We start from the raw sequence: 50,698 nt of genomic DNA, 5'->3' as shown, positions 1-50,698 counted from the left end.
GATGACATCGTGGTCGAGCGGCCCACCTATCGCGACTTCAGCCTGCACCTGCCTGAAGGCCCGGGGCTGGGTCTTGCGCTCGATGAAGACAAGCTCGCGCACTATCGGCGCGATCGCGCCTGAACAACCTGATTCAATGAGAGGAACGCCATGCTTTACCTGGTCCGGATGGATGTGAACCTGCCGAACGACATGCCCGCCGCGCAGGCCGATGACATCAAGGCACGCGAGAAGGCGTATGCCCAGCAACTGCAGCATGAAGGCAAGTGGCAGCAACTGTACCGCGTGGTGGGCGAGTACGCTAACTACAGCATCTTCGACGTGGCCTCGCACGACGAGCTGCACACGTTGCTATCCGGCCTGCCGCTGTTCCCGTACATGAAGATCCACGTGACGCCGCTGGCCAAGCACCCTTCGTCGATCCGCTGAAACACGCACGAGACAAAAACACACGAGACAAAAACAACCCGCATCGCGCGGGCACGCAGAGAGGAGACCATGAAGACGTTGTTCCAGCGGCTGGCCTGCACCGGCCGTGCAGGCGCGCTTGCCCTGGCGGCAAGCCTTTCGTTCGCCGCACCGGCCGCGCACGCGGCCTATCCCGACCACCCGATCCGCTGGATCGTGCCGTTCCCTTCGGGCGGCGCGATGGACAACATCGCACGCACGCTGGGCGAAGACATGTCGCGCACGCTCGGCCAGTCGATCGTGGTCGAGAACCGGCCGGGCGCCGGCGGCAATATCGGCGCCGAGCTGGTCGCGCGGTCGCCGGCCGACGGCTATACGCTGATCATCGTGGCCAATGGCATGGCCGTGAACCAGGCGCTGTACGGCAAGCTGTCGTACGACCCGGTCAAGGACTTCGCGCCGGTCTCGCTGCTGGCCGTCGTGCCCAATGTGCTGGTCGCCAACAAGGCGCGCCGGCAGGAAACCACGGTCAAGGAGGTGATCGCGCACGCAAAGGCATCGCCGGGCAAGTACACCTATGCCTCCGCGGGTAACGGGACGTCGATTCACCTGGCGGCGGAACTGTTCACGTCGATGGCTGGCGTGGACATGTTGCACATCCCGTACAAGGGCAGTGGTCCGGCCATGACCGACCTGCTGGGCGGGCAGGTGGACTATATGTTCGACAGCATCACCTCGGCCAAGCCGCAGATCGATTCGGGCAAGCTGACGGCGATTGCCGTCACCACCGCCAAGCGCTCCAGCGCGTTGCCTAACGTGCCGACCGTCGCCGAGGCGGGACTGCCCGGCTACGAACTGTCGCCGTGGTTCGCTGCCTTCGTGCCGGCAAAGACGCCGCAGCCGGTGATCGATACGCTGAACCGCGCCATGCTCGAAGCCCTGCGCAAGCCCGCCGTGCAGAAGCGCCTGGCGCTGATCGGCGCCGAGCCGATCGGCAGCTCGCCAGCCGTCCTGCGTGACCACCTGGCGAAGGAAACCGAGAAGTGGGGTGCGCTGATCCGCCAGCGCGGCATCCGCGCCGACTGATTTCAAACCGTGCCCGCTCTGGCGGGCTGCATGACATGACCCAATCCGCTCTTCAAGCCCGCACCGGCACGGCCACCAGTGCCGGGGTGTCCATCCACTACACGATCGAAGGCGCCGCGGGCGCGCCGGTGCTGGTCATGTCCAATTCACTGGGCACCACGCTGCAGATGTGGGACCCCCAGATGCCGGCGCTGCTCGGGCATTTCCAGGTGCTGCGCTATGACACGCGTGGCCATGGCCGCTCGTCTGTGCCGGCAGAGCCGTTTGGCATGGCCGAACTGGGTGCCGATGTGCTCGCCGTCATGGATCATGCCGGCGTCGGACGTGCGCAGTTTTGCGGGTTGTCGATGGGCGGCATGACGGGCATGTGGCTGGCGTGCCATCATGCCGACCGATTCGGGCGTTTTGTACTGGCCAATACCGCCGCGCTGATCGGCCCCGCATCGGTCTGGGACAACCGCATCGCGACCGTGCGCCGTGACGGCATGGCGGCGATCGTGCCCGGGGTGCTGGAACGCTGGTTCACGCAGTCCTATCGCGCGTCGCGCGCGCAGGCCTTCGAGCCGGTGCGCGACATGCTGCTCCGATGCGATCCGGCCGGCTATGCGGCCAACTGCGCGGCTGTGCGGGATGCGGATCTGCGCGGCTTGCTGCCGCAGATCGAGGCTAAGGTGTTGGTGATTGCGGGGGAGCAGGATGCCGCCACGACCCCGGCGCAGGGCCTGGAAGTTGCACGGGCCGTGCCGGGGGCGGAGTATCTGTCGGTGGATGCGGCCCATCTTTCGAACTGGGAATTGCCGCAGGCGTTTGGGGAGGCGGTGGGGCGGTTTTTGGGGGTGTGACGAGCCCGGATTAGACGCGGTCCCTTCATCGCATTATCTCTTCGGCTGCGCTGCGCGCGGCGTCCTGGTAGCGTAGCAGATGATCAACTCCGCTGACGCTGAACGGCCTTTATCCCGCTTCATCCAGCCTCATCCCTCCACTCCCCCTCAGTCGCTCTGACACAAAGTGACTCGCCGGCTAAGCCGGCGAAACAGCCACGCCCGCCACGCGCGAACTCCCCGACATCACCAAAAAGGCTGGGACCAAAACCAGCCCCGGCCTCCACCAGGCTCTGAATTTTCCGCTAGGGCATTCAGCCCTTGCCCAGTGCCGCGCAAACGGCAGGAAACCTACCATGCGTACTGCACACGGTTCCAGCGAGAGCCGGTGCCGTTGCGGGCCGCGCAGAGCTGTCGCAATACCCATCTGCAAAGGAGACCTGGCAATGATCAAGGTATTGATTGCCGACGACCACCCGATCGTGCTCAGCGGCATGCGTCAGGAACTGGCGCAGGAACTCGGAATGCAGATGGTCGGTACGGCCAGGAATTCAACGGAACTGGTCCGTCTGCTGGAAACCACGGCCTGTGATGTCATCGTCACCGATTACTCCATGCCAGGCGGTGAGATCGGCGACGGCCTGCCGATGCTGCAGATCCTGCGGCGGCGCTATCCGGCTACCCGCATCGTGGTGATCACGATGCTCGACAACCCTGCGCTGATCCAAAGCATCCGCAAGGCCGGCGTCTCCGTCATCCTGAACAAGGCGGATCCACTGCATCACCTGGGGCCCGCGATCCGCGCCGCATTCAGCGGCCGGAGCTATCTGCCGCCGTCGCAGCAGTTCACCGCGGAAGCAGGGGGAACGGACACGTCCGGACCCGAGCAGAAGCTCTCGCAACGCGAACTGGAGGTGCTGCGCCAATGCGCCGCGGGCGTTTCGCTGGTGGAGATCGCGCGGCAGGCGAACCGCAGCAGCAAGACCATCAGCACGCAGAAAAGCATAGCGATGAAGAAGCTCGGGCTGACGAGTGGTTACGAGCTGTACCAGTACGCCCTCGAACACGGCCTGCTTCCTGCGGGCAGTAGCGGCGGCCGGAAAGGTTCCGACCGCCCGGAGTCCCCGGGCGCGTAGAAACTGGCTGCGGAATAAGGGATCCCCTATTCAGGCAGCAGACGGCCGCGAATACGATTCTCATCGTTCTGTGGCCTGCGCAGCCCTGTCAGCGTGCGGACCACGAATCCAGAAGCATGTTGGACCGGGCCAGACGGCCCGGCCACGGTTCCATGGTTTTCCAACCCAAAGACAGATCCATAATGAATACCAAGCTCTTCACCGCACTGGTCATCGCCGGTGCTGCTATCGGTTCGCCGTTCGCGCATGCGTCGGATGGCACGATCACCTTCAAGGGCCAGATCACCGATACCACCTGTACCATCACGACCGGCAATGCAGGCAGCTTCACCGTGACGCTGCCCAATGTGTCCAAGACCAACCTGGCCGCTGCCGGCAGCACCGCTGGCATCACGGGTTTCTCGATCGCGCTGAGCAACTGCAATCCGGCCAGCGGAAACGTCCATGCGTTCTTCGAAGCCGGCGCCAACGTGGATCCCGCTACGGGCCGCCTCGTCAACACCGACGGCGTAGGCAGCGGTGGGGCGGCCAATGTGCAGATCGGGCTGCTCAACCCGTCCAATGGCAGCCTGATCTCGATCGGCGCTTCCGACGGTGCCGCCCAGAACTCGCTGGCCCAGCCGATCAAGCCGGACGGCACCGCGCTGCTGCCTTATGCGGCCCAGTGCGTGGCAACTGGGGGCGCGGCCGCGGCTGGCTCCGTGTCGTCGAGCGTGACCTACATCCTGTCCTACCAGTAAAGCCGCGAGGCCGGAACGGGCGCCGCCATGTGCGGCGCCGGACTCCGGTCGCGATGAAGTTTCAATGCCAAGTTACATTCTGTTCAGAAGTCGGCCGCTCGCCGCCATCCTGCTTGCCGTCCTGCTCTCACTGGGCCTGGCGGATGCCACCGTGGCGCAGGCGTCGGTGGTGATCGCGGGCACCCGGGTTATCTACAACGCGCGCGACCGTGAAGTCACGGTCAAGCTGACCAACGAAGGCCCGATGCCGGCCCTGGTGCAGTCATGGCTGGACAACGGCGACTCAACCGCAGCGCCGACCGGCATCAGCGTGCCGTTCATGCTGACGCCGCCGATTGCGCGTATCGATGCCGGCAAGGGCCAGAGCCTGCGCATCGTCTACACCGGAGAGCCGCTACCCGAGGATCGCGAGTCGGTCTTCTGGCTCAACGTGCTGGAGATTCCGCCCAAGCCGAGCGCGGAAGAGGCCGGGCCGAACAAGCTCCAGCTGGCATTCCGTTCGCGCATCAAGTTCTTCTATCGCCCCGCCGGCCTGAAGGGCGAGGCGGGCGAAGCCCCTGCGAAACTCGCGTGGCGCCTGTCCCGCGGCGAAGGGCAGTCCGTGCTGGTTGCGCACAACCCCACACCGTTCCACGTCTCTGTCGTGAGTGTCGAACTGACGGGCGGCGGCAAGCGTGCGGTCAGCGACCTGGGCGGCATGGTCGCCCCGGGAGAATCGCTGCGCTTCACGCTGCAAGGCAACGTGCCCGCCAGCGCCGACAGCAAGGTTCGCTATCACACCCTGAACGACTGGGGCGGCTCGACCGACGGGGACGCCGCGCTCGCCGGCATCGATTAGGCGGCTCCCCCGGGACGTTTCCCCCTTGACAGTACACGGTCAGAGCGATCCCGGCTGCATGGCAGGGCGGCATTCGCTCGACCCTCCGATCCGTAGTCATGCAAGTCAGAAGAAGACACCGAGTGCTCCCTTCGCGCCTGTGCCCGCTCTGCGTGGTGGCGTTGACGCTGTTTGCCGCTGAGGCAAGCCGGGCCGCGACAGCGCGATCGGCGCAGGTCGAATTCAATGACGAGTTCCTGCGGCAGCCCGGCGGGTCGAGCCTCGATGTCTCGCGATTCAACCAGGGCAACGTAGCGCTGCCGGGTGCCTATCATGCCGACCTTCAGGTCAACGGCGTCTGGCTCGGCATGGCGGAGATCAATATGCGGCAGGTCGGCACGGACCCACGCAATGTGCAAGCCTGCTTCGACCGCCCGCTGCTCGAGCGTGCCGGTGTGGACATCACACGGCTTGCGCCCGAATCCGAGGATCGCCTGGCCGGGGCGGCAAAGTCGGAATGCCTCACGCTGGGGGAACTGATCCCGGGCGCCACGGCCGAATTCGACAACGGCGAGCAGCGGCTGGAGCTGAGCGTGCCGCAGTCATTCCTGAACCGCAGCGCGCGCGGCTATGTCGATCCGCGCTACTGGGACGACGGCGTCAATGCCGCGCGCCTGCAGTACAACGCCAGCGTCTATCACGCCGACAGTGCCGGGGTGTCGTCGACGCAGGGCTACCTCGGCCTGAATGCCGGCGTCAATGTCGGGGCCTGGCGCTTCCGGCACTATGGCAGCCTGTCGCACGATGCGGTCAGCGGCAACCGCTACCAGTCGGTACAGACCAGCCTGCAGCGTTCGATCACGACGCTGCGCAGCCAGCTTGTGATCGGCGATGCGTTTACCGATGGCGCCATGTTCGACAGCTTCGGCTTTCGCGGCGTGCAGCTTGCCACGGACGACCGCATGCTGCCCGAATCCCAGCGCGGATATGCGCCGACCGTCCGCGGCATCGCCAACAGCAATGCGCGGGTGCAGGTGCGGCAGAACGGCAACATCATCTACGAAACCACGGTATCGCCGGGTCCGTTCGAGATCGACGATCTCTATGCGACCGGCTACGGCGGCGACCTGGAGGTGCTGGTGACCGAAGCCGATGGCAGCGTGCGGGCCTCGCTGGTGCCCTACGCACCCGTGGTGAACGCCTTGCGCCCCGGGGTCTGGCGCTACAGCGTGACATCGGGCCAGTACCGGAACAGCAGCGCGCACGGCACGCCGGCCTTCATGCAGGCGACGGTCCAGCACGGCATCTCCAACCTGGTCACCGGCTATGGCGGCCTGCTGGCCGCGCAGGACTATTTCTCGCTGGTGCTCGGCATGGCGCTGAACACGTCCTACGGCGCGTTCGGTGCCGATATCACGCATGCCAGCACGCGCCTGTCCAGCCAGCCCGACCGCAGCGGCCAGAGCCTGCGCGTGTCATACAGCAAGCAACTGGCTCCGACCCGTACGAACCTGACGCTGGCGGCCTACCGCTACTCCACCAGCGGCTTCCTGAACTTTGCCGACGCCGTGGCGATGCGCGCGGTGGAAGCGGCAACGACCGATTCCCTGCCTGGCGGCATCCGGCGCGGCCGCCTTCAGCTGACCGTCAGCCAGAGCTTGCCGACCGGCTATGGCAGCCTGTACCTGTCCGGCTCCACACAGGACTACTGGAACCGCCGCGGCCGGGACACCCAGTTCCAGGCCGGCTACAACAACAGCTACGGGCGGCTGAGTTATGGGGTCTCGGCAGCGCGGCAGATCAACCTCGGCAGCGGCCGGTGGGAGAACCGGGTCATGCTCACGCTCGCCATTCCGCTGGGCAAGTCGCCGCTCGCGCCGTATTCGACGACCAGCGTGCAGAAGGACTCCCACGGTGTCACGAGCATCCAGGAGTCGCTGACCGGGGCGCTGGGCACCGATAACAGCTTCACCTATGGACTGAATGCCGGCCACAGCAGCGGCGGCGGCGGCGGTTCCAGCAGCGTGGCGGCGAATGCCGGCTATATCTCGCCGGTGGCGACGCTGAGCGCCAATGCCAGCACCGGGAGCCATTACAGCCAGTTCGGCGCCGGCATCTCCGGCGGCATCGTGGCGTATGCGGGCGGCGTGACATTCATGCCTGTGCTGGGCGACACCGTCGCCATTGTGGAGGCCGCGGACGCGGCCGGCGCGCGCGTCGCCAATGCCAACGGCCTGCGGCTCGACCCATGGGGACATGCCGTGGTACCGAACCTGATGCCGTTCTCGCGCAACCAGATCGAGATCGACCCGAAGGACCTGCCGCTCAACGTGGAGCTGCGCTCGACCATGCAACAGGTCGCGCCGACATCCGGCGCGGTGGTTCGCGTACGGTTCGAGACCGGCAACAGCGGCCAGGTGGCGATCCTGCGCGTGCGCATGGCCGACGGCAAGCCGCTGCCGTTCGGTGCCGAGGTATTCGAAGCCGATGGGAACCTGATTGGAACGGTTGGCCAGGATGGGCGCTTCATCGCACGGGGAATCCGGCGGGAGGCCGGCGTGCTGACGGCAAAGTGGGGAGCGCAGGAGGACGAGACCTGCTCGTTCGACTACGTCCTGCCGCCCGATAGCGCCACCGGACGTTCCCTGCCGCGCGCCGAGGGCATGTGCCATGGCGGTGTTCCGGCGGTGGATTCAAGAAACAGCATCCCTGAGAACGAGCAAGGAGCACGATCATGAATCAGCTCAACGCCTCCGCCGGAACGAAGACGGCGCTTTACGGCGTGCTGGCGGCCATCATGCTGCTGGCATCGCAGGTGGCGAACGCGGCCTGCACGTCGACGCCGGCAATGCCATACCTGCAGGCAGCGAACAATATGGCAGTGGTCACCACTTTGCCAGTGGGCAGCACGATACCGGGCACCGTGCGCAACTACACCTTCAGCGGAATCTGTGACAACGTGCCGCCCAACGTGGTGCCCGGCGCGCAGATTATCGCGTGCTACTACGGTTCCGGCACCGAAGGGCCGGACGGGGTGTACTCGACCGGTGTGCCCGGCGTTGGCATTCGCTTGCGCAACGCGGCGGGGCAAGCCATTGCCCATGCATCGAGCGTCTGGTGCAACACGACGGGGCAGGGGCTGGGCAACTTGAACGCCGATATGACCTACTCGGTCTCGGTGTCCATCGAGTTCGTCAAGACTGGCCCGACCTCCGGCGGCACGCTGGACCCCATGCAGACGCGCTTCGGCTTTGGCGTCTATCAGGGGTCCACCGCCGGTGCGCTGGGGGGTGGCGGCGTCAACTACATCGGCTTCAGCGGAAGCGCGGTCCCGCGGCCGATCACGTGCAACGTGAACTATCCGGCGACCGTCACGCTGCAGCCCGTGCGCGCGGCGGACCTGAGGCCGGCGGGAACATCGGCAGGCACTACGCCGTTCACGATCGGCGTCACGTGCGACACGCCGGCCAACGTCGGTGTCACATTCGACGGTGCTCCCGGCACGCCTGTGCAAGCCGCCAGCTCGGGTGTGCTTGGCCCGTCGAACGCTGGTGCACCGGGGGCTGCCACTGGCGTTGGCTTCCAGGTCGTGACCGGCGGCAGCTACCAGCCGGTGCCGCTGCAGACGCGCAATGACCTGGGTAGCATTCAGGCAAACGTTCCGGCCTCGTACAGTTATGCGGTCCGGTACATCGGCCTGAACAACGGCTTGCCGGTCACCGCGGGAACGGTGGTCAGCGCCGCGACCTTCACCTTCGACTATCAATAGGCCCGCACCGTCATTTTTTTAGCCGATACGCGAGCTGCGGCGGGGTAATCCCCAGCATGCGCGCCGCCGACGACAGGTTGCCGCGCGTCGTGTCGATGGCGAGCTGCATCAGCCGCCCCTCGATCTGCGGCAGCGACACCTGCTGGTCCAGCAGCTTTTGCAGCAGGGCATCGGCGTCCTCGGGCGCTTCGGCGGCCTGCACCTGCTGGCTGGCGAACAGGTGGGAAGTGTCGATCAGCCCCGCTGCGGGCGCCAGCAGCACACCGCGCTCGATCATGTTCTCGAGTTCCCGGATATTGCCAGGCCACTGGTACTGCATCAGCGCGTCGCGGGCGCTGGCGCAGGTGACTCGCCGGCTACGCCGGCGAAACAGCGGCGCCTGCCAAGCACGACAACCCCATCATCACTCACGGCGAAGGCCCTAATCGCGCACAAACGCCCTGCACTGGCCGAAAACTTGCTTCTCCTCCTGTGTGAAGTCACCCGCACAGTCTGGAGGTTCCATGCACGCGCGCATCACTGCTCACAAGGGAATTCTGGTGGTCGAACTGGTGCAGAACCAGGCGGCGGAAGAGGGCGTCCGCTCGAATCTGGACAAGCTGCGCAACCTGGGCACGATTGTCCATGACACGCGACGCTATCTTGGCGTTTCGGAAGAGGCGCTGGCACTGCTGAAGATCGTCAAGCGCGGCCTCGACCGCATCGGCGATTTCGCCTGGTTCCGAAGCGACGATGGCGTGGATCATTTTGCGTGGCTGGGCGGTCCCAAGCGGCTGGTCGATCCGAAGGAGGTCGCGACGGCCCGAAGCTACGAGATTCTTGCGCACCAGGTCATTCCGAACCAGGTGCCCGAGGGTGCAAGGGCTGCCATCGAAGCGAACTTCTGAACGCCAGAGCGGCGGCAGGATACGCATCCTGCCGCCGCTCTGGCCCTTCCGCTCCCCTTGTTGGAATCCGGCCTATTTCACGCAGGCCAGATTGACGTAGAGCCCGCCCCAGCTGGTGGCCTGGTTGGTGTCCAGCTGTACCTGCAGCTTGTCGTTGTGGCTGACGGTCCCGGCCGGCATCTGCTGGCTGCAGCTCTGCTGTCCGTTGCTGATCTTGCAGCTCAGGTTACCCACCGCCGCCATGGTCGCCGACGAACCCGAGCCCGTGACCTTGTACACGGCCATATTGAGGGTTCCGGTAGCCTTGCCGAGTGTGTGTGCGGTCAGCGTGATAGTGGCGCAGTCATAGGGAATCACGACGCCGAAGTCCGACGGCAACGGAACCGCCCCGCCAGCCCCGGTCATGACGTACTTGCCACGGGTGAGCGTGTCCGGCACGTTGAAGTTGCCGTTGTAGACGGTCGGTACGGTGGCGCCCGTGGTCGGCCAGTGGCCGCCGGCCTTTGGTCCATACAGGGTGCCGGTCGAAGTATCGAAGTAGAAGTCCCCGTCGACACCGATATTGTCGCTGGGCGCACCGCTGCCGTAGATGACGTGGGCGCCGCCGACAGTAGTGCCACCGCCACTGCTGCCGCTGCCGCCACTGCCGCTGCCGCTGCCAGGCTGGCCGGCCAGTGCGACCCCTGCAGGCCACTGGCCATTGGCCTTGGGCCCATAGAGCGTCCAGGTACTGGTATCGAGATAGTAGTCGCCATCGGCGCCGATATTGTTGCCGGGCGCCCCCACGCCAGTCAGGACGGTGCCGCCACCGCTACCCGGCGAACCGCCACCCAGCGGCACACCCGGTGGCCACGTACCATCGGCCTTCGGTCCGAACAGCGTCCCGGTCGTAGTATTGATGTAGTAGTCGCCGTTGTTGCCAACGCTACTGGTCGGGTCCACCGAGCCGGACAAGATGGTATTGCCGGCCGTACCCGTGTTGCCAGTTGCCCCCGTATCGCCCTTTGTGCCCGGCGTGCCGGCCACGGCAACCCCCGGCGGCCACGCGCCGTTTGCCTTGGGGCCGAAGAGCATCCCGGTCGTCGTGTTCAGGTAGAAGTCCCCGTCCTTGCCGATGTCGGGCCCCGGATCGCCGGTACCCGTCAGCAAGGCGCTGCTGCTTGCAGTCGGCGTTGTCGCCGGCGCGGTGGTTCCCGAACTTGGTGTGGTGGCGGCGGTAGCGGCCGGAGCCGAGTCGCCGCCCCCTCCGCCACAACCGGCAACGATGATGGCCAGGCATGCAAGCGGCAAGGCCGCCAGCTTCATGTGAACGCTTTTCATGAACTCTCTCCCCGGACTGTGCGAATGATCGAAATTCGATGACACTTCTTCGATGCCAGCGATGCGTTCAATCTAGTACCCGGGCAAAGCGTCGGAAATCGGCTCTATGGACGAGCCATGCATGGTCCAGAGTGCTGACCATCAGCATCGGCAGGACCGGGTTTTCACCGGGAAAAGTGGTGGTTTGCGGCCCGACTCCCCCCGACTGCCGATAGAGGCCGGTCAGGCAACCCCACGAAGGGGGATATCAAAAGTGTGAGTCAGGCGTGAAACGCGGGCACCATGACATCCTTTTTCACGACCTTCACAGCTGGGGTTCCGATCGACAAGCGTGCCGGCCAGTTACCGCCCGCCGCAGCAGAGCCCCTTGTGCCGGCGACGCTTGACGTAGCGCCCCCAAGGCGGCAGCGTCGCGCCGACGCAGCGGTTAGCGCAGCCATCCGCTGATGGCCATGTTGCGGAGATTGCGCAGGTAGTGGTTCGCCAGCCAGCGCCGACGGGGCGTCTATGCCCGGGCGCTGGCATCAGCCTTTCGCAACGGCCTGCCTGATCGCGGCAAGCAAGTCTTCGGTATTCACCATCAGTCCGCGAACCTGGCGCAGCGTTGAATACTGGTTGAGCACAGCTTTCCAGCGATCCGATGCCAGCAACAGATGCCAGACCGGCTCAAGCATAGCGACATCCGCATGCTGGTTTGCCGCGAGGTGGCTGGCGAATGCCAGGCTCTGGTCCGCCGACAGCAGTTGCATGCGGCTGGCTGCGCTGAGCAGGCGCGGCGCCGCTTCGGCGCGGGCATCGCAGCAATAGAGCACCGTGCGCTGCAAGTCCGGCTCACTGGTGCGGAGCGCGCTCAGGGCGGCTCCGCGCAGGCACACCGTCCCTTGCCGGGACTCGAACATGTAAGCCGCATCCTGCTTTGCGTGGGCGAGCAGGCGGATGCCGCGCAGCAGCCGCGGGAAGTCCGTGGTCGCCGCATCCACGGACGCTTTGACTTCCACAAGCAGGCAGACATCCCAGGCCGGCATCGCCTCGACCGGGCTTGCGCGGCGCAGCAGGACCACGTCCCATTCTGTCTTGGCGCGCTCGTGGCTGGCGGGGATCGAAGCCGGGACGCGCAGCGAGGTCACGACGCGGTATGGCCCGTCGTCACCGTCCGCCTCATTCAGTCGCTGCACCAGGGCCTGTAGCGCTTGCTCAGCCAACGCCTCGGCGCCAGCGCCGCGCTGCTGCGCGGACACGCCCCGGGCCACGGCCGTCGCGCTCCCGGGGCGGGGACCTGCGCGATCCCACAGCGACCGGTACCGGCGCACGGCTTCGTCCGCCTCCAGGGTTTCCATGCGCTGCAGGCGTTGCAGGGCCGCGTTGTCCAGCAGCCGCGCCAGGCCGATTGCAACGGGCGAGCCATTCCCGCTATCCGGTGAATCGAGAAGACGCTGCGCAATGGCGCGCAGCGCCGACCAGGATGACGATGCCGCCGAGGCATGCAGGTCCGCCAGCGCTTCGCGCTGCCAGCCCGGTGCCATGCGTTGCTGCCGGCCCGGATGGGCGACCGCGTTCACGGCGGAAAGTACTACGCGCCGATCCCCCTCGGCACGCGCGGACAGTGTGGCGAACTCGCGCACGGGCGCCATCCGCTGCCGAAGGACCATGGCCTGGAAGGCCGGATCTCCCGAATCCGGATGCATGGCTTCGCCCACCATGCCTGCCAGCCCATCGACAAACCGGCGCTTCAGCGACACATCCGGCACCTTGCCGTGGGCCACGGCCTGGCGCGCCTGCTCGATGGTCATCGCGAGCCGCGCCGCCGGGCTGGCCTGGTGGGGACCCGTTGGAACGGCCATGTCCGGCACCTGGTAGCCGCGCACGACAGTGCGAAGGATTGCGCCGAGCAGAGTGGGGGATGGCGTTGTGGACATCAGCGTGTGAGAGGAGAACATCGGCAGCCGTCAGGATAGCGGTATCGTCCCGGCTCGCGCCACGCATCCCGGGGAATGCCGCCGGGACAAGCCAGGATCGGCGCACCAGCCGTTCTCCCATGCCGCCCGCGCCGCAAAGTCCTATCCTTGAAGTATGGGGGCTGGGCGCTTTGCCGAAGCAGGACGGTGACGAGATGAACCGGGTTCACGCAATGGTTGTCGTGTGCAGCTTGATGGCAGCCTGTGTCTCGACGGGCGTCGACGTCATGCCTGAGCAGATGGAAAACTTCCTGCCGGGGTTTTCCACCATCGAGGACGTGACCGGGCAGCTTGGAAAGCCGACATCGCGGGCAGCGTTAAGCAACGGGGCGACGATCCTGGTTTATTCGTATGCCACCTCAAAGCCTCATGCGGAGAGCTTTATTCCGTTCATTGGCCCGCTGTTCGCCGGTGGCGATATCCGGTCGTCGACGGTCCTGTTCGAGTTCGACCAGGACGGCGTGCTCAGGAGCCTGCGCAGGTCGACTTCCATCGGGGCTTCGGGACTGACCGTAATGCCTCACTGAGGGGCAGGGAAAAGCGCTTGTTAACCGCGCGGGCTCTGTTGGCCATCAACGATAACCGCGCCCGTGGCCCCAATAGCCGCGCGAATCATGGTAGCCATCGTAGTACCCGCCGCCATACGGCACCACGACACAGCCGGCGAGCAGCGTAGAGATGGCAATCAGCAGGGCGAGAATGACTTTCATGGCGACTCCACAACGATGACAAACACGGAGAGGCCAGGCTGGGCTTGCCGCCAGCCGGCGCTCTCCGCAAAGCTCCTGCGCGCGAACGTCATTGCCACGGCTTTGCCTTTGGCAACGGACCTCCTGTCCGCGCGACAGTAGCGGCTTACTGCTTCTTCGTCTTGTCGGTACTGGCGCTGGCCGTGGCCTTCGCAGTGTCAGCCTGCGGGGCCGCCTTCGCGGCATCCGTGGTGGCCTTCGCATGGTCGGCATCATGCTTTACGCCGGCCTTTGTCTTGCCAGCTTCAGGAGTGGCGGCCCCCATCTTGGCCGACTTTTTGTGGTGGGTACCCTTGGCGGCAGGCTTGCTGGCATCAGCCTTGACGTCGGCCTTGACGTCGGCCTTGTCCTTGCCGACCTTTGCCTGGTCTTTGGTCGCCGCTGCCTGTGGCTGGGGCGCGGAAGCTGGCGCACCAGTCTGCGCGAAGACAGTACCGACGAGGGCTGCAGAGGCGAGGGCTGCAAACAGCTTCTTCATGACGTGAACTCCTGAGGGATGTTTGACAGCGCAGCAAGGCGCCGCGCTTATCCCCTAAAACGGCACTGTCCCGAGCCAAGATGACGCGGAACTCGTGACAATCCGTAAGTATTGAAACAAGCCCGCGCCAATGGCGACAGCCGCCGCGTTGCCGGCCACGAGCCAGCCTGTGGTTCGTCCCGGCGCGCAGTTCGGCCATTTCCCGGAATGGATGCCATTGCGTCGCTGGATGGTGGTGCGAGGGCAATGCCGGCGCTGGCGTTTCGGCGGCGTATCTGCCAAGATTGCGCCCCCTCACTGACCACCGGCAAACCAGCGCAGTCCCACCATGGCCTCACGGAAAGCACACCACGCCACCGGCTGGGCGACAGCCGTCATCGCGGCCTCCGTTATCGCGAAGTGCGGTGGCGGCGGGTGGGGCTGGGCCAGCGCGGCAGGCTTCGTGGCGGCGCTGCTGGGCAGTACCGCTCCGGACTGGCTGGAAGTCGCATGGTGGTCAAGGTCGCGACGCCTGTGGATCACCCACCGGACCTGGACGCACTGGGGCATCGCGTGGGTCGGCTTCCTGGTGTGGGCCTGGCATGCACTCGGCACGCATGTCCTGGCGGCGCCGGCATTTGGCTTTGCCTGCGGCGGCATCATGCATCTGCTGGCCGACTGGCCAAACCCGCTGGGCGTGCCCTGGATCGCGGGCCGCCATTCCCTCAACTGGTGGAAAAGCGGACGCTGCGACCTTGTCATTGTCACGGCGTCCTGGCTGATTGCCCTGGCTGTTTCCGATGAACTCTGGCTTCATGGCCGGCACAGCCTCGCGCTCATCCATCATCTGCGCCCCGGGCCGACCTGAGCGGATCACTGGATGACGTCGGACGCGTCGCTGGTGCGAAGCTCGCGCCGCAGGATCTTGCCGACGTTGGACTTCGGCAGCGCGTCGACGAAGCGGATGATCCGGGGCACCTTGTAGGCGGCCATGCCGGCTCGGCAGTGGGCAAGCAGGGCGTCCTCGCTCACCTCGACGCCGGGCGTTTTGGCGACATACAGCTTGACCGCTTCGCCTGTGCGCTCGTCCGGCACGCCGACGCAGGCGCACTCGGCCACGCCGGGAAAGCTGCTGGCAACCGCTTCCACTTCATTCGGGTAGACGTTGAAGCCGGAGACGATGATCATGTCCTTCTTGCGGTCGACGATCTTCAGCGAACCACCTGCGTCGAAGACGCCCACGTCGCCGGTGCGGAAGTAGCCGTCCGCGGTGAACGCCCTTGCATTGGCCTCTGGCTGGTTCCAGTATCCGCGCATGACTTGCGGGCCCTTGACGCAGATCTCGCCGGCCTCGCCAATGCCTGCCTCGCGGTCCTGATCGTCGAGCAGCTTGACATCGGTCGATGGCACCGGAAGTCCGGTGGTACCGGTGAAGGTGGTCGTGCTCTGCGGGTTGAACGACAGGACCGGAGAGGTTTCCGACAAGCCATAGCCCTCTCGGATAAAGCTGCCTGTCACCGCGCGCCATTGCTCCGAGACGACTTCGATCACCGCCGCGCCGCCGCCTGCGGACAGCTTCAGCCGCGACCAGTCCACTTCCGGCAGGCGTGGGTGGGAAGCCAGCCCGGCATACAGCGTGTTGACGCCAACGAAAATCGTTGGCCGCGCCGCGCCCAGCACATCGATCAGGGCGCCCAGGTCCCGGGGATTTGCCACCAGCCAGTTTTCGGCGCCGACGGAGAAGCCGGTGAGGAAGTTCACCATCAGCGCGAAAATGTGATAGAGCGGGATCGCGGTCACGATCACCTCCTCGCCCGGCAGCAGCATGTCGGGCATGAAGGCCTTGAATTGCTCGATGTTCGCGATGAGGTTGCGGTGGGTCAGCTCGGCCCCCTTGGAGAGACCGGTCGTGCCGCCGGTGTATTGCAGGACGAGCAGGTCATTGCCGCTCACGCTCACCGGCTCGAACCCGAGTGCCGCGCCACGCGCCATGGCTTCTGCCAGCGTCGTTGCACCCTGCAATGACGGATCGACTGCAGGGCCCGGGATTGCCGCGCCGGTACCATCGCCAGGGCCGACCGTGATCACCGTCCTGATGCGCGTCCTGCTGATTACCTCTGCAAGCGTGGGGGTGGCGCCGTCGTACACGAGGATCGTTTCCACCCCGGCGTCATTGAGCTGATGTTCCAGTTCGCGGGCAGTGTATTGCGGGTTGACATTGACCTGGACGCCGCCGGCCTTCGTGACGGCGATGAATGCGATCGGGAATGCCGGCAGGTTGGGCAGCATCACGGCGACGCGGTCGCCTTTCCTTACCCCTGCCGTCTTCTGCAGGTAAGCCGCCAGCGCGCAGGCCTGGCGATCGACCTCCGCATAGGTCAGCACTTGTCCAAATGCATGGAAGGCTGGCCGGTTCGCGAACTCGCGCATGGCCGTTTCCAGCAACGCGTTAACGGAGGGATAGCGATCGGCGTTGATGTCGGTGGGGATCGAACCGTAGGACTGGGTCCAGTGTCTGTTGCGCATTTGGAGCTTCCGATGACAAAGGGGAGAAGATCCCGAGCGATCGCGGCAATGCCATGCATGCCGCGTCACGCAATCCGGGGTGGCCCGTTGCGCAGGTGTCTCCTGACGGTGCCTGGGACTGCTGTCTGCGGTGATTCTCGGGCGGCTGGCGCTGGGGAGCGAGTGCGCACGACTATGAATCAAGGGCAGTTGCTTGCCAATGATCGGCGTGGCCGAAATGGTGATCAAAACGGACAGGCGATCCCATGAGACCGGCGAGGCACGAGACGCCCCGGATCGGCAGTGACCGCCCATATCCGCAGGCCGCAGCCACCAGATAAGAGTCGCCTCCTGCCAGAGACTAGGGTGAACCCTAGGTCGATCAGGAAGTGTCAGAGTGCAAAATCGGGATCATTTCGGACATTGGGCAGCAGCATGCAGAAGGGCGAGGGCGAGGGCGATCGCGGGGACACGGGAGAGGCCAGGCGTCAACGCAACCGGTTGGCGGACGCTTATGCCGCCATCGACTCGCGTGAACGGCGCTTTTCTCCTGCCAAGCTGGCCGCGCTGGTTGCAGTGACCGCCGAAGCGGGGCTGAACGCGGAGGCAGTCCTGGCGGGGACAAATCTCGATCGCGCCGCCCTGGCTGCGCCATTTACGCTGACATCGCCACATCAGTTCCTGACTGCCGCACGCAATGCGCTGCGGTTGGGGGGAGCGCCGGATCTGGGCATCCGGGTCGGAAGCCGGCTCCACGTGTCGAGCTATGGCATGTACGGCTATGCGCTGTTGTGCTCGGAGGACATGGCACGCGCGTTTGACGTGGCGGTCAGGTATCACCAGCTTGCGAACGGGATGCTCGATATTCGCTGGGCGGAAGGGGACGGCATGGCCTCGTGGGTATTTCCCGACCTCGACGAGTTCCCGCAATCGGACGTGGACGAACCCTTGTACCACTTCCTGATCGACATGCAGTTTGCCGTGCACGCGACCCTCATCAAGGACGTGATGGGTAACTGGTGCGCGCCGGCCCGTGCGATGTTCACGCAGGGGGAGCCGCCCCACGCGGCCGCGCTCGCCGAGGTACTGGAGTGCCCGCTTGCCTTCGGCCAGCCAAAGAACACGCTGAGCTACCCGGCGGCATGGCTGACACGGGCGCCCCAGTTTGCCAATCCCATGACTGCTGCGCAAATGTCGGCGCACTGTGCGCGCTTGCTGGAGGCGTTGCGCTGGCAGGCAGGAATCACGCGCAGGGTATTCCAGGAATTGACCCGCACCCCGGGAAGATTCCCGGAGATCGAGCAGATCGCGGAGAGCCTGGGCATGACCTCCCGCACGCTTCGACGCAAGCTCGAGGCCGAGCAGACGTCTTACAGCGAGCTGCTGACGAGCATCAGAAAGGCGCTCGCCATGGATTACCTGACCACGACATCGCTCAGCACGGAGGACATTGGCCTGGCGCTTGGATTCAGCGATGCCGTGGGATTCCGGCATGCATTCAAACGCTGGACTGGACGGACGCCCAATGAGGTCCGGCGCGATGGCGCCGCGCCCTGACATCGCCGAAAGGGAACGAACGTAGTGCGGCGGGTGGTTCCGCGGCCTCGCACGGATCCTTGGAGCAGGGTAGGCCTGCAGGCGCGCGGTCAATATGTGTGATCGGCAAGCACACGGGCCACCGTCCGAAGTGACTGTCTGAGCGCGTCCATGCTGACGGAGCCCAGAGCCAGGCGTATCGCATGCGGTACCGTGCCGGACGTCGAGAACGGATGCGCCGTGGAGACCGCGATCCGCTCCCGCATCAGCGCCATGGCGATCGCATCCGCGCGGACCTCCTCTGCGAGGGGAAGCCAGACGAAGTACGAAGCCGGATGGCTGATTCGCTTGTGTCCGCCAAGCACTTCAGCGGCAAGGCGCTGGCGCGCCGCGGCATCCTGCCGCTTGGCGGCTTCCAGCCTTGCCACCGTGCCGTCCTCGATCCAGCCGCAGGCCATGGCTGTCATGACCGCCGGTGTGTTCCAGGTGGTCGCACGGATGGTTCTCTCGAGCTTGGGCACGAGTTCGCGCGGGGCGCAAACAAAACCGACGCGCAGCCCGGTGGCCACGCTCTTCGACAGGCTGGATACATAGATCGTTGTCTCCGGCGCGAGCGACGCCAGCGGCGGTGGCGCGTCATCGGCCAGGAAAGCATAGGCGGCGTCCTCGATGATCAGCAGGCCATGCTGACGCGCAATGCTGACGAACTGCCGCCGCCGGCTTGCGCTCATCACCCAGCCGAGCGGATTGTGCAGCGTCGGCATGGCGTACACGGCGCGCACCCGTCGCTGGCTGCACAAGTGCAGCAATGCATTAAGATCGGGGCCCTGGGCGCCGGCTGGAAGCGGTGCGAGTTCCAGGCGATTGGCCTCGGCGGCGAGCTTGAATCCCGGGTAGGTCAGGGCATCCACGGCTACCACGTCGCCCGGTTCGAGCGCGGCCATGGCTGCCATGGTTAATCCATGCTGGGCGCCGCTCGTCAACAGGACGGTATCGGCCGATGCCGGCACGCCGCGCGTCGCCAGATGCCGCGCCACCACTTCACGCTCGTGCTCGCGCCCGCCATGAGGCTGGTAGCGAAGCAGCGCCTCGAGGTCGCCCGCTGACGCGAGCTGGCGCAGCGCCGTCCGAAGGAGTTCCGCCTGGTCCGGCAGGGCGGGATAGTTGAAGCTCAGGTCGACCGTGTCGGCGCTCCAGGCCAGCAGGTCGATGCCCTGGCCACGGGGCAGCGCCTCTTTCACGAACGTGCCGCGTCCGGTTTCCCCGCTTACCAGCCCCATCTTCTGGAGTTCGCCGTAAACGCGTGTGGCTGTGACCAGCGCGAGCCCTTCGCGCGCAGCAAGCTCGCGGTGCGTTGGCAGCCGCGTGCCGGGGCGCAGCCGCCCGGCGCGGATGTCGTCCGCGAGGCGGTCGACCAGTTGCTTGTAGCGAGCCTGGCGCATGCTGGAGTGTATCCATGACAATTATTTGAGCGTATTGATTATCCGCTCCAGAATAGGCTCGTACAAGCACACACAGTTGAGGCTCGCCTTGCATATCGCCATCCTGACCTTCGACGGGTTCAACGAACTCGACTCACTCATCGCCTTCAGCATCCTCAACCGCGTCAGGGAGCCGGGCTGGCGCGTGTCTATCGCCAGTCCGACTGGCACCGTACGTTCGATGAACGGCCTGATGCTGGCGTCGCAGGCCTCGCTCGAGGAGGCTTGCGAGGCGGACGCGGTGCTGGTCGGCAGCGGGGTTCAGACGCGAGATGTTGTCGCCGATGCGGCGCTGATGGCGCGGCTGAAGCTGGACCCGGCACGCCAGTTGCTCGGTGCGCGATGTTCGGGGACATTGATTCTCGCCCGGCTGGGCTTGCTGGGCGACCTGCCCGCCTGCACGGATCTGACCACGAAGCCTTGGGTGCAGGAGGCTGGAGTCGCCGTGCTGGATCAGCCATTTGTAGCCCATGGGAACGTGGCGACGGCGGGCGGTTGCCTGTCGTCGCCGTATCTGGCGGCCTGGTTCATCGCACGGCTGAAAGGCGTGGATGCTGCGTGCGGTGCGATTCACTACGTCGCACCGGTCGGCGAGAAGGACGCGTTTGTGACACGTGCACTGGAGAAGATCTCGCCATTCCTATGAGGCGGACCGGGAGGCGGATGATCGTTGGTGGCTGGCAGGGTAGCTCCCTGACCGGTTTACTTCGCGTGCGAAATAGATATACTTCGTATGCGAACTTAACGGATGCCTGCGGTATCCACCACCATCCCACCTGGAGATCGAGCATGACCCCGGAAATCCATACTGACCTGAGCAACGGCGTTCTGACCATTACGCTTGCCCGGCCTGAGAAGAAGAATGCACTGACGAACGAGATGTACGGCGTCCTGGCCGACACGATCGACGCGGCGCAGCAGAACCGAGACATTCGCGTGGTGCTGTTGCAGGGCGATGGCGACAGCTTCACGGCCGGCAATGATGTGGCGGAGTTTGCGGCGATCGCGGCGGGAAAGGGGTCCGGCGAACGGCACGTGCATCGCTTCCTGCACGCGCTTGCCAATGCGTCGAAGCCGCTTGTTGCCGCAGTCAATGGCAAGGCGGTCGGGGTTGGCACCACCATGTTGCTCCATTGCGACTACGTCGTGCTCGCAGAGGATGCGCAGCTCATCACGCCCTTCGTCAACCTCGCCCTCGTTCCCGAAGCGGCTTCGAGCTACCTGCTGCCCTTGCGCATTGGACACGCCCGGGCTTTCGAGATGTTTGCGCTGGGCGAGCCGCTCGATGCGACGAATGCCGTCGCATGGGGCATCGCCAACAAAGTTTGCGCCACTGACCAGTTGCGGGCAGAAGCGGGGCGGATGGCTCTCAGGATTGCCGGGAAGCCGTCTGGCTCGCTGAATGCCATGAAGAGACTGATGCGCGACGCTGAGAAACTGGTCGCGCAAATGGCGAGCGAAAGCGCACGTTTCGAGGAGCGGCTCGCCAGTGCGGAAGCAAGGGAAGCGTTCTCGGCCTTTGCCGAGAAGCGCAAGCCGGACTTCACGCGAGTCGCCGGGCACTAGGCAGTGCCCCGCTGTACCGGGCTATGCTTCGCCGTCGCCGGTGGCCGGGAATTTGGTCTGCAGGCTCGTCAGCCATCGTGCGACGATGTCGATCTCGGCCTCGGTGAAGCCTTTGGTCAGCTTGGCGTTCAATGCCTTCATGCTGACTTTCGAGCGCTGGCGCGCGGCGCGGCCGGCTTCGGTCAACCAAAGGCGCGACGCGCGGCGATCCGACGCATCCGGCCGGCGTTCGATCAGCCCGGCCTTTTCGGTCCGGTCGGCAAGCCCGCTCATCCCCGGCGCCCCCAGATCCAATGCGGCGGCGGCCTCGCTCATCAGCGCGCCGTCGTTGCCTCCCAGGAAGAACAGGAGCCCTGACTGGGCTGCAGTCACGCCGCCTCCCGCCACGCGCGCTTGTGACCACCGCTGCAGGCGCCGCTGGCCCACATTCAACAGATAGACAAGGCGATGTTCCATACAGGATCCGCTAGGACGTGGGAGTTTGTTCGTATGCGAATATACCATGCCCTCTCAAGTCTATCGGCCCCGAATTCGATCGTCACGCAGGCACTAGCCGTTTGTGTCCTGAATCGCGCGATGTCTGTCATTTGCGATACGACGGAAAGCGCCAATCATTAGCACATGCCGCTGCGCAACGGCCCATTCCCATGGGACTGAAGGCGCGCGGCGGCCTACGCCTTGACGCGGCTATCGCTCGCGGCAGGCCGCGGCATCCTTAGCGCATGACCTAATCAAGGGGATCATCATGACCCGGATCGACAAAGTGCTGTACACCGGCAAGACCCACACCACGGGCGGACGCGAAGGCGCTGCCCGCAGCACGGACGGACGCCTCGACGTCAAGCTGTCGCCTCCTGGTGGGGCGGGCAGTGGCACGAATCCGGAGCAGCTGTTTGCTGCCGGCTGGTCGGCATGTTTCATCGGCGCGATCGGCCACGCTGCCCGCGCGAAAGGCGTGACGCTGCCGCCTGACCTGGCGGTCGACGCAGAAGTGGATCTGGGCACGGCGGGCGATGCGTTCCTCCTGCAGGCGCGCCTGAATGTCAGCATGCCCGGCATCGATGCGGGCACGGCGAGAGTGCTGGTCGATGCCGCTCACCAGACCTGCCCATACTCGAAAGCCACACATGGCAACATCAACGTGGAAATCAACGTTGTGCCAGAGCAGAAGGGCGCCCGATGAAATCACTGACCAGACGTTCGCTGGGAATCGCCATCGGGGCCATTCTCGCCTTGGCCGCCTTCGGCTCCCACTCGGCTCCGGCGCTGCCGCCCGGCACGGCGAAAACGACCGTCGTGCTGGTACACGGCGCCTTTGCCGACGGTTCGGGTTGGGGCAAAGTCATTCCGCTGTTGCAGTCCAGCGGGCTCAACGTCGTAGCCGTACAGAATCCGCTTACCTCGCTGGCTGACGATGTGGCGGCGACGCGCCGCGTGCTCGATGCGCAAGAGGGACCGGTTGTACTCGTCGGACACTCGTGGGGCGGCGTGGTCATCTCGGAAGCGGGCATGCACGAGCGCGTCAGGTCACTGGTCTACGTGGCCGCGTTCGCTCCGTCCGAAGGACAGTCTGTCGTCGACCTGACAAAGGGTTACCCGACACCGCCGGGGTCGAGGTTCCTGGTGGCGGACAGCGGTGGCTTCCTGAAGCTGAGTGCGGAAGGGATGGCCAAGCACTTCGCCCAGGACTTGCCGGCTGCGCAGACCAGCCTGATGACCGTGACGCAAGCGCCCATCCGTGCCAGCAGCTTCGAGGAGAGACCGAAGGAGGCCGCCTGGCGCACCCGGCCGACGTGGTATGTGCTGACGCAAAACGACCACATGATCGACCCCGGCCTGCAGCGCGCGATGGCCCGCAGCATCTCCGCCCATGTGGTGAGCGTACCGTCTTCGCATGTGCCGCAACTGTCAAAGCCGGCGCAAGTGGCCGAAGCGATCATCAGCGCCGCCGCGCAGGCGAATCGGTAAGGCAATGGACTCGACAGGGGCATTGCGGCGTCGGCCGGCGCCGCCGCATCGATCCTGCTTCCCGATGTGCTAGACCGGAAGCGTCCGTGCCAGCACGTTCATTCTGCAAATCCGCAGCACCTCGTCAGATCGGTCGCGATCGACGATCACACGCGAGATCGCGAGCCCGCCGGACATTTCAGACATCACAGAGATTGCGAGCACGCCCGCATCGGCATGTCCGACCCGCTCGAGCATCCGGGCCAGCAGGGAAGTCAGCCTGGCGGTACCGTGCTCGAAGGCGTAGCGCGAATCATCGCCGAGCAAGGCGGCATGGGCTGTCAGCGTCGCAATCGGGCAGCCCGTGCTGCGATGATCCCGATGTTCAGGCGAAAGATAGCGCTCGACATACTCCCGCAGTGCGTCGGCCGGGGGGTGGTCGTGGCAAATCCGCTCCAGCCTCTCCTGCGTGCTGGCAAACGCGCGCTCGATGGCGCGCGCGATCATGTCTTCGCGAGACGAGAAGTGATAGTAGAAGCCGCCATGGGTCAGCCCCACGCTTTTCATCAGCTCGGACACGGAGATCTTGTCCGGGCCGTCGCGCCGCACCAAAGCGGAAGCCGCCTCGACCAGGCTGTTGTGCGTCTTCTCCCGTTGTTCGGAACCGTATCTCATTGATGTGCCGTTGCCTTCTCCATGCCGATCAATATATCAGGAAGACGGCCGGTGACGTCTGTGGAGGCCTTCCACACACGGCCAGTTTCTTTGTTATGATGACCATCATACTATCTCGCCACGGAGAGAGACTTCAATGAAAGCTGTCATCGCTGGATATGCTCGTTCGCCGTTCCACTTTGCAAAGAAGGGCGCATTGGCCACGACCCGGCCGGACGAACTTGCCGCGCAAGTGGTACGTGGTCTGCTGGCGCGAACTGACCTCGATCCGGCTCTCATCGAGGACGTCATTCTGGGGTGCTCGTATCCAGAAGGCCCGCAGGGTACCAATCTCGCGCGCATTGTTGGTCTGCTCGCCGGTTTGCCTCATACCGTTGCCGGGACCACCGTCAATCGCTTTTGCGGATCGTCCATGCAGGCGATCCACATGGCGGCGGCCAATATCGAAGCCGGCATGGGCGATGCGTTCCTCTGCGTGGGAGTGGAGTCCATGACGATGGTGCCCCAGGGCGGGTTCACCCCGTCTCCCAATCCGCGGCTCAAAGCGGCCTCGCAGGCCTATGTCTCGATGGGGGAAACGGCGGAGAACGTAGCGGCGCGCTGGAACGTGACCCGCCGTGAACAGGAAGCCTTTGCTGTCCATTCGCATATGAAGGCAGCAGCTGCTCGCGCAGAAGGCCGCTTGCGCGACGAGATTGTCCAGATCCAGACGCCTGAGGGGTCCGTCGTCACGGAGGATGGCTGCATTCGGCCCGGGACATCCCTCGAAGCGCTGGCGAACCTGAAGCCTGCCTTCCGCGCGGAAGGCGTTGTCACCGCGGGCACGTCTTCGCCCTTGACCGACGGGGCGGTCGCGGTGCTTGTCACTAGCGACAAGTTCGCGGAGCGCCACAACCTGCCTGCAACGGCCCGGATTCTGTCTTTCGCGGTTGCCGGAGTCGATCCGGAAATCATGGGCGTCGGCCCCATTCCGGCCACGAAGAAGGCATTGGCACGCGCGTCGCTCGATGCCAGCAAGCTGGGGGTGGTGGAGATCAACGAGGCGTTCGCCTCCCAGGCAATTGCGTGCATGCGTGACCTCGACCTTGTCCCGTCCCGCACCAACCTGGATGGCGGCGGGATCGCCATCGGGCATCCGTTGGGCGCGACGGGCGCGCGCATTACTGCCAAGGCCGCATCCTTGCTGCAACGCGAGAGGCAGCGCTATGCGCTGGCTACGCAGTGTATTGGCGGAGGACAAGGTATCGCGACCATCCTTGAACGGGTCTGAAGCAGGAGGGCGATGACGGATGCGTCGGCCGGCACACGTGGAGGGCAGTTGACCAAGGGCCGGCAGCGTTCCGCGTCGCCGCCGCATGAGGACGGAAGCTGAGTCGAATGTGACGCAAGTCACGGCAACAGGAGCAGGGCGATGAGTGCAAAGGACGTAGTGCTGTGTCATCCGGTACGGACCGCGATCGGGGCCTTCAACGGGTCGCTGAAGGGTACGCCGGCCACCGAACTGGGCGCGGCGGTAATCCGCGAAACGGTGCGGCGCGCGGGCATTGAAGAGGCAGCGATCGGCAGTGTGGTGTTCGGCAATGTGGTGCAGGCAGGCAATCGGATGAATCCGGCGCGGCAGGCCGCTATCGGCGCGGGCTTGCCGGTGTCGTTGCCGGCGATGACCGTGAATCGCGTATGCGGGTCGGGCGCGCAGGCGATCGCCACGGCGGCGGACGAGGTGCGGCTTGGCTATGTCGATGTGGCAGTCGCGGGCGGCATGGAGAACATGGACCGCGCACCGTATCTGCTGGCCAGCGGCCGCTGGGGCAATCGCATGGGCGATGCCACCATGCAGGACAGCATGCTGCACGACGGCTTGCAGGACGCATTTTCTGGCCAGCATTCAGGCTGGCACACCGAAGATCTCGCGACGCGCTACGAACTGAGCCGGGACGCGCAAGATCGTTGGGCAGAGCGTTCGCAGTCATACTTTGCCCGCGCCCGGCAGCAGGGCCGTTTCGCGGCGCAGATCGTTGACATCGCACTGAAGGGCAAGCAGGGCACTGTCGCATTCAATATCGACGAGGCCAGTCGGCCGGAAACGACGCTGGAAGGACTGGCACGCCTGAAGCCCGCGTTCCGGCCCGACGGCACCATCACGGCTGGGAATGCGCCCGGCATCAACAGCGGCGCCGCTGCCGTGCTGGTGGCGGACCGTGCCTTCGCCGAACGCCACGGGCTCGCGCCCATGGCCCGGCTCGCGGCCTACGGCGTCGGGGCCGTGGAGCCGGGCCTGTTCGGACTGGGACCAGTGCCGGCAGTGCGCCAGGCACTGCAGCGAGCCGGCTGGTCGCAGGGCGATGTCGAGCGATTCGAGATCAACGAGGCCTTCGCGGCGGTGCCGCTGGCCGTTGCCGCCGAACTTGGCCTGCCGCACGACATCATCAACGTCGACGGCGGCGCAATCGCGCACGGCCATCCCATTGGCGCGACCGGCGCGGTGCTGACCACGCGGCTGCTGTACAGCATGCAGGCGGACGGCATCCGGCGGGGCATCGTCACGTTGTGCATCGGCGGCGGGCAGGGCATCGCCCTCGCGCTGGAAATGCTGTCGTGAGGCCGCCATCCATGAAGATACTGGTACTCGGCGCGGGCGGCATGGGTGGCTACTACGGGGCGAGGCTGATCGAGGCTGGCGCCGACGTGACGTTCCTGGTCCGTCCCGCTCGCGCGGACGCTCTCGCGCATCATGGCCTGCGCGTGCGTAGCGACCTGGGGGACTTTCGCGGTTCTGTGAAGACGGTCGTGGCCGATGATCCCGGCGCCGGCTACGACCTGGTATTGCTGGCCTGCAAAAGCTATGACATCGACGCGGCGATGGACGCCATCGCTCACAGCGTCGTGGAAGGCGGCGCCGCGGTCCTGCCGTTGCTCAATGGCCTGTCCGTCTACGACCAACTGGATCGCCGCTTCGGCCGGGACCGCGTTCTTGGCGGGGTGTCGTACATCGCGACGACCCTGGCCACGGACGGGGCGATCTCGCATGCGGGACGCGCGGACAAGCTTCTTGTCGGTGCCCGCACGCAACAGGGGCAGACGCTGGCTGCGGATTTCCACAGGCTGATCTCGCGCACGCCTGGCATTCGGGGCCTCTCCCCCGACATCGGGCAGGAGCTATGGAACAAGTGGGTCATGATCGCCGCCGGCGCACTGATGACCTGCCTGATGCGTGGCACGGTCGGCGACATCCTGAAGACGCGAGACGGCCGCAGGCTGATGGAGCAGGCCATCGACGAGTGCAACGCCGTGGCGGCGCTCTGCGGCTATCCCCTGCCACCGCGCGTGGCAGCGGAGATGCGCGACCGCTTGCTTGACGATGCCTCGACCTGGGCAGCTTCGATGATGCGCGACATCGCACGAAACGCGGGCCAGATCGAGTCCGATGCCATCGTCGGCGATCTTCTGGCGCGCGCCGCAACTGTTGGCCGAGACTTGCCGCTGAGCCGCATCGCTTACTGTCACCTGCAGGTCTATCAGGGCCAGCATGGCTGAGCAGGGCGCTCCACAAGTCGCATGGATTGCGCTGCCGCCTTGCGCTGCGCCGTCGCCGGGTATCCAGATACCGCCGATTCGATCGACCATACCAAAGGTTGATTGATATATCTGACGCCTTGCGCGAATACTCGACCAAAACCAGCTCATGAGGTAGGACCGCTCCGGCGGAGGTTGCGCTCTCTGATGGAGCGAACCGGATCCATTTGTTCAAATAATTTGATGGATTTGTCCGTGGATCGATCTCCTCAGGCAAAGCGGCCTCCGCTATCGTTCCGGTTATGGCAGCCATTGCCAAATAGACGTCGCAGAGAATATTCAGCGAAATTGAATGCCCGGGCGGCGCCCCTGGCTTGCGACCAGCTCGCAGTCCCAGTCCCCAAAACGAACAGGAGAACTTCCATGTCCAAACTACCGTTGCTCGAACCTGCCGATTGCGCACTGATCCTCGTCGATGAACAGGCAGGCCTTGCGTTCGCTGCGGGTTCCCAGGACCCGCAGATTCTGCGCAGTAACGGTCTTGCGGTCGCCAAGACAGCGGTTACCTTTGGGCTGCCGGTCGTGGTCTCCACTTCGGCCTCCAAGGTGTACAGCGGCCCATTGATGCCGGCGTTCCGTGAAGTGCTGACAGACGTCACGCCAATCGAACGCCGCAACATGAACCTTTGGGAAGACGATGCGGTGCGCAACGCGATTACGGCGACCGGAAAGCGTACGCTGATCATCGCTGGCATGTTGACGGAGGCTTGTGTAAGCTTCCCGGTCCTCTCGGCGCTGTCCGAGGGCTATCAGGTGCACGTCGTTGCCGATGCTTGTGGCGGACTGACACCGGCGAGCCATGACCTCGCGTTGCGGCGGATGGCCGCCGCTGGCGCGGTCATGACCTCCTGGATTCAGCTCCTGCTCGAATTCCAGAGGGACTGGACCCGCCATGACACCTATGAGAAGGCACGCTCGATCGTGGTGGAGCACGGTGGCGGGTATGGCACGGGCCTCGCGTATGCGCGTGACATGATCAAACCGGCGTGAGCGTCATTGCCGCAGACACCTAATGCTGTTCGGAGGATGCAAACGACATGGCAGCCATCAGCGATTCGCAGCTTCACGATAACCCGGCTACGAGCTTGTGGGCGCAATGCCGCACGGCCGTACTGCTCACCATCGTGGGTGGCGCCATCGACACCATCGGCTTCATCGCATTGCTCGGCTTCTTTACCGCCCATGTGACTGGCAACCTGGTGCTGGCGGGCGCCGCGTTCGTGAAAGGAGGCGCGGGCCTGTGGGTGAAACTCGGGGCCATTCCGCTATTTATCGTCACGGTCATGCTTGCCAAGATATGGATTGACCGCTGCAGCCAGTCCCACAAGACACTGGGCTGGCTGTTCGTGGCGGAGGCTGTGTTCCTGTCGGGCTTCATGCTGGCGGGCCTGTATTTCGATCCGCTTCTCGATCCCGGTGCGGGCGAACTGGCGCTGACCGGCGGCCTGGGCCTGATGGCCCTGGCAATCCGCAATACAGCGAGCAAGACGCTGATCAAGCACATCAGCCCCAGCACCATGATGACAGGGAATACCACGCAGCTCGGCATCGACCTGTCCAATTTCGTACGCACGCTCAGCCGGGAGCACGGGATGGCCGTGCTGAAAAGCGGCAGCATCGTCGCCGGCTTTGTTGCAGGCGCGTTTCTTGGCGCCGTGCTTTACATGCGCATCGGATTCTGGAGCGTATTGCCTTTCATGATGGTGACTCTATATCTGGCCAGTCTCTCCTTCCGCAAGCAATTCATCTGAGGGGGCCATGACCATCAACAGAAGTCGACTGGAATCGTTCAGTGACGGGGTCATTTCTGTGAGCCTGACGCTGATGCTCTATCAGATTCAGCTTCCCGCTGAATTCAACTGGGGTGGCGTACGAGCGGAGGCACGTCACTTCTTCGGATATGTGCTCAGCTTTGTTTACGTCGGGATTTACTGGAACAATCACCATCACATGTTCCAGATGGTGCGAAGCATCAATGGAAAGATCATGTGGGCAAATCTCAACCTGCTGTTCTGGCTGACGATGATTCCCATCACCACCACCTGGATCGGAAAGTCAGAGTTCTCGAAGGTTCCAACTGCGCTGTATGCCTCTGTACTGTTCATGTGTGCCACATCCTATTGGATATTGCAGCGTGTCATCATGGCATCGCAGGGAAAGGGTTCCTCGCTCGCAGGTGCGATTGGCAAGGATCTGAAGGGGAGGGTATCTCTTGTCGTGTACGCGCTGGCAATCCTGGTAAGTTTCTACAGCAGTATCGCAGCAACATTGATTCTGATTGCGATGGCGGCATTCTGGTTTCTTCCCGACTCGCGCATCGAAAGGTATCTCCTGGGGCAGGAGGGCAAGGATTCATAGCCCACCGGCCTGATGGAAACGGTCCTTGCGTTGTTACCTTACGGCGCGCCCGCCCGCATGGCGCGCAGGGCCGCTGGTGCGCCGTGCAGGAACATGTCGACCTGCCGGCGGATCACGGCTTCCATGTCGGCCGGCACCTTGAGCCCGTAGATCCATTTGCGCACGCCGATATAGAAGATGGCTGCGTGCAGGCTCCAGATCATCTCGATCTCGGCCTCGGTCTGCGCCGCATCTCGGGGTGCGGGAATACCGAATTCTTCCCTGACCTCGGCCAGCACGGGCAGGAACACCTTGCTGCGCAGTTTGCTCAGGTACTTCTTGTTGATGCCTTCGTGGGTCAGCCCGGCAAAGATGAACAGGCGGATCCATTCTTCACGGAGGATCACCGATGAATAGTCGAGGTAAAACGTGTAGAGCCGTTCCGTCAGGGGCATGGAGCGGTCCGAAATCTGGCGCTCCCAGTCCGCGCGCCACTGGAAGACCTCGTTGTAGACGCGCTCGATGAGCGCGTCCTTGCTCTCGAAATAGCGATAGAGCAAGGGCTGCGTGACGCCGATCTGCCGGGCCAGTTCGCGGGTGCTGCCGCCGAAGCCATTGCGGGTGAAGTGCTCGATGGCCTTTTCGACGATCTGCTGCTCGCGCTCCTCGGGCAGCAGGCGCCGGGTGCCCTTGACGGCGGCGTCTTCCGCAGCCGGTGCGTTGCCTGTCTCCATGACGTTCTCTCTCTCGCGATGACGATGCGGATGATGTCCGGATTCTACCAATCGCCCGATTAGTGAGAAGACGGGCGCGCGCAGGCACCTGCGCACGCCCGTTGCATGGCCCGGAACGATCCGGAGCTGCGGCTAGCTGGCAGGCTTGCTTTCGATGCCCAGTTCGCAGGCGACGCGCTGGTTCTGGTAGGCCGCGCGTTCCCATGCGCCGCGTGGCGAGCGGTCGGTCACGGAAAACACATAGATGCCCACAAACGCCGCCAGCATCGAGAATAGCGCCGGGTACTCATACGGATACACCGCCGACGCATGTCCCAGCACCTGCACCCAGACGGTGGGGCTCAGGATCGTCAGCACGACAGCGGTCACGAGCCCCGTCATCCCGCCGAGCACGGCGCCGCGCGTGGTCAGTCCGCGCCAGTAGATCGACAGCAGCAGGACGGGAAAGTTAGAGCTTGCGGCGATCGAGAAGGTCAGGCTGACGATGAAGGCAATGGTCTGCTTCTCGAACAGGATGCCGAGCAGGATCGAGAGCACGCCCAGCACCAGCGTGGTGAGGCGCGAGACCCGCATTTCGTCCTTGTCGGACGCGTGGCCCTGGCGGATGACGGTCGCATACAGGTCATGCGAGATGGCCGAGGACCCGGCCAGCGTCAGCCCCGCGACCACGGCAAGGATGGTCGAGAACGCCACGGCGCAAATGAAGCCGAGGAAAACGTTGCCGCCGACAGCATGCGCAAGGTGCACGGCCACCATGTTGACCCCGCCGATCACGGCGCCCGCGCCGTTGTGATAGAGGGGGTCCGGCGCCACCAGCGCGATCGTGCCGAAGCCGATCACGATGATCATGGCGTAGCCCGCGCCGACGATGCCTGTCGCATAGAGCACGCTCTTGCGCGCCGCCTTGACGTCGGCCACGGTGAAGAAGCGCATCAGGATGTGCGGCAGGCCCGCGGTGCCGAAGATCAGCGCCAGGCCCAGCGACACGGCCGAGACCGGGTCGGAGACGAGCCCGCCGGGGCGCATGATCGCGTCGTGCTTGCCGTGCGCGGCAATGGCGTGCTCGAACAGGGTGTCCAGGCTGAAGCCGAAATGGCTCAGGACCATGAACGCCATGAACGCGCATCCGGCCAGCAGCATGACCGCCTTGATGATCTGGATCCACGTGGTGGCCAGCATGCCGCCGAAGAACACGTAGACCACCATCAGGACGCCGACCAGCACCACCGCGGAGGTGTAGTTGAAGCCGAACAGCAGTTCGACCAGCTTGCCGGCGCCGACCATCTGCGAAACCAGGTACAGCAGCACGATCACGATCGAGCTCGAGGCCGAGAATCCGCGGATCGGGCGCTGCCTGAGGCGGTAGGACAGCACGTCGGCGAGCGTGTAGCGGCCGAGGTTGCGCAGCGGCTCGGCGATCAGGAACAGGATGATCGGCCAGCTCGCCAGGAAGCCGATCGAATAGATCAGGCCGTCATAGCCGCTGGTGAAGACCAGTGCCGAGATCCCCAGCAGCGACGCCGCCGACATGTAGTCCCCGGCGATCGCCCAGCCATTCTGCATGGCGGTGATCTTGCCGCCGGCCGCGTAGTGGTCCGCCACGCTGTGGTTGCGCCGGGCCGCCCAGCGCGTCACCGCGAGCGTGGCGGCGACGAACACCACGAACAGGGCAATAGCGATCAGGTTCAGGCCCTGGCCGACGGGCGGCGTGGCGGCCCAGGCCGGGGTGGCCGCCAGCAGCGGGACAACCGTGGTCAGTGCGCGTTTCATGGCTGTTCTCCGTTGCGGATGTCCGCGATCATCCTGTCGTAGACGGTGTTGCTGCGATACACGTAGACGGCCACCAGCGTAAAGGTGAACGCGAACATGCCGAAGCCGATGGGGATGCCGACGCTCATCGGCCGGCCCGGCGTCAGCGGCAGGGCGAGCAGGTCCGGCCGGAAGGCCAGCGTCAGGATGAAACCGAAATAGACCAGCAGCATGGCGGCCGTGAGCGACCATGAGAAGCGCCGGCGCATGCGGTGCAGGTGTTCGAAGGCGGGCTCGCTCAGCATCGGGTGCGGGACGACTGGCGTCTCGGACCCGGCGAGGCCGGGGCCGGCCGCGAAGGGGGCAGAGGTGGGGGCAGCTTGGGGCATGAGGTTGTCTCCGAATGGTTGTTGTTCCGGGCCGCGCTCAGAACCGGCGGGACACGGCGGTCTCGCGCATCACGGCTTCCGGCGTGCGATAGCGCTCGGCCATCTCGCGGTCCTGCTCGCTCCGGAGTTGCGCCTGCATATACGCGCCAAGATGGCGCGCATGCTCGACGACGGCCTGTCCGACCTGGACGCGTTCGGCGCTGTACGCTTCGAGCGCCGCTTCGGCCGACGCATGGCCGGCAAGGGCGCGCACCAGCGCCATGGCATCGCCCGCTGCCTTGGTCACGCCCATGCCGCAATGCGGGCGCGCCACGAAGGCGGCGTCGCCCAGCAGCGCGATCCGGCCAAACGCCATTCGCGGCACGGTCAGGTCGTAGATCGGCTGGAACAGTGGCTGGGAGGTTTTCGCGACCACTTCAGCAAACTGCGGCGCCAGCAGTTCGGTGGCGGCGCGTTCCATGTCGGCGAGCACGTCCGGACGGATCAGTCCCGGCGGGATGCCGTTGGCCCAGAGCTTGCCCGTGGCGTCGGTCAGCAGGTCCTGAAGTTCATCGTCCTCGCGCGTGGCGCGATACCAGACGAAGTTGTAGCGGCGTTGTCCCGGCTCCGTGCTGTTGCCGTCGCCGGCCACGGGGTAGCCGAGGATCTGCTCATGCGGAGGCAGGCAGAACGCGAACTTGCCGAAGATCGCGGCATGCGTGGCCGGCGAGAGCTGCGTTTCGTCGACCAGGCCGCGCCAGGCGATGTATCCCGCGTACTCGAGGCCCGCCGCCGGCAACATCTGTTCGCGCACGCCGGAGCGGAAGCCGTCGGCCGCGACGACGACGTCGGCGCGGTGCGTGGAACCGTCCTGGAGCGTGACCAGCGCGTGGTCGGCACGCGAATCGACCGCCGTCACCATCGCGCCGGTACGGTAGGCGCCCCGGAATGCCTTGCCCAGCACGTCGTACATCTTGCCCCATGCGGTCAGCGTCTGCGGCATCTCGCGCTCGGACACGACAGCGCCGTCGCGCGAGAGCGTCATGCGGGCATTGACGCGCACGCCGATGCTGTCGTCGACCGCCACGCCGGCAGCGGCCAGCGCGTCGAACAGTTCCGGATGGGTGACGATGCCGGCGCCACGGCCGCTCAGGGCCTCGGGCGTGCGTTCGAATATCTCAACGTCCCACCCGCTGCGCTCAAGCATGTTGGCGGCAAACAGCCCGCCGAGCGAGCCGCCGACGATGATCGCTTTTGGTTTCTGGTGCAGTACGGTGTTCATGCCATCCCTCCGGTTCTTGCTTGCGCCGCATTTGGCAGTTCCAGGCCGGCCACTTCGGCAGCCGGGTAGTTCAGTTCGATCGTCACGCCAGACGGGTCTTCAATGAAGACCTGGTGCAGGCCGAGGCCCGGCACCGTACGGTCGCGCCAGGGGATGCCTGCGGCGCGCAATGTTGCCCACATCTGCTGCACGCCGGTGGCCAGGAACGCGATGTGGTCCAGCGTGCCGGTGCCCGTCGCGGGCAGCGACTTGTCGCCGAGATAGGCGGACAGTCCCGCGGCGTTGTCCGGATCCACGCCAATGAGGTGGACGGTGCCGTAGTCGCGCTCGTCGTCGCCCATATAGAGCCAGGCGCCGGGAAAGTTGAACGGCGGACGGTAGCCACGGCGAAAACCGAGGATGCGTTCATAGAACGCACAGGACCGTTCGAGGTCCGTAGTGCGGATGGAAAAATGTGCCAGCTTGGTGAGTGCCATCGCTGCCTCCTTAAATTATCGAGCGATCAGTGATCGTTTGATAAATAATAGGGCGGATCGCCCAGCGGGCAAAGGGCGGAGAAGCTGGTGTTAACCCTGATCCAGGAAGGTGGCTGGCGATGGCGCGTGGCGAATCGGCGACAGCGCCGGCAAGGCCTTGTTGCTGGCCGGGCGAGGCAATGCGCGCCAAGGCGTGGCATCATCGCCCGACATGCCATCGTGCCGTCGCAGGTCATTGCCGAACGGCAACCCGACGATGGGACCGCGTTCTACATGCTGGCGCGCGACGCATCGGCAGGACCCGGCGCCCCAAGCACGGATCGATCAACCAGTCCCAAGGCAAAAATGGACAAGCTGCTTGCACTGAAGATGTTCGTGGAAACCGTGGACGCGAAGGGTTTTTCCGCCGCGGGGCGCCGCCTGAACCTGGCCACATCGTCAGTTACGCGCGCGCTGGACGGGCTTGAGGCGTCGCTCGGTGCGGTGCTGCTGAACCGCTCCACACGGCTCATTACCGTCACGGAGGCAGGCGCCGCCTACTATCAGCGGGCCCGCAGGATCCTGGATGCGGTCGAGGAGGCCGACGCGCTGATCGCGGATCGGGGCGAGGAGCCGGTAGGGCAACTGCGCGTGTCGTTGCCGGTGGCGTTCGGCCGGCGGTGCATCGCGCCCTATCTGGGCGATTGGCTGGCGAAGTATCCGCAGCTCGAGGTCGAAGTGACGCTGACCGACGATATCGTCGACCTGTTGGGCGAGCGCATCGATCTTTCCGTGCGGCTGGGCAGCCCGGCATCCTATGACAACGTCGTCGCGCGGGAAATCGGGCGCTTTCGCCGCCATGTCGTTGCCAGCCCGGACTATCTGCAAGGCCACGGCAGTCCCGCTGATCCGGTCGACCTGGTCAATCACCGCTGCCTTCGGTTCAGCTATGGCGCGCGCGATCAGGTCTGGACCTTCCGGCAGGGCGACAGCGAGACCAAGGTGCCGGTCAGCGGCCACTTCCGCAGCAACAACGCCGAGGTCCTGCGCGACGTCGCGCTGGCCGGCGCAGGGATCGGCCTGCTGCCCGACTGGCTGGTCGACCACGACATCGCTAGCGGTCAGCTGACGGCGTTGTTCGACGACTGGTCCGTCAATCCGGACCAGGCAAGCTCGGTGATTTCAGCGCTGTATCTGCCGACCCAGCGCGGCTCACGCAGAATCGGCGCATTCCTGGAGTTCCTGGCCGCGCTGCCCGGGCCGACCCGCCGCCGGGACTGACGCATGCTGCCGCGCCGGCGCGTACGCGGGAGCGGGGCGCCGCGCCGCGCCGCGTTCAGGCCGACGGCGCTTTTCCGGCGAACGCGTCTTCCAGCAGCTGGCGGATCCCCTCGCGTTCGAGCGGGCGCGGATTCGGATACTGGTCGCGCAGCGCCAGCTCGCAGGCTTGATCTAGGTCGGCCGACGACAGTCCCAGTTCGCGCAGCGATGTGGGCGCACCGAGCTTCGCCGCCAGTTCGAACACGGCGAGCGGGCCGCTGCCATGCGCGGCACCGAGTGCCTGTGCAATGGCGGCCATTGCCTCCGGCGCGGCAGGCGCGTTGTACGCCAGCGCATGAGGAAGCACCACCGTGTGGACCTCGGCATGCGGCAGGTTGAAGGTCCCGCCCAGTGTGTGACAGAGCTTGTGATGCAGGCCGGCCGTCACGCTGCCGAGCACGGCGCCGCACAGCCAGGCGCCGTAGAGCGCGTCGCTGCGGGCTTCGCGCAACGCCTCGTCAGCGTGCTGCTCCGCTGCGGCAATGACCGGCAGTGCCCGGCCGAATGCTGCAATGCCTTCGCGTGACATCCACTGGCTCACGGGGTTGCGGTCGGAGGCATAGAGCCCCTCGGCCGCATGGGCGATGGCATTGATGCCACTGGTCACGCTGATCGGGACCGGCAGGCCCAGCGAGAGGTCCGGATCGTAGAGGATGGTTCGTGGCAGCACGCGCGGGTCGCGCCCCGTGCGCTTCAGGCCGGCATCGGTCAGCCCATAGATCGGTGTCATTTCCGACCCGGCGTAGGTCGTCGGCACGGCGATGACCGGCAGTTCCGACTCCAGTGCGATGGCCTTCGCCAGCCCGATGGTCGAGCCGCCGCCAATGGCGACAGCGCAGTCGGCACCAAGCCGTGCGGCGTGCTCGCGCGCCAGGCGCGCCTGCTCGATCGGTACGTGCATCACGGCGCCGTCGAAAATCCCGGCGCTGCGCGTGCCCAGCACCGCGGCCGCGCGTTCGGCAAGCTTGCGCTGGCCGGGCGTGCACAGCACCAGCGCGCTGCGCGCGCCGAGGGCATCGGCTTCCTCGGCAAGCCGCGCCAGGCTGCCGGGGCCGAAGACGACGCGTTGCGGACGGGTCTGGTAGGCGAAAGGAACCATCGCGAAATGCCTGTCAGGAAGTTGGTAAAGGGTTTAGGCCAGCAGCGCGCGCTCAGTCGACGGCAATGTTGCGTGCCTTGATCAGCCGGCCCCAGCGCGCCGATTCGTCCTGGATCAGCTTGTTGGTCTGCTGTGCATCGCCGGCCACCACGTCGAAGCCGCCGTCGGTCAGCAGTTTCGCGATCGCCGGATCGCGCAGCGTCGACGTCATGGCGGATGTCAGTTTGCCCAGCACTTCCGGCGGGGTCCTGGCCGGCGCGATCATCGCGACCCACGAATAGGCCTCGAAGCCCTTGTAGGACTCGGCTACCGCGGGGACAGCCGGCAGCCTCGCATCACGCTGGCGCGAGGTCACGGCCAGCGCGCGCAGCTTGCCCGACTGCACGTAGGGCAGCACCAGCGGCAGGCTCGCGATCATCGAGTCGACGTGGCCGCCGAGCAGGTCGTTGATGGCCGGGCCGCCCCCCTTGTAGGGCGTATGGATGCCACTGGTGCCCGCGGCCTCGTGAAAGGCCTCGGCCACGAGCTGGTTCGAGCTGCCGTTGCCCACCGACGCGTAGGACACCTTGTTCGGCACGCGTGCCGCCGTCACGTAGTCCTGCACGGTCTTGTAGGGCGAGGCGGCGGGTACGACCAGCACCATCGGCGAGCGCACCATGTAGGAGACGCCGGTCAGGTCGCGATGCGAGGCATAGGGCAGCTTCGGGTAGAAATGCGGCTCGGTGGCAAAGCCGTCGAACACCATGCCGACGGTGTAGCCGTCCGGCGCGCTGCGCGCGATCTGCCCCGTGCCGATGGTGCCGCCCGCGCCCGCGCGGTTGTCGATCACCACCGTCTGCGCCAGCCGCTTGCGCAGGCCCTCCTGGACCTGCCGCGCGACCTTGTCGACGGTGCCGCCGGCGGCATAGGGGACGACGATCGTGACCGGCTTGGCGGGCCACGTGTCAGCCCGGGCGAAGCCCGGTGCCAGCGCGCAGGCAAGCGTCAGCACCAGCGCGGCGGATGCTTGCGCGCGCGCTCGCACCGAATGGAAAAGGAAGGGCAGGGCGGTAGTCATCGTGGATCTTGTCTCCATGGTCGGCACGTTCCGATCGTTCGCGTCGCTTGCGCAAATCCAATCACGTGATGCTTCTGCTTTGCATTTTGTGCAAAAAACTTGCAGCGTAGCTCGTCGCCCCGATACTATGCCCTGGTCACTTCAACGGGAAGCCTTTGCTTCCGCGCAATGCCTTTGCGGGAAATGCACAAATGGAATTTGTCCGTTTTGCCGAGAACCTGGCCACCTTCGTCGACGTGGCGCGCGCCGGCAGCTTTTCGGCAGTCGCCAGGCGCAAGGGACAGGTGGCGTCGTCGGTCGCGCGCCAGATCGATGCGCTCGAGCGTGAAATGGGCGTGGCGCTGTTCACGCGTTCCACACGTGCGCTCGTGCGCACCGAGGCCGGGGACCTGCTGTTCGAGCGCGCGGCGCGCATCCTGCAGGAGTTGAACGACACGCGCGACGCCGTGACGGCGCTGGAACAGGGCGTCAGCGGCAGGCTGCGGGTTGCCTGCCTGCCCGCTTTCGCGCGACGCCATGTGGTGCCGCATCTTGGCAGCCTTTATGCGCAGTATCCGGGGCTGACCGTGGAACTGGAGCTGACCGAGCGCATCGTGGATCCGGTGCTGGAGCGCTTCGACGTGGTCATCCGCGTCGGACAGCAGGCCGACAGCAGCCTGATTGCCCGGCGCATCGCCAGCCAGCGCTACATCGTTTGTGCAACGCCGGCCTATCTCCAGGCGCACGGCCGCCCCTTGCATGCCGAAGAGCTCGCGCACCACCGCCTGATCGACCGCGCCCACAGCACCAGCATGCGCGGCTGGCGCGAAGTGCTCCGGCCGGCCCACGCCGCCAGCGCCGCGTTCGCGATGGAGTGTGATGATTGCGATGCGCGCCGGCTGTCGGTGTTGCAGGGGCTCGGTATTGCGCTGATGCCGGACTGGTCGGTTGGCGAGGATATCGGCGCCGGCCGCCTGGTGGAACTGCTGCTGGAGGGCGTGCTGCCGCAGGCGCAGGGCGGCATCCATCTGGTGCGGGCCGCGCCGCGAGCGCCGGCCAAGCTGAAGGCATTTTCCGCGCACCTGCTCCAGAGCATCGGCTCCCCGCCTCTCTGGCAGGTTGCGATGACGCGCGCCGGTGGTCCCGCCGGGCGCGACGCCGCCTGAGATGTCATCGCCGGGCGCCGGCAGGGGGCAAAGCCCGACCCGGCCAGGACCCGGCTTTGCCGCGGTCCAGCTCAAGCCAGCGCCGGATAGTCGGTGTAGCCGGCGGCCGTGCCACCGAAGAACGTAGCGGCATCCGGCGCGTTCAGCGATGCCTGGGTCTTTAGGCGGTGAGGCAGGTCGGGATTGGCAATGAACGGCCGGCCGAAGGCGATGATGTCGGCGCGGCCGTCGGCAATTGCCTGTTCCGCGGACTGGCCATCGTATCCGCCCGCCAGCATCAGAACGCCGCGGTATGCCCCCCGCATCGCGAGGATCATGCCGTCCCAGCGCGGATTGGCAGCCTCGTCCCTGACGGTGCCGACCATCGCCGGCTCGACCAGGTGCAGGTACGCCAGCGGCCAGTCATTGAGGCGTTGCGCGATGTAGCCAAAGGTGGCTTCCGGCGTGTCGTCGCCCATGCCCATGAAGCGCCCCATCGGCGTGAGGCGTACGCCCACGCGTTGTGCGCCGATTTCCGCGGCCACGGCGTCCACCACCTCCAGCAGGAAGCGCGCGCGGTTTTCGATACTGCCGCCATAGGCATCGGTACGGTGGTTGCTTTCCGAGTTGATGAACTGGTCGAGCAGGTAGCCGTTGCCCGCATGGATCTCGACGCCGTCCACGCCCGCGTCGATCGCGTTGCGCGCGGCCTGCCGGTAGTCCTGCACGATGGCTGCGATCGCTGCCGCGCTCAGTGCCTGCGGTGTCGGGATCTCGCTCCACACGCCGTTGCCGTCCGCGTCGACGATGAAGGTCTTGCCCGGCACGGGCAGCGCGCTCGGCGCGACGGGCAGGGCGCCGCCGGGCTGGAACGACGGGTGCGAGACGCGGCCGACATGCCAGAGCTGCAGGAAGATCCGGCCGCCTTCGGCATGCACGGCGTCCGCCACGGCGCGCCAGCCCTCGATCTGCTCGGCGCTATGGATGCCGGGCGTCCAGGCATAGCCTTGCCCCTGCTGGGAAATCTGCGTGGCCTCGGTAATGATCAACGCTGCCGACGCACGTTGCCGGTAGTACTCCACATTCATGGCGCTGGGCACATTGCCCGGCTGGCCGGCGCGCGAGCGCGTCAGCGGCGCCATGGCCACGCGGTGGTTCAGTTGCAGGGCCCCGATCGTGATCGGTGCGAACAGATGGGATGTCATGACAGCGACTCCTGTTGACGGATTTCCAATATGCACAGTCGGCACGGTCTCAGCGGCGCGAGGCCAGTGCCAGCGCTGCCAGCGAGACCAGGGCGAGACCACTGCCGGTGGCGACAATGCCGGACCAGCCGAGGTGCGTGTAGAGCGTGCTGGCCAGTGCCGAGCCCACCGCGCCGCCGGCAAAGATGGCGGTCATGTACAGCGCGTTCAGGCGTCCGCGGCTGGCGGCATCGAGCGCGTAGATCGCACGTTGGCCGAGCACCATGTTCATCTGCACGGCAAAGTCGAGCACGATGCCGGTCAGTGCGAGCCAGTACAGGCCGCCGGCGCCGCCGGCGATTCCCGGGATAAAGCTGACGGCTGCCGCGATCATCGCAATGTAGGAGGCGATGCGCGTGTGGCCCGCGTCGGCCAGGCGCCCGGCCACCGGCGCCGCGATGGCGCCCAGTGCGCCGACCAGGGCGAACACGCCGATCTGCGATTGCGACAGCCCGTACCGGCCGGCAAGCTCCAGCGGCGCGGCGGTCCAGAACAGGCTGAATGCCGCGAACAGCAGCGCCTGGTACAGCGAGCGCTGACGCAGCACGGCGAAGCGCGTGAAGAGGTGCCACAGCGACGCCAGCAGGCTGCCATAGGTGGCACGATGTTGCGGCTCGCGGCGCGGCAGTGTCGTGACGATGATCGCCACCGTGACCAGCGTCATCGCGGCGGCGATATAGAAGACGGCGCGCCAGCCGAAGAACTCGGCCATCACGCTCGACAGCGGCCGCGACAGCAGGATGCCGGACAGCAGCCCCGCCATGATCGTGCCCACCGTGCGGCCACGCAGCGCCTCGGGTGCCAGGTGCGCGGCCAGCGGGATCAGGATCTGCACACTGACGGAGCTCAGGCCCAGCAGCAGCGATACCAGCAGGAACACATGCGGCTGCGTCGACATGGCGGCACCGACCAGGCTGATGGCCGCAGCCACGCCGCTGATGGTCAGCAGGCGCCGGTTTTCATGCAGATCGGCCAGAGGCACCAGGAAGAACAGCCCGACCGCATAGCCGATCTGGGTCAGCGACACGATCACGCTGGCGCTCTGGGCGGACAGGCCAACGGCCGGAGCGATCAGCTCGATGATCGGCTGGGCGTAGTAGAGATTGGCGACCAGCACGCCGGCGCACAGCGCAAACAGGGCGACCAGTGCGCCGGACATCGGCGCGGTTGCATGGCCGGCGCCATGCAGGGTGGGGGAGGTTGTGGATTCCATGGCTTTGGGTGTCAGGTTGCGGTGTCCAAAGCTTAGGGGCCGGCAGGGGCAATTTGAATCACAGCGGCAAGCAAGTCAGCGTTGCGTGGCGCGCAACGGCTGCCATCTGAAGGGGTGGCTTTTGATTATCATTGGATAAACCAACGGCGAGCGGCGGTCACCATCGGGATAGGGGGGCGGACGCATCGGCGCAAGGGCCGGTTCCGCGCAAGGCAGCGTGATGCTGGCGCCGTGGGGATGGACTGTCGTCTCGGTGCTGGCGCTGGCGAGCTCGCTCAGCGCATCGGGCGTGCGTGACTGGCCGGGCCCGCGTCGCGCTCGCTGGGTATCGTGAACGCGAACATGCTGCCGTGCGGCACCAGCGGCGCGGCATGCAGCTGGCCCCTGTGCCCGCTGATGATGGACCGGCAGATAGCCAGCCCCATGCCCATGCCGTTGGCCTTGGTGGTATAGAACGGTTCGAAGAGCTGCTCACGCGTGTTCGCGCCGATGCCGATGCCGTTGTCGGCCACGCTCAGTTCCAGCGCCGTGCCGTCGACGTTGCGCGTGTTGATGTGCATGACGCGCGGGCGGTCGTCGATTTCGCTCATCGCGTCCATGGCATTGACCACCAGGTTCAGGATCACTTGCTGAAGCTGGATGCCGTCTCCGAAAGCGGTCGGGTTTTCTGCGTGCAGGGCCAGCTTGACGGCAATCTGGCGGCGCTCGATCTCGCTGCGCGAAATGACCAGGATATGCCTGACCGCATCGTGGAGATCCACCGGAGCAAGTGCCGGCGCGGCATTGCGCGTGAGCGCCTGCAGGCTGCGGATCATCTCGCCGGCACGCTGGCCTTCGCTGGCGATGGCCTCCAGGCCTTCGCGAGCGTTGGCGATGTCGGGCACAGGCCGGGCCAGCCAGCGCAGGCTGGCGCCGGCATTCGAGACAATGGACATCAGCGGCTGGTTGATCTCGTGCGCGATCGATGCGGTCAGCTGCCCGGCCGTGGTGGCGCGCGCCACCCGGGCAAGGTCGGCCTGCGCGCTGCGTACCGCGTCCTCGGCCTGGCGCCGCGCGGTGATATCGGTCACGGTGCCGAAATACTGCAGCGTGCCATCATCCGCGGGCAGCGGCTCGCCGATCGCCGCAAGGTGGCGGATCGAGCCATCGGTGCGCACGATCCGATGCTCGACGCGAATCGGCAGCCACTGCTCGGTATGGGCCGACACCACCCGCCGTATCGTCTCCCGATCCTCCGGGTGCATGCGCGCGACGAAGTCCTCGAATGCGAATTCCTGCCGGGAGGGGTCGAGCTCGTAGATGCGCCGCAGCTCTTCAGAGCAACGGAAGCGATCGTGGCGCAGGTCCCAGCGCCAGCTGCCCGTCTGGCTCAGCCGTTCGCCCATGGCCAGCGATGCCTCGCTGGCGCGCAGTTCGCGCTCCACCTTCTTGCGGCGTTCGTTCTCGGCAAGCAGGTCGTCGTAGAGACGGGCCGAGCGCAGCGAGATCGCGGCCTGCGCGGCAATCAGCTCCAGCAGGCGTGCCTGCTCCAGCGTAAATGCGTCGCGGACCAGGCGGTTCTCCAGGTATAGCGCGCCGATCACCTCGTTGTGGCGCAGCATCGGAATGCAGATGGCCGAACATTCGGGATGCGCCGCGAAGTAAGGGTCCCGGGCGAAGGGCAGGGCAGGCCGGCCTGCACTGGCCATGGTCGCCTGGCCGGAGCGAACCGCCGTGTTGACCATCGACAGCGGCAGCGTGCCGGTTCCCAGGCGCTCCTGCACCAGGTGCACACGTATGCCATCCGCGCCGGTGTCCGCGCGCGCTTCCACCGATTGCCCTTCGGGCCTGATGTGAATCAGCAGCCCGCGCTGGGCGGCGGAATACTCGAGCACGATCGTCATCAGCTTGTCGATCAGGCCGTCTAGCCGGATTTCCTCGGTCAGCGCCCGCGACGCCCTGATCACGCTTTCGGCGTCCATCGACTGTTGGCCTTCGCCAAGCGACCACGTGCGCGTCGGTGCGTGATCGACGAGATCCGGGTACTTCGCCTCCATCTGGCCGACTTTCCCGGTCGCGCCCCAGCGCCGGTAGAGATCCCGGGCGGCGCGGCGATGGGCCATGGCCGAAGACGCCAGCCCCAGCGTGTCGCAGTGCCCGGCGGCGCGTTCGTGCGCCAGGGCCGCGATCTGCACGAAGCCCTCGGTGCTCGCCTGCGCGATGGCCGCTTCATAGCGCGACATCGCGCCCAGTGCATCGCCTTCCAGCCTTGCCACCTCGGCCTCCACCAGCAGCGCCTTGTCGGCGAAGGATGCCGGATTGGCATCGGCCCACGCACGGATCCGGCGGGCGTCGGCGCGCAGCCTCTGCCATGCCGCCTCGTCCTGTCGCGTGGCCAAGGATGCGGTGGCCAGCACGCGGCAAACGTGGAAGTCGGACTGGTGGATGTGACCCGGCGCGGACCACGCCAGCGCGTCCGCCTTTTCCAGGCAGCGGGCCGCGGCCTCGGGCTGGTCGGCGAGCAGCAGCCTTGTTGCGCGATACAGCCATTGCCAGAACTCGAGCGTGGTCAGGCGTTCGCCCGTAAAGCCTTCGGCCGCGTCGCCGTCGGACTCCGGCGCTTCTCCGGCCGGGAAGCCCGCGGCCCGCAAGCCGTCGATATGGCGCTGCTGGACCTGCAGGATCAGCTCGACATCACGAAAGCCGGCGCGGCGAACCAGCTCGAGCCCGCGCCCGATCTCGGCGCAGATGTCGTCGAGCCGGTCGCCGCGCACAAGCATGCTGGCGACGATATGGCAGCACGCATAGCACGCCGTGGTCATGTCGCCATGGGCCACGCCGGAAGCCATGGCGGCGCGCGAACATTCGATCGAGAACGACAGCGGCTGGGTCCAGACGCTGAGCTGGTCGAGCGGCAACAGCGTGCGGGCTTCGTAAGCGGCGTAGCCATGGTGAGTCACCAGCCGGTGGGCCATCTGTCCGTAGCGGAACCCGTCGGCATAGGCGCCATAGCGGTGGCAGACCATGACGCCCAGCCAGGCCAGCGACGCGGTCGACGGGGCCGACATGCCGTGGGCCAGCGTGAGCCGCAGCATCTCGCAATGGCCGAGGAACGCCAGGTGCTCGTCGGTGAAGCTCGCGGGCACCAGCAGCGCCGACAGCAGGCTCATGGCCGCCTCGGTCTGCGCATCGCGCACTTCGGGCAGCGCGATCATGGCGGGCAGCCTGTCCGCGGTCAGCAGCGGGAGCAGCGACGCGTACAGCGCGTCGCAGGCGTGGGCGCCCGGGTGCGGACTCAGCGTGATGCCGAACAGGCGCAGGCTGTCGATCGCGGTCTCTACGGCCAGCGCGTTCTGGGACAGGCGCGTATGCATCTCGATCTTGAGCCGGTACACGCTGGCCTGCCGCGGCGGTCCGGCCGGCCGCTCGATCAGCTTGCCCGCCAGCGCGAGCGCATCGTCCAGGTGGCCGAGCTGGAACCAGCAGTTCGCCTGCTGTTCGAGCAAGGCGAATTCGAGCTCTTGTGAAGCCGGCTGCGGCGCGGCGGCCTGGCGCAAGAACTTCATGCCGGACTCGACGTAGCCCAGCGCTGTGCCGTAGGCCGCCGCGTGCCGTGCCCGCAAGGCAGCAGCATGGAACAGCCAGGCGACGTCCAGGGCTTCGTCCGGTTCGGTGACCAGCGCCGCGGCCTGCGCCAGCAGGCCGCTGGCGCGGAAGAGGAAATCGTCGCGCTGCGCATCGCCGAGATCGTCGCGCACGCGGGCGGCCAGCAGGCGGCCCGCGCGCAGGCAGAACCCGGCGCGCTCGTCTTCGGTCAGCCCGGCGTGGGCGGCTTCCTGGACACGGTCGTGCGCGAACGCGTAGGTACCGTCCTGCGCCAGCAATACCACGCCGGCGGTGCGGGCCGGCGCGAGTTGCGCATGCAGCGCGTGTTCGCCGAGGCCGAAGGTCATGCCAAGCAGCGATACCGGTGCCCGGCGTCCCAGGCAGGCCATGCCGCTGAGCAGGCGGCGCGTCGATTGCGGCAGGCGTTCCAGGCGCTGCAGCACAAGCGCCGCCACATTGTCGGTATAGGCGCGCTCAGCGATATGCTGAAGGTCGTACTGCCAGCCCTCTGCATCAGCCGAGTACACGAGCAGGCGGTCATCGACCAGCGTCGTCAGGAACTGCGTGACGAAGAACGGATTGCCGAGCGTCTTGTGATGCACGAGCTGCGCCAGCGGTAGCAGATCCTGTTCCGATGTGCGCAGCGTTTCCGCCAGCAGGTTGGCCACGGTGGCCTCGGAGAAGTTCTTCAGTACGACGTCGTGCATCCGTACGCATTCGCGCAGGTGCTTCAGGGCTTCCGCATTGACAGACCGTGCGCTGCAGACCAGCAGCAGCGGCGAAGGCGTGCGGATGAGCCGGGCGAGCAGGTGCCGGGAGGGCGCGTCGAGCCACTGGCAGTCATCGATCAACAGGACCAGCGGGCGGTCCGCCCGCGCAAAGGCGCTCACCAGCTGGCGCATTGCGATATCGACATGGACATCAGGATCGTCGCCGGCGGCCACCGACAGCGGCGGAAAATCGCTGACCAGCAGCCGCAGCGCCGGCGCCACCCTGCAGGCGGGCTCGCCATAGACACCGAGCGTTTGCGCCAGGCGTCGCTGCCATGCGTGTACCTCTTCCTCGGGGAGCGCCAGGATCTGGTGCACCAGTCCCTGGAAGGCCTCGGCGATCGCTACATAAGGCATGTCCTGACGGAACTGGTCCGCCTTGCCAGTGGAGCACCAGACACCCTGGCGCTGCAGGCACCTGGCGAATGCCTGCATCAACGCTGTCTTGCCAATGCCCGAGGGCCCGGTCAACGCCACGGCCATCGAGCTGTTATCGGCAATCACGCGGTCGAAGGCCGCGGATAGCTGGTGCATCGCGCTATCGCGCGCGAACAGTCCCTCGGGCAGCTCGAGGCCCGCCGGCTGGTCGCGTTCGCCCGGCTCGAAAGGCTCGATCTGCCTCGTTTCCTGCCATGCTGTCATGCAGCGCCGGAGGTCGGCTTCGAGCCCGGCAGCGGACTGATAGCGGCGGGCCGGGCTCTTGTCGAGCAGCTTCAGAACGATCCGGGACAGCGTTTCCGGAACCTCGGGCACGAACCTGTGGACCGGCACCGGCGCACTGGCCACGTGGCTGTGGATCCATTCCGACAGGTCGCCGGGGTTCCTGGCCGCAAGCGGCAAGCGCCCGGTCAGCATCTGGTAGAGGATCACGCCCAGCGAATACAGGTCGCTGCGGGCGTCGATGGCCTGGCGCGTGCGGCCCGTATGCTCGGGCGACATGTACGCGGGCGCCTCGCCGCCCATCGTCATCGCCAGCGCCTTGCCCCGGCCGTGGCCTGCATCGGCGTCGCGGCTCGCGTCGGACTGGCGCACGGCGAAGCCGAAATGTCCGATGCGGCAATGTCCCGCCGCGTCGGCAAACAGGCTGGCGGGCGTGATCGCGCGGTGGATCAGGCCGCTCTCGTGCATCGACCTGAGCGCGCCGGCCGCGCCGAGCGCGATCGCCAGCACGCGTGCCACCGGCTGGCGCTGGCGCAGCAGCGCCGCCACGGGCACCATCGGCCGGTCGTCGCAGAACGCGGCGATCCCGCTCCGGTAGTGAGTGATGCCGCGCGGCACCAGCGCCCAGTCATCGTGCAGCAGCGTGCGCAACGCGTACTCGTTGCGGATGCAGCGCGCGGCATCGGCTTCCACCTGGCTCGATGCCGCATGCGCGAGCAGCAACGTGTTGCCACCTGACAGGGGAACCCCGCGCGAGAGCGCGACGATGCCATCCTGATGGATCGTTTCAAAACGATAGTCGGACAGGGCGAAGACGTTGGTGTCGCCGAAAATGTCGGTCATTGTGGTGCGGCGCTGTGGCGTCCTTGACCGGTGGCCACGCGATGCGTCGCGTAGCCACGGCCGATGGCACGGGGATTCCAGGCTGTCCACCGTTCGAACAGCATAGTTCCCACGGGGCCTGCGCCAAATAATACCGTGGTATTGCCGGCGTGCAGGGCCGCGTCACGTGCGCCGGCGAAGGCACTCGGCGCGACGCCGCGCGCCTTGCCGATGGAGCGCCAGAAAGATGCGCGTGCCGTCCCGGTTCACCGTGAGAACAGGTCCGTGCCAAGGCCGGGGCCCGTCATGCCACCTTGCAGATGCCGATCTGCTGTGCCATCAGCACGAGGTCGGCAAACGTGCGCGCCTTCATCTTGCGCATGGCCTGGCCGCGATGGATCTTCACGGTGACTTCGCTGATGCCGATATGGGCAGCAATCTGTTTGTTCAGCAGGCCGGCGACGGCCAAACCCATGACCTCGGCCTCGCGCGCACTCAGCATGGCATAGCTGGCACGGACGGCTTCGGACCGTTCCAGCGTCCGGCGGCGCAGCTTGTCTTTCTCGATCGCGGCGGACACCGCGTCGAGCAGGTCCTGTTCGCGGAACGGCTTGACGATGAAGTTCTCGGCCCCGGCCTTCATGGCGGCCACGGTCATCGGGATATCGCCATAACCGGTCATGAAGATGATCGGAACATGCACACCCGACTGCGCCAGGCGCGACTGCAGGTCCAGCCCGCTCGGGCCGCGCAGCCGCACATCGAGCACCATGCAGCACGGCATGTCCGGGATGCCCGATGCGAGCAGCTCGGACGCCGACTCGAACAGCGCGACCTGCAGACCGACCGACCGGAACAGGCTGCTCAGCGCCTTGCGCAGCATGGCGTCGTCGTCAACCACCAGCACCATGGATTCCTCGGCCGCGCTAGCGGCCACGGGAACTGCGCTGCGCGATGTCACGGTTCTGCTATCCATTCCTGATCCACTGTTGCTGCCTGGTCCCGCCGCGCGTCGCGCGCCAGCAGGGACCTGCCCCGTCACGGCTGCACTACGTTGGTGCATTGAAACACAGAGCCCGCAAGCTTGCCACCCATACCAAGGTATTAGTGCGATTCCACTGGCCTGGCACGATCATCCGCGCATGCAAGCCCGGCCCATGTTGGCGGGCAGCTTCGAAGTGTCGGCACTGCGCGACGACACGCATGGTTCGGACAAGTAATACGAAGAGCTGATGGCCTGGCGGCCAATGGAGGTCTAGTCTTGGCTCGGACCGCATCGCGCCGATACCGCCGAAGGAAAGGCCCGGCGAGATACGAGCCACGCGGGCGGCGCGGCAGCATGCCGCGCCGCCCGCGAATCGCCCTCAAACGTTTCAAGGAATCACGATCATGTCGAATCCGAAGCTCGAAGTCCTGACCCCGCAGAACAGCCAGCTCATCATCATCGATCACCAGCCGCAAATGGCGTTCGGCGTCCAGTCGATGGACCGCCAGGCAATGAAGAACAACGTGGTGGGGCTGGCCAAGGCCGCGAAGATCTTCAATATTCCGACCACCATCACGACGGTTGAGAGCGAGTCGTTCTCCGGCTACACCTATCCCGAAGTCCTGGACGTGTTCCCGAATGCCAGGACGCTCGAGCGTACCTCGATGAACTCGTGGGATGACCAGAAGGTACGCGACGCGCTCAAGGCCAACGGCCGCAACAAGGTTGTGGTGGCGGGCCTGTGGACCGAGGTCTGCAACACGACCTTTGCCCTCTGCGCGATGCTGGAAGGCAACTACGAGATCTACATGGTGGGCGATGCGTCGGGCGGCACCAGCAAGGAAGCGCACGACTATGCCATGCAGCGCATGGTGCAGGCCGGCGCGGTCCCCGTTACCTGGCAGCAGGTGCTGCTCGAATGGCAGCGCGACTGGGCGCACCGCGACACGTATGACGCGGTGATGAAGCTGGTCAAGGAGCACTCGGGCGCGTACGGCATGGGCGTCGACTATGCCTACACGATGGTCCACAAGGCGCCGCAACGCACTGCGACCACGCACGAATCGCTGGCGCCGGTCGCGGCCCGCTGATCAACCCCTGTCCACGCGAGCCAATCCTATGAGCGCACACAAGAACCAGAACCTGCAGGAAGACGGGCACTCGTCGTCCCGGCGCCAGGTGCTCCGGTCCGGGGCGGGCACGGTGGGCGCCGCCGCCGTGGCGGCGGTGACCTCGTTCGCCGCGACCGATGCCAGCGCGGCCGGCAAGGCGGCGTCCCATCATTCCGCTGGAGGGAAACAGATGAACACCATCACTACCAGGGACGGAACCCAGATCTTCTACAAGGACTGGGGCTCCGGGCGTCCGGTCGTGTTCTCGCACGGCTGGCCGCTCAATGCCGACGCGTGGGATCCCCAGATGCTGTTCCTTGCGCAGAAGGGCTTCCGCGTGATTGCCCACGACCGGCGCGGGCATGGCCGTTCGAGCCAGCCCGCGCAGGGCAACAACATGGACACCTATGCCGACGACCTCGCCGCGCTGCTCGACGCCCTCGATATCAAGGGCGCCACGCTGGTGGGCCACTCCACCGGCGGCGGCGAAGTCGCGCACTACATCGGGCGCCATGGCACCAGGCGCGTGGCCAAGGCCGTGCTGATCGGCGCCGTGCCGCCGACCATGGCCAAGAGCGCCGCCTACCCCAACGGCTTGCCGATGGAGGTGTTCGACGGTATCCGCAAGGGTGTGGCCGACAACCGCTCGCAGTTCTACAAGGACCTGGCGACGCCGTTCTTCGGCTTCAACCGGCCGAACGCCAAGGTATCGCAGGCCACCATCGACGCGTTCTGGGCGCAGGGCATGACCGGCGGCATCCTTGGCCAGTACGCCTGCATTAAGGAGTTCTCGGAAGTCGACTACACCGAAGACCTGAAGAAGATCACGGTGCCGACGCTGATCCTGCATGGCGATGACGACCAGATCGTGCCGATCGACAATTCGGCCCGGCTGTCGGCCAAGCTGGTGAAGAACGCCACGCTCAAGGTCTATCCGGGCGCGTCGCACGGCATGTGCGTGGTCAACGCCGACCAGGTCAATGCCGACCTGCTCGCTTTCCTCAACACATAAGCCGGAACGCCAATGTCCGTCACCCGCCGGCAATTCATCGCTTCGGCTGCCGCCCTCGGCGCGGCAGCCTCTTCGGAGCTTCTCGCCATGTCCCCGACCCCGACGCCCGATCTCATCCTCGTCAACGGCAAGTTCACCACGCTTGACAAAGCCAATCCGCAAGCTGACGCCGTGGCCATCCAGAATGGCCGCTTCGTCAGCGTCGGCACGCGCGACGAGATCATGAAACTCGCGGCCGCGAAGACCATGGTGATCGACCTGAATGGCCGGCGGGTCATTCCCGGGCTGATCGACAGCCACATGCACATCATCCGCGGTGGCCTGAACTACAACATGGAGCTG

The 50,698-nt window shown here is 65.8% G+C and carries 47 protein-coding genes and 1 pseudogene; 28 read left to right on the top strand and 20 right to left on the bottom strand.

Annotated features, from left to right (window positions below):
- From AC3FNH_RS28800 to AC3FNH_RS28760, 9 genes and pseudogenes are all read left to right on the top strand, one after another.
- Positions 1 to 123 (top strand): annotated as a pseudogene (locus AC3FNH_RS28800) (muconate cycloisomerase); the annotation flags it as partial.
- 27 nt (positions 124 to 150) lie between these two features.
- Positions 151 to 429, top strand: coding sequence for a muconolactone Delta-isomerase (catC, locus tag AC3FNH_RS28795; protein WP_276100453.1), 279 nt, complete (start codon positions 151 to 153; stop codon positions 427 to 429).
- A 69-nt stretch (positions 430 to 498) separates the two neighbouring features.
- Positions 499 to 1,494: a tripartite tricarboxylate transporter substrate binding protein gene (locus AC3FNH_RS28790; protein WP_276100454.1), complete on the top strand. Its 996-nt coding sequence runs from the start codon at positions 499 to 501 to the stop codon at positions 1,492 to 1,494.
- Positions 1,495 to 1,529: 35 nt separating this feature from the next.
- Positions 1,530 to 2,336 (top strand): 3-oxoadipate enol-lactonase, encoded by an 807-nt coding sequence (pcaD, locus tag AC3FNH_RS28785; protein WP_488722500.1) that lies wholly within the window; start codon positions 1,530 to 1,532, stop codon positions 2,334 to 2,336.
- Between the two features lie 425 nt (positions 2,337 to 2,761).
- Positions 2,762 to 3,451 carry a response regulator gene (locus tag AC3FNH_RS28780; RefSeq protein WP_276100456.1) on the top strand — a complete coding sequence of 230 codons (690 nt, stop codon included), beginning with the start codon at positions 2,762 to 2,764 and terminating at the stop codon, positions 3,449 to 3,451.
- Between the two features lie 182 nt (positions 3,452 to 3,633).
- On the top strand, positions 3,634 to 4,191 hold the full coding sequence (locus AC3FNH_RS28775; RefSeq protein ID WP_488722499.1) for a fimbrial protein: 558 nt from the start codon (positions 3,634 to 3,636) through the stop codon (positions 4,189 to 4,191).
- 64 nt (positions 4,192 to 4,255) lie between these two features.
- On the top strand, positions 4,256 to 5,029 hold the full coding sequence (locus tag AC3FNH_RS28770; RefSeq protein WP_488722498.1) for a fimbria/pilus periplasmic chaperone: 774 nt from the start codon (positions 4,256 to 4,258) through the stop codon (positions 5,027 to 5,029).
- A 122-nt stretch (positions 5,030 to 5,151) separates the two neighbouring features.
- Positions 5,152 to 7,746: a fimbria/pilus outer membrane usher protein gene (locus AC3FNH_RS28765; protein ID WP_488722497.1), complete on the top strand. Its 2,595-nt coding sequence runs from the start codon at positions 5,152 to 5,154 to the stop codon at positions 7,744 to 7,746.
- Entirely contained in the window at positions 7,743 to 8,777 is a 1,035-nt protein-coding gene (locus AC3FNH_RS28760) for a fimbrial protein (RefSeq protein ID WP_488722496.1), read from the top strand. The genes AC3FNH_RS28765 and AC3FNH_RS28760 overlap by 4 nt, the downstream gene beginning before the upstream one ends.
- Positions 8,778 to 8,787: 10 nt before the next feature.
- Here AC3FNH_RS28760 and AC3FNH_RS28755 read toward each other — a convergent pair whose 3' ends face one another.
- A complete protein-coding gene (locus AC3FNH_RS28755) occupies positions 8,788 to 9,150 on the bottom strand; it encodes an AAA-type ATPase lid domain-containing protein (protein ID WP_488722506.1) in 363 nt (120 codons plus the stop codon).
- A gap of 130 nt (positions 9,151 to 9,280) precedes the next feature.
- On the opposite strand from AC3FNH_RS28755, the gene AC3FNH_RS28750 reads away from it, so the two are divergent.
- Positions 9,281 to 9,664, top strand: coding sequence for a hypothetical protein (locus AC3FNH_RS28750; protein ID WP_488722495.1), 384 nt, complete (start codon positions 9,281 to 9,283; stop codon positions 9,662 to 9,664).
- A gap of 72 nt (positions 9,665 to 9,736) precedes the next feature.
- On the opposite strand, the gene AC3FNH_RS28745 is transcribed toward AC3FNH_RS28750, so the two are convergent.
- Both AC3FNH_RS28745 and AC3FNH_RS28740 read right to left on the bottom strand, forming a co-directional pair.
- Entirely contained in the window at positions 9,737 to 10,984 is a 1,248-nt protein-coding gene (locus AC3FNH_RS28745) for a hypothetical protein (protein WP_488722494.1), read from the bottom strand.
- 524 nt (positions 10,985 to 11,508) lie between these two features.
- Entirely contained in the window at positions 11,509 to 12,900 is a 1,392-nt protein-coding gene (locus tag AC3FNH_RS28740; protein WP_488722493.1) for a 3-deoxy-D-arabino-heptulosonate 7-phosphate synthase, read from the bottom strand.
- A 194-nt stretch (positions 12,901 to 13,094) separates the two neighbouring features.
- On the opposite strand from AC3FNH_RS28740, the gene AC3FNH_RS28735 reads away from it, so the two are divergent.
- Positions 13,095 to 13,466: a hypothetical protein gene (locus AC3FNH_RS28735; protein ID WP_488722505.1), complete on the top strand. Its 372-nt coding sequence runs from the start codon at positions 13,095 to 13,097 to the stop codon at positions 13,464 to 13,466.
- A gap of 45 nt (positions 13,467 to 13,511) precedes the next feature.
- Here the strand turns inward: AC3FNH_RS28735 and AC3FNH_RS28730 are convergent, their stop codons facing one another.
- Together AC3FNH_RS28730 and AC3FNH_RS28725 are read right to left on the bottom strand one after the other, a co-directional pair.
- Entirely contained in the window at positions 13,512 to 13,649 is a 138-nt protein-coding gene (locus AC3FNH_RS28730; protein ID WP_276100466.1) for a hypothetical protein, read from the bottom strand.
- A 145-nt stretch (positions 13,650 to 13,794) separates the two neighbouring features.
- Positions 13,795 to 14,166 (bottom strand): hypothetical protein, encoded by a 372-nt coding sequence (locus tag AC3FNH_RS28725; protein ID WP_488722492.1) that lies wholly within the window; start codon positions 14,164 to 14,166, stop codon positions 13,795 to 13,797.
- A 328-nt stretch (positions 14,167 to 14,494) separates the two neighbouring features.
- Here AC3FNH_RS28725 and AC3FNH_RS28720 point away from each other — a divergent pair, with 328 nt between their 5' ends.
- Positions 14,495 to 15,013: a metal-dependent hydrolase gene (locus AC3FNH_RS28720; RefSeq protein ID WP_488722491.1), complete on the top strand. Its 519-nt coding sequence runs from the start codon at positions 14,495 to 14,497 to the stop codon at positions 15,011 to 15,013.
- A gap of 5 nt (positions 15,014 to 15,018) precedes the next feature.
- On the opposite strand, the gene AC3FNH_RS28715 is transcribed toward AC3FNH_RS28720, so the two are convergent.
- Complete coding sequence (locus AC3FNH_RS28715; RefSeq protein ID WP_488722504.1) at positions 15,019 to 16,671, bottom strand: AMP-binding protein; 1,653 nt, start codon at positions 16,669 to 16,671, stop codon at positions 15,019 to 15,021.
- A 282-nt stretch (positions 16,672 to 16,953) separates the two neighbouring features.
- Here AC3FNH_RS28715 and AC3FNH_RS28710 point away from each other — a divergent pair, with 282 nt between their 5' ends.
- On the top strand, positions 16,954 to 18,207 hold the full coding sequence (locus AC3FNH_RS28710) for an AraC family transcriptional regulator (RefSeq protein WP_488722490.1): 1,254 nt from the start codon (positions 16,954 to 16,956) through the stop codon (positions 18,205 to 18,207).
- Between the two features lie 89 nt (positions 18,208 to 18,296).
- Here the strand turns inward: AC3FNH_RS28710 and AC3FNH_RS28705 are convergent, their stop codons facing one another.
- Positions 18,297 to 19,628: an aminotransferase-like domain-containing protein gene (locus AC3FNH_RS28705; RefSeq protein WP_488722489.1), complete on the bottom strand. Its 1,332-nt coding sequence runs from the start codon at positions 19,626 to 19,628 to the stop codon at positions 18,297 to 18,299.
- Positions 19,629 to 19,716: 88 nt separating this feature from the next.
- Here AC3FNH_RS28705 and AC3FNH_RS28700 point away from each other — a divergent pair, with 88 nt between their 5' ends.
- Both AC3FNH_RS28700 and AC3FNH_RS28695 read left to right on the top strand, forming a co-directional pair.
- Positions 19,717 to 20,313, top strand: coding sequence for a DJ-1/PfpI family protein (locus tag AC3FNH_RS28700; protein ID WP_488722503.1), 597 nt, complete (start codon positions 19,717 to 19,719; stop codon positions 20,311 to 20,313).
- 143 nt (positions 20,314 to 20,456) lie between these two features.
- Positions 20,457 to 21,233, top strand: a complete 777-nt coding sequence (locus AC3FNH_RS28695) for an enoyl-CoA hydratase (protein ID WP_488722488.1) — start codon at positions 20,457 to 20,459, stop codon at positions 21,231 to 21,233.
- Positions 21,234 to 21,254: 21 nt separating this feature from the next.
- Here AC3FNH_RS28695 and AC3FNH_RS28690 read toward each other — a convergent pair whose 3' ends face one another.
- Positions 21,255 to 21,689 (bottom strand): MarR family winged helix-turn-helix transcriptional regulator, encoded by a 435-nt coding sequence (locus AC3FNH_RS28690; protein ID WP_488722487.1) that lies wholly within the window; start codon positions 21,687 to 21,689, stop codon positions 21,255 to 21,257.
- Positions 21,690 to 21,978: 289 nt separating this feature from the next.
- Here AC3FNH_RS28690 and AC3FNH_RS28685 point away from each other — a divergent pair, with 289 nt between their 5' ends.
- Both AC3FNH_RS28685 and AC3FNH_RS28680 read left to right on the top strand, forming a co-directional pair.
- The gene (locus AC3FNH_RS28685; RefSeq protein WP_488722486.1) at positions 21,979 to 22,416 is read left to right on the top strand and encodes an organic hydroperoxide resistance protein; all 438 of its coding nucleotides are present in this window, start codon (positions 21,979 to 21,981) and stop codon (positions 22,414 to 22,416) included.
- The gene (locus AC3FNH_RS28680; protein ID WP_488722485.1) at positions 22,413 to 23,201 is read left to right on the top strand and encodes an alpha/beta fold hydrolase; all 789 of its coding nucleotides are present in this window, start codon (positions 22,413 to 22,415) and stop codon (positions 23,199 to 23,201) included. The genes AC3FNH_RS28685 and AC3FNH_RS28680 overlap by 4 nt, the downstream gene beginning before the upstream one ends.
- A gap of 69 nt (positions 23,202 to 23,270) precedes the next feature.
- Here AC3FNH_RS28680 and AC3FNH_RS28675 read toward each other — a convergent pair whose 3' ends face one another.
- A complete protein-coding gene (locus AC3FNH_RS28675) occupies positions 23,271 to 23,855 on the bottom strand; it encodes a TetR/AcrR family transcriptional regulator (RefSeq protein ID WP_488722484.1) in 585 nt (194 codons plus the stop codon).
- A gap of 136 nt (positions 23,856 to 23,991) precedes the next feature.
- Here AC3FNH_RS28675 and AC3FNH_RS28670 point away from each other — a divergent pair, with 136 nt between their 5' ends.
- From AC3FNH_RS28670 to AC3FNH_RS28645, 6 genes are all read left to right on the top strand, one after another.
- The gene (locus tag AC3FNH_RS28670) at positions 23,992 to 25,125 is read left to right on the top strand and encodes a thiolase family protein (protein ID WP_488722483.1); all 1,134 of its coding nucleotides are present in this window, start codon (positions 23,992 to 23,994) and stop codon (positions 25,123 to 25,125) included.
- A gap of 141 nt (positions 25,126 to 25,266) precedes the next feature.
- Entirely contained in the window at positions 25,267 to 26,454 is a 1,188-nt protein-coding gene (locus AC3FNH_RS28665) for a thiolase family protein (protein WP_488722482.1), read from the top strand.
- An 11-nt stretch (positions 26,455 to 26,465) separates the two neighbouring features.
- Entirely contained in the window at positions 26,466 to 27,389 is a 924-nt protein-coding gene (locus AC3FNH_RS28660; RefSeq protein WP_488722481.1) for a 2-dehydropantoate 2-reductase, read from the top strand.
- Between the two features lie 402 nt (positions 27,390 to 27,791).
- The gene (locus AC3FNH_RS28655) at positions 27,792 to 28,418 is read left to right on the top strand and encodes a hydrolase (protein ID WP_276100482.1); all 627 of its coding nucleotides are present in this window, start codon (positions 27,792 to 27,794) and stop codon (positions 28,416 to 28,418) included.
- 47 nt (positions 28,419 to 28,465) lie between these two features.
- Positions 28,466 to 29,179 carry a YoaK family protein gene (locus AC3FNH_RS28650; protein WP_488722480.1) on the top strand — a complete coding sequence of 238 codons (714 nt, stop codon included), beginning with the start codon at positions 28,466 to 28,468 and terminating at the stop codon, positions 29,177 to 29,179.
- Between the two features lie 7 nt (positions 29,180 to 29,186).
- Complete coding sequence (locus tag AC3FNH_RS28645) at positions 29,187 to 29,786, top strand: TMEM175 family protein (RefSeq protein ID WP_276100484.1); 600 nt, start codon at positions 29,187 to 29,189, stop codon at positions 29,784 to 29,786.
- 38 nt (positions 29,787 to 29,824) lie between these two features.
- On the opposite strand, the gene AC3FNH_RS28640 is transcribed toward AC3FNH_RS28645, so the two are convergent.
- The 5 genes from AC3FNH_RS28640 to AC3FNH_RS28620 all read right to left on the bottom strand — a co-directional run bounded on the left by AC3FNH_RS28640 (position 29,825) and on the right by AC3FNH_RS28620 (position 34,374).
- Entirely contained in the window at positions 29,825 to 30,499 is a 675-nt protein-coding gene (locus AC3FNH_RS28640) for a TetR/AcrR family transcriptional regulator (protein WP_488722479.1), read from the bottom strand.
- Positions 30,500 to 30,631: 132 nt separating this feature from the next.
- Positions 30,632 to 32,269, bottom strand: coding sequence for a cation/acetate symporter ActP (gene actP / locus AC3FNH_RS28635; protein ID WP_488722478.1), 1,638 nt, complete (start codon positions 32,267 to 32,269; stop codon positions 30,632 to 30,634).
- Positions 32,266 to 32,637 (bottom strand): DUF485 domain-containing protein, encoded by a 372-nt coding sequence (locus tag AC3FNH_RS28630; protein WP_488722477.1) that lies wholly within the window; start codon positions 32,635 to 32,637, stop codon positions 32,266 to 32,268. The genes actP and AC3FNH_RS28630 overlap by 4 nt, the downstream gene beginning before the upstream one ends.
- Positions 32,638 to 32,674: 37 nt before the next feature.
- The gene (locus tag AC3FNH_RS28625; RefSeq protein WP_488722476.1) at positions 32,675 to 33,898 is read right to left on the bottom strand and encodes an FAD binding domain-containing protein; all 1,224 of its coding nucleotides are present in this window, start codon (positions 33,896 to 33,898) and stop codon (positions 32,675 to 32,677) included.
- Positions 33,895 to 34,374, bottom strand: coding sequence for a VOC family protein (locus AC3FNH_RS28620; protein ID WP_488722475.1), 480 nt, complete (start codon positions 34,372 to 34,374; stop codon positions 33,895 to 33,897). The genes AC3FNH_RS28625 and AC3FNH_RS28620 overlap by 4 nt, the downstream gene beginning before the upstream one ends.
- Positions 34,375 to 34,719: 345 nt before the next feature.
- Here AC3FNH_RS28620 and AC3FNH_RS28615 point away from each other — a divergent pair, with 345 nt between their 5' ends.
- Entirely contained in the window at positions 34,720 to 35,634 is a 915-nt protein-coding gene (locus tag AC3FNH_RS28615) for a LysR family transcriptional regulator (RefSeq protein ID WP_488722502.1), read from the top strand.
- A gap of 55 nt (positions 35,635 to 35,689) precedes the next feature.
- Here AC3FNH_RS28615 and AC3FNH_RS28610 read toward each other — a convergent pair whose 3' ends face one another.
- Positions 35,690 to 36,772 carry a maleylacetate reductase gene (locus AC3FNH_RS28610; protein ID WP_488722474.1) on the bottom strand — a complete coding sequence of 361 codons (1,083 nt, stop codon included), beginning with the start codon at positions 36,770 to 36,772 and terminating at the stop codon, positions 35,690 to 35,692.
- A gap of 52 nt (positions 36,773 to 36,824) precedes the next feature.
- Positions 36,825 to 37,829, bottom strand: a complete 1,005-nt coding sequence (locus AC3FNH_RS28605) for a tripartite tricarboxylate transporter substrate-binding protein (RefSeq protein WP_488722473.1) — start codon at positions 37,827 to 37,829, stop codon at positions 36,825 to 36,827.
- A gap of 191 nt (positions 37,830 to 38,020) precedes the next feature.
- Between AC3FNH_RS28605 and AC3FNH_RS28600 the strand changes: the two genes are divergently transcribed.
- Complete coding sequence (locus AC3FNH_RS28600) at positions 38,021 to 38,974, top strand: LysR family transcriptional regulator (protein WP_488722472.1); 954 nt, start codon at positions 38,021 to 38,023, stop codon at positions 38,972 to 38,974.
- A 71-nt stretch (positions 38,975 to 39,045) separates the two neighbouring features.
- Here AC3FNH_RS28600 and AC3FNH_RS28595 read toward each other — a convergent pair whose 3' ends face one another.
- The 4 genes from AC3FNH_RS28595 to AC3FNH_RS28580 form a co-directional block, all read right to left on the bottom strand.
- The gene (locus AC3FNH_RS28595) at positions 39,046 to 40,158 is read right to left on the bottom strand and encodes an alkene reductase (protein WP_488722471.1); all 1,113 of its coding nucleotides are present in this window, start codon (positions 40,156 to 40,158) and stop codon (positions 39,046 to 39,048) included.
- A gap of 49 nt (positions 40,159 to 40,207) precedes the next feature.
- Complete coding sequence (locus AC3FNH_RS28590; protein ID WP_276100497.1) at positions 40,208 to 41,410, bottom strand: MFS transporter; 1,203 nt, start codon at positions 41,408 to 41,410, stop codon at positions 40,208 to 40,210.
- Positions 41,411 to 41,685: 275 nt separating this feature from the next.
- Entirely contained in the window at positions 41,686 to 47,268 is a 5,583-nt protein-coding gene (locus AC3FNH_RS28585; protein ID WP_488722470.1) for an AAA family ATPase, read from the bottom strand.
- A 283-nt stretch (positions 47,269 to 47,551) separates the two neighbouring features.
- Entirely contained in the window at positions 47,552 to 48,223 is a 672-nt protein-coding gene (locus AC3FNH_RS28580; RefSeq protein ID WP_276100499.1) for a response regulator transcription factor, read from the bottom strand.
- Between the two features lie 413 nt (positions 48,224 to 48,636).
- Here AC3FNH_RS28580 and AC3FNH_RS28575 point away from each other — a divergent pair, with 413 nt between their 5' ends.
- The 3 genes from AC3FNH_RS28575 to AC3FNH_RS28565 all read left to right on the top strand — a co-directional run.
- The gene (locus tag AC3FNH_RS28575; RefSeq protein ID WP_488722469.1) at positions 48,637 to 49,323 is read left to right on the top strand and encodes a hydrolase; all 687 of its coding nucleotides are present in this window, start codon (positions 48,637 to 48,639) and stop codon (positions 49,321 to 49,323) included.
- Positions 49,324 to 49,534: 211 nt separating this feature from the next.
- Complete coding sequence (locus AC3FNH_RS28570) at positions 49,535 to 50,356, top strand: alpha/beta fold hydrolase (protein WP_488722501.1); 822 nt, start codon at positions 49,535 to 49,537, stop codon at positions 50,354 to 50,356.
- Positions 50,357 to 50,368: 12 nt separating this feature from the next.
- The coding region (locus AC3FNH_RS28565; RefSeq protein ID WP_488722468.1) for an amidohydrolase family protein at positions 50,369 to 50,698 on the top strand (330 nt) is incomplete at its 3' end.

This window comes from Cupriavidus sp. 22TCCZM01-5 (assembly GCF_057798915.1).
The sequence above is the reverse complement of the archived record's forward strand: the minus strand, read 5'-3'. Positions and strand labels throughout refer to the sequence as shown.

Coding starts and splice junctions, on each gene's coding strand:
- catC (WP_276100453.1), top strand. CDS start 151: ATGCTTTACCTGGTCCGGATGGATGTGAACCTGCCGAACGACATGCCC.
- AC3FNH_RS28790 (WP_276100454.1), top strand. CDS start 499: ATGAAGACGTTGTTCCAGCGGCTGGCCTGCACCGGCCGTGCAGGCGCG.
- pcaD (WP_488722500.1), top strand. CDS start 1,530: ATGACCCAATCCGCTCTTCAAGCCCGCACCGGCACGGCCACCAGTGCC.
- AC3FNH_RS28780 (WP_276100456.1), top strand. CDS start 2,762: ATGATCAAGGTATTGATTGCCGACGACCACCCGATCGTGCTCAGCGGC.
- AC3FNH_RS28775 (WP_488722499.1), top strand. CDS start 3,634: ATGAATACCAAGCTCTTCACCGCACTGGTCATCGCCGGTGCTGCTATC.
- AC3FNH_RS28770 (WP_488722498.1), top strand. CDS start 4,256: ATGCCAAGTTACATTCTGTTCAGAAGTCGGCCGCTCGCCGCCATCCTG.
- AC3FNH_RS28760 (WP_488722496.1), top strand. CDS start 7,743: ATGAATCAGCTCAACGCCTCCGCCGGAACGAAGACGGCGCTTTACGGC.
- AC3FNH_RS28750 (WP_488722495.1), top strand. CDS start 9,281: ATGCACGCGCGCATCACTGCTCACAAGGGAATTCTGGTGGTCGAACTG.
- AC3FNH_RS28745 (WP_488722494.1), bottom strand. CDS start 10,984: ATGAAAAGCGTTCACATGAAGCTGGCGGCCTTGCCGCTTGCATGCCTG.
- AC3FNH_RS28740 (WP_488722493.1), bottom strand. CDS start 12,900: ATGTCCACAACGCCATCCCCCACTCTGCTCGGCGCAATCCTTCGCACT.
- AC3FNH_RS28735 (WP_488722505.1), top strand. CDS start 13,095: ATGAACCGGGTTCACGCAATGGTTGTCGTGTGCAGCTTGATGGCAGCC.
- AC3FNH_RS28730 (WP_276100466.1), bottom strand. CDS start 13,649: ATGAAAGTCATTCTCGCCCTGCTGATTGCCATCTCTACGCTGCTCGCC.
- AC3FNH_RS28725 (WP_488722492.1), bottom strand. CDS start 14,166: ATGAAGAAGCTGTTTGCAGCCCTCGCCTCTGCAGCCCTCGTCGGTACT.
- AC3FNH_RS28720 (WP_488722491.1), top strand. CDS start 14,495: ATGGCCTCACGGAAAGCACACCACGCCACCGGCTGGGCGACAGCCGTC.
- AC3FNH_RS28715 (WP_488722504.1), bottom strand. CDS start 16,671: ATGCGCAACAGACACTGGACCCAGTCCTACGGTTCGATCCCCACCGAC.
- AC3FNH_RS28705 (WP_488722489.1), bottom strand. CDS start 19,628: ATGCGCCAGGCTCGCTACAAGCAACTGGTCGACCGCCTCGCGGACGAC.
- AC3FNH_RS28695 (WP_488722488.1), top strand. CDS start 20,457: ATGACCCCGGAAATCCATACTGACCTGAGCAACGGCGTTCTGACCATT.
- AC3FNH_RS28690 (WP_488722487.1), bottom strand. CDS start 21,689: ATGGAACATCGCCTTGTCTATCTGTTGAATGTGGGCCAGCGGCGCCTG.
- AC3FNH_RS28685 (WP_488722486.1), top strand. CDS start 21,979: ATGACCCGGATCGACAAAGTGCTGTACACCGGCAAGACCCACACCACG.
- AC3FNH_RS28680 (WP_488722485.1), top strand. CDS start 22,413: ATGAAATCACTGACCAGACGTTCGCTGGGAATCGCCATCGGGGCCATT.
- AC3FNH_RS28675 (WP_488722484.1), bottom strand. CDS start 23,855: ATGAGATACGGTTCCGAACAACGGGAGAAGACGCACAACAGCCTGGTC.
- AC3FNH_RS28670 (WP_488722483.1), top strand. CDS start 23,992: ATGAAAGCTGTCATCGCTGGATATGCTCGTTCGCCGTTCCACTTTGCA.
- AC3FNH_RS28665 (WP_488722482.1), top strand. CDS start 25,267: ATGAGTGCAAAGGACGTAGTGCTGTGTCATCCGGTACGGACCGCGATC.
- AC3FNH_RS28660 (WP_488722481.1), top strand. CDS start 26,466: ATGAAGATACTGGTACTCGGCGCGGGCGGCATGGGTGGCTACTACGGG.
- AC3FNH_RS28655 (WP_276100482.1), top strand. CDS start 27,792: ATGTCCAAACTACCGTTGCTCGAACCTGCCGATTGCGCACTGATCCTC.
- AC3FNH_RS28650 (WP_488722480.1), top strand. CDS start 28,466: ATGGCAGCCATCAGCGATTCGCAGCTTCACGATAACCCGGCTACGAGC.
- AC3FNH_RS28645 (WP_276100484.1), top strand. CDS start 29,187: ATGACCATCAACAGAAGTCGACTGGAATCGTTCAGTGACGGGGTCATT.
- AC3FNH_RS28640 (WP_488722479.1), bottom strand. CDS start 30,499: ATGGAGACAGGCAACGCACCGGCTGCGGAAGACGCCGCCGTCAAGGGC.
- actP (WP_488722478.1), bottom strand. CDS start 32,269: ATGAAACGCGCACTGACCACGGTTGTCCCGCTGCTGGCGGCCACCCCG.
- AC3FNH_RS28630 (WP_488722477.1), bottom strand. CDS start 32,637: ATGCCCCAAGCTGCCCCCACCTCTGCCCCCTTCGCGGCCGGCCCCGGC.
- AC3FNH_RS28625 (WP_488722476.1), bottom strand. CDS start 33,898: ATGAACACCGTACTGCACCAGAAACCAAAAGCGATCATCGTCGGCGGC.
- AC3FNH_RS28620 (WP_488722475.1), bottom strand. CDS start 34,374: ATGGCACTCACCAAGCTGGCACATTTTTCCATCCGCACTACGGACCTC.
- AC3FNH_RS28615 (WP_488722502.1), top strand. CDS start 34,720: ATGGACAAGCTGCTTGCACTGAAGATGTTCGTGGAAACCGTGGACGCG.
- AC3FNH_RS28610 (WP_488722474.1), bottom strand. CDS start 36,772: ATGGTTCCTTTCGCCTACCAGACCCGTCCGCAACGCGTCGTCTTCGGC.
- AC3FNH_RS28605 (WP_488722473.1), bottom strand. CDS start 37,829: ATGACTACCGCCCTGCCCTTCCTTTTCCATTCGGTGCGAGCGCGCGCG.
- AC3FNH_RS28600 (WP_488722472.1), top strand. CDS start 38,021: ATGGAATTTGTCCGTTTTGCCGAGAACCTGGCCACCTTCGTCGACGTG.
- AC3FNH_RS28595 (WP_488722471.1), bottom strand. CDS start 40,158: ATGACATCCCATCTGTTCGCACCGATCACGATCGGGGCCCTGCAACTG.
- AC3FNH_RS28590 (WP_276100497.1), bottom strand. CDS start 41,410: ATGGAATCCACAACCTCCCCCACCCTGCATGGCGCCGGCCATGCAACC.
- AC3FNH_RS28585 (WP_488722470.1), bottom strand. CDS start 47,268: ATGACCGACATTTTCGGCGACACCAACGTCTTCGCCCTGTCCGACTAT.
- AC3FNH_RS28580 (WP_276100499.1), bottom strand. CDS start 48,223: ATGGATAGCAGAACCGTGACATCGCGCAGCGCAGTTCCCGTGGCCGCT.
- AC3FNH_RS28575 (WP_488722469.1), top strand. CDS start 48,637: ATGTCGAATCCGAAGCTCGAAGTCCTGACCCCGCAGAACAGCCAGCTC.
- AC3FNH_RS28570 (WP_488722501.1), top strand. CDS start 49,535: ATGAACACCATCACTACCAGGGACGGAACCCAGATCTTCTACAAGGAC.